This window comes from Pseudomonas sp. FBCC-B1565, from assembly GCF_059133265.1.
The window spans coordinates 453,974-509,784 of record NZ_CP101438.1 but is presented as its reverse complement, the minus strand read 5'-3'; the positions used below and the strand labels follow the sequence as shown (position 1 = coordinate 509,784).

The window sequence follows — 55,811 nt, the reverse complement described above, 5'->3', positions numbered from 1 at the left end:
GTGACTACCATCGCCACCGCTTTTAATACTTTGCCCCTGTCCGCCGCCATGCTGGCTAACCTCGACTCGCTGGGTTATGTCGAGATGACGCAGATCCAGGCGCAAAGCTTGCCGGTGATCCTCAAGGGGCTGGACCTGATTGCCCAGGCCAAGACCGGCAGCGGCAAGACCGCCGCCTTCGGCATCGGCCTGTTGAACCCGATCAACCCGCGCTACTTCGGCTGCCAGGCCCTGGTCATGTGCCCGACCCGTGAGCTGGCCGACCAGGTCGCCAAGGAAATCCGCCGCCTGGCCCGTGCCGAAGACAACATCAAGGTACTGACCCTGTGCGGTGGTGTGTCCCTCGGCCCGCAGATCGCTTCCCTGGAGCACGGCGCCCACGTCATCGTCGGCACGCCGGGCCGCATCCAGCAGCACCTGCGCAAAGGTTCGCTGGTGCTGGATGGCTTGAACACGCTGATCCTCGACGAAGCCGACCGCATGCTCGACATGGGCTTCTACGACGCCATCGAAGACATCATCAGCAAGACCCCGCCGCGCCGCCAGACCCTGCTGTTCTCCGCCACCTACCCGGTGAGCATCAAGCAGCTGGCCTCGAAATTCATGCGCGCGCCGCAGCAAGTTAAAGCCGAAGCGTTCCACTCCGACGACCAGATCGAGCAGCGTTTCTACGAAATCTCGCCGGAAGAGCGCATGGACGCGGTGACCAAGGTACTGGCGCATTTCCGCCCAGCGTCTTGCGTGGCGTTCTGCTTTACCAAGCAGCAAGTGCAGGAAACCGTGGATCACCTGACCGCCAAGGGCATTTCCGCCGTTGGCCTGCATGGCGACCTGGAACAGCGCGACCGCGACCAGGTGCTGGCGATGTTCGCCAACCGCAGCACCTCGGTGCTGGTGGCCACTGACGTTGCGGCCCGTGGCCTGGACATCGACTCGCTGGACATGGTGATCAACGTCGAACTGGCCCGCGATTCGGAGATCCACATCCACCGCGTCGGCCGTACCGGTCGTGCCGGTGAGACCGGCATCGCCATCAGCCTGGTCGCCCCGTCCGAAGCGCACCGTGCCCAGGCCATCGAGCAACTGCAGAAGTCACCGTTGAACTGGGACCAACTGGACAACCTCAAGCCGCAAAGCGGTGGCCCGTTGCTGCCGCAGATGAGCACCCTGTGCATCGCTGCCGGGCGTAAAGACAAGGTTCGACCGGGCGATATCCTCGGCGCGTTGACCGGTGAAGCCGGCATCCCGGGTGCCCAGGTCGGCAAGATCGCGATCTTTGACTTCCAGGCCTTCGTGGCCGTGGAGCGCGGGATCGCCAAGCAGGCCTTGCAGCGCTTGAACGATGGCAAGATCAAAGGCCGTTCGCTGCGCGTTCGAATCCTGTAACACGATCTCCCCTTCAATGGAGATCCAATGTGGGAGGGGGCTTGCCCCCGATAGCAATCTTGAAGTGCGCCCCAAAAGTTGGACACCCATCCAACTCCTGGGGCTTTTTCATGAGCAAGTACACGACGCAATTCAAGCTTTCCGCCATTACTGCCTTTCTTGAGCGAGGTCGCGGCTTTCGTCGCATCGCCGCTCAATTTCAAATGGACCCCACCCTGCTTCGCCGTTGGGTGGAGGCTTACCGGTTGCACGGCGAGACCAGTCTGAGCAGTACTGGTGGACGCTACAGTGCTTTGTTTAAGTTCTCCGTCCTACAGCGCATGTGGCGTGACTCCCTTTCCCTGCGCCGCGCAGCAGCGCTTTTCAATCTGGGTGACTCTACCCAAGTGGGAAGATGGCAGCAGCAGTATTACAGTGGCGGCATTGAAGCCCTGGCCCCAGGGAAAAAAGGACGGACCACCGCGATGCCCAAGCCACCTGCGAAACCTCGTAAACCTGCCGGCACACTCACCAAAGAGGAACTTGCACATAAAGCCCTGCTTGATGAGCTTCAATACTTGCGCATGGAGAACGCCTACCTAAAAAAGCTTGGGGAGTTAGGCGAGGCAGTGATGAGGCGAGAGAAAGAAGCGAAGAAAAAGCTCGAATAGTCACCGAACTGAGGCAAGACTTTCCCTTGAGTGACTTGCTCAAACTGCTGGGCCTTGCGCGAAGTACGTACTACTACCAACTCAAAATCATGGACACTGCAGACCGATTTTCCTCGGTAAAAGCCTCTATCCAGAGCCTTCAGGAAGAGCATGAAGGGCGCTTGGGTTACCGTCGTATGACTTTAGAACTACGTAAAGAAAGGCCGCCGATCAACGGCAAAACGGTACGGCGACTGATGGGAGTGCTGGGTCTGAAATGCACAGTACGACCGAAGAAATACAGAGCGTATAAAGGGCCGATGGGAGAGGTCTCGCCAAATAAATTGGCTCGCCAGTTCGAGGCTGAACACCCGAATCAAAAATGGGTGACGGATATCACCGAGTTCAAAGTAGCTGGAAAAAAGCTGTATCTGTCTCCAATTTTAGACTTGTACAACGGAGAGATCGTGGCTTATCAGACAGCCATGCGCCCTCAATACGCTTTGGTTGGCGACATGCTGGACCAAGCGTTTAAGCGCTTGCCCGAGGGAGCAAAGCCAATGCTGCACTCGGATCAAGGCTGGCATTATCGATACTCAAAGTACCGGGAACGACTGGAAAGAGAGGGCGTGGAACAGAGCATGTCACGCCGAGGAAACTGCTATGACAATGCCACAATGGAGAGTTTCTTTGGCACGTTGAAGTCAGAGTTTTATTATCGGGAACGCTTCGATAGCGTGGCCCAGTTGCAAGCCGGACTCGATAAATACATCCATTACTACAATCATAAACGAATCAAAACCAAGCTTGGCGGACTGAGCCCTGTAGAATACAGAGCCCGGTCCGCTAAGGCCTAGACAATAACTGTCCAGCTTTTGGGGCGCACTTCAATCTATCAGTTACCGATGCGCTGACTGACACACTGCTATCGGGGGCAAGCCCCCTCCCACATTTGAATGTATTCCAACTCAGAACTTGTATGAGGACACCGTTTTGCGCTCGACCGAAGTTGTGATCATTGGCGCCGGCGCCGCAGGCTTGATGTGCGCGCTGACCGCCGCCGGGCGTGGGCGCAAGGTGATGTTGATCGACCATGCGAACAAGGCCGGCAAGAAGATCCTGATGTCCGGCGGTGGCCGCTGCAACTTCACCAATATGTACACCGAGCCGGCCAACTTCCTCTCGCACAACGCGCACTTCTGCAAGTCCGCCCTGGCCCGCTACACCCAATGGGATTTCATCGCGCTGGTGGCCAAGCACGGTGTGCCCTACCACGAGAAGAAACTCGGCCAGCTGTTCTGCGATAACAAATCCAGCGACATCCTCGGCATGCTGCTCGATGAGTGCATTCAGGTCGGCGTAAGCCTGCACCTGGACACCTCGATCCAGGAAATTGCCAGGCTGGACAGCGGCTATCAGTTGCAGACCACCTTGGGCGAGTTGCGCTGTGAGTCTCTGGTGATCGCCACCGGCGGCCTGTCGATCCCGACCCTGGGCGCGACCGGTTTTGGTTACCAGGTGGCCAGACAGTTCGGCCACGAATTGCTGCCGACCCGCGCCGGGCTGGTGCCGTTCACCATCACCGACCAGCTCAAGGATTTGTGTGGCGAGTTGTCGGGGACGTCGGTGGATTGCCTGGTCAGCTGCAACGGCCAGAGCTTTCGCGAGAACATCCTGTTTACCCACCGTGGCCTCAGCGGGCCGGCGATTCTGCAGATTTCTTCTTACTGGGAATCCGGCGACACGGTTGAAATCAACCTGCTGCCCGACCACGACGCCCACACCTGGCTGCAACAGCAACAAGCCGAGCGCCCCAACAGCGAATTGAAAACCCTGCTGGGCGAGATCTTTACCAAGAAGATGGCCAACCTGCTGGCCGAGACGTGGTTCGCATCCAAGCCGATGAAGCAGTACACCCATGCCGAAATTGCCGACATCGCACAAAAACTCGGCAATTGGCAGTTGGTGCCGGCGGGCACCGAGGGTTATCGCACGGCCGAAGTCACGCTGGGGGGCGTGGACACGCGGGAAGTGTCGTCCAAGACTATGGAATCACTGAAAAGCCCTGGCCTGTACTTTATCGGTGAAGTGCTGGATGTAACCGGTCACCTGGGCGGGTTCAACTTCCAGTGGGCGTGGGCGTCCGGCTACGCCGCGGCGCAGTACGCCTGAAGGATGTAATCGGTCAAATGTGGGAGATATTTTGCGAATTGATGTGATCGCCACGCTTGCCGTGACGTCACTGATGGCTCAATTTAGCGGCATCGTCCCGGAAGACTCCAGACTTCATGTCATCGACCTCGTTCAAGCAGTCCCTGCGGCGCCTGTGGGCACTGGATAAATTCAGCTACAGCATTCGGGTATTCATCGCCCTCACCGGCAGCATGGCGCTGTGCTGGTACCAGGATGAAATGACACTGCTGATCCCGCTGTTCCTGGGGATCATCGCCAGCGCCCTGGCCGAGACCGATGACAGTTGGCAAGGCCGCCTCAACGCCCTGGCGGTGACGCTGGTGTGTTTCAGCATCGCCGCGCTGTCGGTGGAGTTGCTGTTCCCTTATCCCTTGATCTTCGCGGTCTCCCTGGCCCTGGCCACCTTCTGCCTGACCATGCTCGGTGCCTTGGGCGAGCGCTATGGCGCGATAGCCTCAGCGACGCTGATCCTGTCGGTATACACCATGATCGGCGTGGACCAGCGCGGCGGCGCCGTCAGCGATTTCTGGCACGAGCCGCTGCTGTTGGTGGCCGGTGCCGCCTGGTATGGCGCGCTGTCGGTGCTGTGGCAGGCGCTGTTTTCCAACCAGCCGGTGCAACAGAGCCTGGCGCGGCTGTTCCGTGAACTGGGGCGGTACCTCAAGCTCAAATCATCGTTGTTCGAGCCGATCCGCCAGCTGGACGTGGAAGCGCGGCGCCTGGAACTGGCCCAGCAAAATGGTCGAGTGGTGGCGGCGCTCAATGCCGCGAAGGAAATCATCCTGCATCGCGTGGGTAATGGTCGCCCCGGTTCGAAAGTCAGTCGCTACCTGAAGCTGTATTTCCTGGCCCAGGACATCCACGAACGTGCCAGCTCGTCGCACTACCCGTACAACGCCCTGGCCGAGGCCTTCTTCCACAGCGACGTGCTGTTCCGCTGCCAGCGCCTGTTGCGCCAGCAAGGCAAGGCCTGCCAGACCCTGGCCGAGTCGATCCAGATGCGCCAGCCGTTCATCTATGACGACAGCTTCGCCGAAGCCCTGGGCGACCTCAACGCGTCCTTGGAGCACCTGCGCATCCAGAGCAACCCGGCCTGGCGCGGCCTGCTGCGTTCGTTGCGCGCCCTGGCGGCCAACCTGTCGACCCTGGACCGCCTGCTCGGCGACGCCAGCAACCCCGACAGCCTGGCGGACGCCACCGACAGCAACCTGCTGGACCGCGCCCCGCGCAACCTCAAGGAAATGTGGACGCGCCTGCGCACGCAGATGACGCCGACGTCGCTGCTGTTCCGCCATGCGTTGCGTCTGTCGCTGGCGTTGACCGTCGGCTACGGCATGCTGCATGCAATCCACGCGTCCCAAGGCTACTGGATCATCCTCACCACGCTGTTCGTGTGCCAGCCGAACTATGGCGCCACGCGGCGCAAGCTCGGCCAACGCATCATCGGCACGGCCATCGGCTTGACCGTGGCCTGGGCACTGTTCGACCTGTTCCCGAGCCCCCTGGTGCAATCGATGTTCGCCATCGCCGCCGGCCTGGTGTTCTTTATCAACCGCACCACCCGCTACACCCTGGCCACCGCCGCGATCACGCTGATGGTGTTGTTCTGCTTCAACCAGGTCGGCGATGGCTACGGGCTGTTCCTGCCACGTCTGTTCGATACCTTGCTCGGCAGCCTGATCGCCGGCCTGGCGGTGTTCCTGTTCCTGCCGGACTGGCAAGGCCGCCGCTTGAACAAAGTGCTGGCCAACACCCTGACCTGCAACAGCATCTACCTGCGCCAGATCATGCAGCAGTACGCCGCCGGCAAGAGTGACGACCTGGCCTACCGCCTGGCGCGGCGCAACGCGCACAACGCCGATGCGGCGCTGTCCACCACCCTGGCGAATATGCTGATGGAGCCGGGGCATTTCCGTAAGGAAGCGGATGTGGGCTTTCGTTTCCTGGTGTTGTCGCACACCTTGCTCAGTTATTTGTCAGGACTGGGCGCGCATCGCGAAACCCAATTGCCGGCCGAAGTGCGTGAACATCTGATCGATGGCGCCGGCAAGACCCTGGCGGCGAGCATCGATGAAATCGCCACGGGGTTGGCCAATAAGCAGCCGATCGCGATCCAGAGCGATGCCGAGGAAGCGCTGGCGGCGGACCTGGAACAGATGCCGGATGAGATCGATGAAGGGCAGCGGTTGGTGCAGACGCAGTTGGCGTTGATTTGCCGGCAGCTGGGGCCGTTGCGCACGTTGGCGGCGCATCTGATCAAGGACACCAGCGCGGCTTAGGTCGCTATCGGGGGCAAGCCCCCTCCCACAGTTTTGATTTGTGAACACAGTCAACAGGTGGGAGGGGGCTTGCCCCCGATGAGGTCCGCACAGGCACTACATGCCATGGGCCTTCATCAGCCGCTCATAGCTGCCGTCGGCCTTCATCTTGGCAATCTCCCGATCAAAGCTGGCCACGATCTGCTCATGCTCAGGGTTCTTCAGGCTGACCAGGATGTGCAGGCTGTTTTCACTCAGCGGCTGGGGCAAAAACTCCACCGCATTGCGCACCCGTGCCGATTCACGCGAGAGGTAATAGCGCGCCACGTACTCATCCTCCACCGTCAACCGCACCCGCTGCGCCGCGAGCATACGCACGGCCATGGCGAAGTTGTGCACCGGGACTTTCTGCAACTGCGCATCCCCATCGAACGCCGCCGAATAGGCATAGCCACGCACCACGGCGATGGGATAGTCGTGCAATTGCGCAAGGTTCTGGAATTCGATGGGATCGTCGCGGCGCTTGATAAAGCGCACACGGTTGAGCAGGTATTCACCTGAGAATTGGCCCAGTTTCGTACGGGCATCGTCGTACCAGGCGTTGATCAGCACGTCATAACGGCCGTCGCCCACCCCCATCAGCGCACGGGCCCAGGGCACCTGCTCGAAGTCACTGGCGTAACCCGCACGGGCCAGGGCGGTACTGACGATGTCGGTGGCCAGCCCGCCATTGATCAAGGTGGCATCGGTAAAGGGCGGCCAGGCATCTGCCACCAGACGCAGACGCTGCGCGAATGCCGGCTGGGCCAGCAGCAACACTCCAATCAAAGCAACGGCACGAGAGAATCGCGGCATGCTCAAAGTCCTTGGCAGGCAGGCGGTGGCCTTGGCTCAGGCGCGGCCCGAGGTTCTAACAGTAGCTCAGATTACACAAAGAAACCGGTGCCGAACGCACTCAATGATGGCAAATTGATTTCACTCACAAAAATAGTTGATTTAGACAGCGTTGCCCGCTGCGCTTACTATCCGCAACAGACATTGATAAGAGAACTCGCCATGACCGTTGAATGGGTGTGCAAACACCACGATGACCTGGGCAAGGAGCAGCTTTACGCGATCCTGCGCTTGCGCAACGAGGTGTTTGTTGTCGAGCAGAAATGTGTGTACCAGGATCTCGATGGGCAGGATTTGTCAGGCGACACCCATCACCTGATGGCGTGGCAGGACGACCAACTGGTGGCTTACCTGCGCCTGCTGGACCCGGAATCCCAGGGCGGCGACGTGGTGATCGGCCGCGTGATCGTAGCGCCGGTGGCGCGCGGCACCGGGCTGGGGCATCGGATGATGGAAGAGACGCTCAAGCAGATTGCCGATATCTGGCCTGAGACACCGATGTTCCTGTCAGCCCAGGCGCATTTGCAGGGGTATTACGGGCGGTATGGGTTTGTGGTGGCGGGTGAGGAATACCTTGAGGATGATATTCCACACATCGGCATGCGAAAGGATCAGGGGTAGCCCAGCACCTGCTTGATCTGGCCGAGGTTCGCCTCGATCCAACGCCGATCAATCGCGCCCCAGCTGCGAATCCGATAGTGCCCGGCATGGTTGCGGGCACCGTCTTCCTGCTCGAACTCACACACAATATCCAGATCGGCCAATGCCGCAATCGTGTCCTGCGCCGTGCGCCGGGGCATGCCGGTGGCGTCGGTCAGGGCCGGGACGCTGCTGGCCTGGCCGCTGTCGATCAGGTAGGCCACGTACAGGCGGCGGTAGAAGCTGCTCTTGGTCTTGCTCACATCCATGGTCGGTTGCCTTGTGCGGTCAGGGTTTGCCCAGCAGGTCGCGGTACGTGAGGTACACCCGCAGGTCGAATTCCACCTGATGGTAGCCCGGCATCATGTACTCGCAGAGTTTGTAGAACGCCTTGTTGTGGTCCGATTCCTTGAAGTGCGCCAGTTCGTGGACCACGATCATGCGCAGGAACTGCGGCGCGGCCTCCTTGAACAGCGCAGCAATGCGGATCTCTTTCTTCGACTTCAGATTGCCGCCCTGCACCCGCGAGATGGTGGTGTGCAGGCCGAGGGCGCGATGAGTCAGGTCCAGGCGATTATCGAACAGCACCTTGTCGATGGCCGGCGCATTGCGCAGGTGTTCCTGCTTCAAGGCCAGCGCGTAGGCGTACAGGGCCTTGTCGCTCTGCACCGCGTGGCGTTCGGGGTAACGTTGCTCCAAGTAGGCACCCAACTGATCCTTGGCGATCAGCTGGCGCACTTGCTCCTGGAGGGCGGCGGGATAGGCCTGGAGGTATTTCAGCGCGGTCATGGGCTCTGCAACAGGGTTCGGATGGCCGCCAGTGTAGCGAATTCAGCGTTGGCGAGCGTGGCACCAGTCGCTCACTTCCTCGGCCATCAGCGGTTGCGCCGCCATCGGCCCCTGAATGAACGGGCAGCCATTGGCCTTCAGCCATTGGGCCTGCTCCTGGGTTTCCACCCCCTCGGCCACTACCACTACATCAAAATGCTTGCACAACTCGATAATGCTGCGCGCCATCACCTCATCGCGCACCGAGCCCGGCAGGCGAGCGACCAATTGCGGGTCAAGCTTGAGGGTATCGAAGGCCAGGTCGCGCAGATGCGCCAGGGAACAATTGCCCAAGCCAAAGTCATCCAGGGCGGTGCGCACGCCGATCTGGCGCAGCAACTTGAGCTGCTTGACCGACTCTTCAAGGTTGCTCATCAGGCAGTCTTCACTGATTTCCACCTCCAGTTGCCGCCCCGGCAGCCCATGTCGTTCGAGCACCTGCTGCAGCTGGTTCGCCAGGTTGGGCATGTTGAACTGGTTGCTGCTCAGGCTCACGCTGAGCACCAGTTCATCGTCGAAGCCGGCGTGCCAGGCCTGGAGTTGGGCGCCGACTTGTTGGTAAATCCAGGTGCTGAGCTGGCTGATCAGCCGGGCTTCTTCCAGCAATGGCAGAAACAGACCGGGCGGCACATCGCCGACACTCGGGTGCCGCCAGCGCAATAGCGCTTCCACACCGCGCACACGCCCATCCGCCAACGCCACCTGCGGCTGGTACACCAGGGTGAACTCCTTGTTTTGAATCGCCGTGCGCACGCTGTCTTCCAGCATCAGGCGCGAACGGGCGCGGCCATTCATTTCCTGGTCGTAATAGCGATATTGCTGACGGCCTGCGCGCTTGGCTTCGTACATGGCGATGTCTGCCGCGCGCAACAGACCGTTAATGTCCGAGCCGCAATCCGGGAAGGTGGCGATACCGATACTGACACCGAGCATCACATCCAAACCTTCAACTTGCTGGCAGATAGACACCCGTTCGATCAGTTTTTCTGCAATTTTCGCCGCCTGCTCGGGGAACTCCAGCTCCAGCAACGCGGTGAACTCATCGCCGCCCATGCGCCCCAGAATGTCATAGGAACGCAGGCAGCCCTGCAACTGCTCCGATACCCAGCGCAGCACACGGTCGCCGGCGTCATGGCCAAGGGAATCATTGACCCGCTTGAAGCCGTCAAGGTCCAGGTACAGCAGCACCAGAGACTGTTCGTTGCGCTCACTGCGCAGCAAAATGTTTTCCGCCGCCTGGTAAAACCCGCGCCGGTTCAACAGTCCGGTCAGCGGGTCGGTGACCGCCTGGAACTCCAATTGTTGATGCAGGTGACGCACTTCGGACATGTCCAGCACGGTCACCACCATGGCCTTCTGTTCGGCCGGCAGCGGCGCGCACGACAACGCCACCGGCACCTGCTGGCCTCGGCTGGTCCGCAGGATCGCATCGTGCAAGCGCCAGGTCTGGCCCTGGCGGTAAGCGAGGAACATCTCGAACCCCAGCCAGGCCGGTACATGGGGCTTTTGCAGGAAGCTCAGGAAACTCTCGCCTCGCAACTCGGCCAGGGTAGCGTTCAACAGCCGCGAAATGGCCGGGTTGGCATACTCGATCACGCTGCCCTCGCCCACCACCAGGATGCCTTCGGCGGCGTTGTCCAACACCGAGGCATTGAACGCCCGCGCCGACTCCAGCTCATGGCTCAGGCGCTGCAAGGCCCGGCGATTGCGCTGATGTTCCAGCAACGCCTGGACCTTGGGTTTGAGGATGTGCGGGTCGAACGGTTTGAACAGGTAGTCGATGGCGCCACTGGCATAGCCTTCGAGTACTGCGGCCGGCGACTGGGCGTGGGCCGTGAGGAAAATGATCGGTGTCATGCGCGTGCGCTGGCTGCCGCGCATCAGGCGCGCCACCTCAAAGCCGTCCATGCCGGGCATCTTCACGTCCAGCAGCACCAGGTCGACTTCATGTTTGAGTAACAACTCGAGGGCTTCCACACCGGACGCGGCGGTCACCACATGCCAGTCTTCACGCTGTAACAGCGCACGCATGCTAAGCAGGTTCTCCGGGTAGTCATCGACCACAAGCAGAACCGAATGACCATCGCCGTGGTGTGGAGCGCATTCCATGCTACGTCTCTTCCTTAGGACTACTCCGGTCATTTCTGACAGAAAACCCGGACAAACTCTGAGGCCTCACTCTAGCCCCGGTTCAGAAAAAGCAGAAGTAACCTCAGTGCCATCATTGCGCCAATCTTCAGGAAGCCGACTAACGGTCAACCGCTACAAGCCACGAACCATGGGAAACATGGCTTTTTGGCATTCCTTTGGCGCCAATAAATCGCCAGCAATGATTTAACAAGATGGTTAACACCACCTATAAAGAACCTGTCTGGCCCAAGGGCCATAGCCTACACCCCTCTGTAAAAAGGCCTACGCCATGATCGACCTATCCACCTGGAACCTCAGCATCCCTGTCGGCTCTCCGCCCGCGACCATCGAAACCCCAAGATTGATGAGCGGCTTCAACGACCAATATTTCCAGGCCGAAGGCAGCAACGTCCAATTCTGGACCCCGGTCACCGGCACCCGTACCGAAAACGCCATTTACCCGCGCAGCGAACTGCGCGAGACCTACGCCGACGGGCGCCTGCGCAACTGGACCTATCCGGATGCGGACAACTTCCTGCGTGCCACCCTGGCCGTCAACCAAGTGCCGTCCTCCGGCAAAATCGTGATCGGGCAAATCCACGCCTATGACAGCCAGAAACCGCTGATCAAGCTGGAATATCAGTTCAAGGAAAAGACCCAGACCGGCAACATCGTCGCCAAAGTGCGCATGCGCCCGGACGAGGATGAAGGGCGCACGATCATTGTTGCCTCCAATGTGCCGCTGGAAAAGAGCTTTACCTATGTGATCAACCTCAACAAAGCCGGGCTGCTCAGTGTGTATGCCGCAGATGGCGAGTGGAACGAACGCATCGGCGCGGCGTGGGGCGCCAAGCCGTTGTACTTCAAGGCGGGGGCGTATGTGCAGGACAACAGTGGCAACAGCAAGGAAGGCGCGCGGGTGACGTTTGCCAAGTTGGATATTGATCACGAGTAAGGTTATTTCAATCATCCCCCGCTACGGCGGAGGAATGATTACTTGGATATAACGAACTCCGAAGATCGTCTTACCGCTATAGCAAAACAGCATAAAAATAGTATTTCTTGCAGTGCGCACCCTAGGGCACATCTTATAAAATCATGTGCGTCCGACTCATGTACCCATTCAGGAGTTAAACACATGCCAACGATAGCCACCATTAACCAACCTGCCGTCTCGGGGTTTGGCGCCGGGTCGCAACCAAAAATATACAATGCCACCCCACCTGGTTCTTTTGCGACGCCGCCCCAAAACATGCCAGTTGTCACCAGGCCCTTCAGGTATCTCGTCTTGTCACACTTATTGAGCAACAACACCAGGATAGGCGATGTGCTGACTTATTATTGCTACCCTGTGCCGTCCGCAGGTCTTCCTACGATGTTTCTGGAACAAATAACTCTTACTGCCGCGCTGCTACAAATTTACATCAACAATAAACGCGAACATTTTGAGAAGGAAATACCCTGCTACCTTCCAAACCCAGGAGTCTATGATGTTTACTGGGAGCTTGAAAATGCATCTCAAACATATACGGAGATCGGACAGAACCTGAGATTTACAGTTGTATAACTATAGTAATTACTAAGATGGCTTATCCAACACCTGAAAAACTATTGCGTTACCCACGATAAAAAACTGTTCACTGTCCTTAGAAAAATACTTCATACCTATAAGAAACCCGCATTTCTGCGGGTTTTTTTGGCGCTATTGGCTTAGTTCACCTTAGCGTTCAACTCACCTTTCAAATACCGCTGATACATCGCTTCCAACGAGATCGGCTTGATCTTCGAAGCATTGCCGGCAGTACCGAAGGCCTCGTAGCGAGCGATACACACATCACGCATCGCGGTCACGGTGGCGCCGAAGAATTTACGCGGGTCGAATTCGCTCGGGTTGGTGGCCATCAGGCGACGCATCGCACCGGTGGACGCCAGGCGCAGGTCGGTGTCGATGTTGACCTTGCGCACGCCGTACTTGATGCCTTCGACGATTTCTTCAACCGGCACGCCGTAGGTTTCTTTGATGTCGCCGCCGTACTGGTTGATGATCGCCAGCCACTCTTGCGGGACCGAGGAAGAACCGTGCATCACCAAGTGGGTATTGGGGATGCGCTTGTGGATTTCCTTGATGCGGTCGATGGCCAGCACGTCGCCGGTAGGTGGCTTGGTGAACTTGTAGGCGCCGTGGCTGGTACCGATGGCGATGGCCAGGGCGTCGACTTGGGTCTTTTTCACGAAGTCGGCGGCTTCTTCCGGGTCGGTCAGCATCTGGCTGTGATCCAGCACGCCTTCGGCACCGATGCCGTCTTCTTCGCCGGCCATGCCGGTTTCCAGGGAACCCAGGCAGCCCAGCTCGCCTTCAACCGAAACACCACAGGCGTGGGCCATGGCTACGGTTTGCTGGGTGACGCGTACGTTGTACTCGTAGTCGGTCGGGGTCTTGCCGTCTTCGCCGAGGGAGCCGTCCATCATCACCGAGCTGAAGCCCAGTTGGATGGAACGCTGGCACACGTCAGGGCTGGTGCCGTGGTCCTGGTGCATGCACACCGGGATGTGCGGAAATTCTTCGATTGCGGCGAGGATCAAGTGACGCAGGAACGGCGCACCGGCGTATTTGCGGGCACCGGCCGAAGCCTGGACGATCACGGGGGAGTCGGTCTTGTCAGCGGCTTCCATGATGGCGCGCATCTGCTCAAGGTTGTTGACGTTAAAGGCCGGGACGCCGTAGCCGAACTCGGCTGCGTGGTCCAGCATTTGACGCATGCTGATAAGTGCCATTGTGTTGTCTCTCCCGGTCGAGGGTCGTTAATCGTGCAAGCCTGCCGTAGCGGCGGCTGCTATTCAAGTTATTGCCGGTCAGGGTTTGCATGCCTGGCCTGCTGAATCGTTATTGCTGACTCAGAACCCAATTTGGAACCGAATCTAATGTGGGAGGGGGCTTGCCCCCGATCGCGGTGGATCAGTCAAAAGACTCATCACTGACAGACTGCTATCGGGGGCAAGCCCCCTCCCACATTTGGACCTCATTTGTCGTGAGATCGTGGTCTTACTGCGCTTTGCAGCCACGCCCGATCAAATCATCGGTGGCGACCCAGTAAACCAGGCCTTCCTCACCTTTTGTGTGAAACGCCAATTGGCCGTCGCTGTACAGCACGCCCGAGGCGGCAACGTCCTGCTTGAGGCGGTAAACCTGGTCGGAACCGCCCAAACGGACATCCACCTCGGATTTGGCCTGATTAGCAAAGCGCCAGTTCACCTCAGCCTTGCTGTCGCAGGTCCACGTGGTCCACTTGTCGGCAGTTTCTGCCTTGTTGCTGAACATGTTCATGCTGCTGCAGCCGGCCAACAGGGCCAGGGCTGCCAGGGCGAAAACGCCTTTCATTGCCAATCCTCGTGAGGCGACCGACGGCCGCCAGTTGATCAGACCCATCAAGGGCAACCCTGTTCCTGACCGTTGGGCGCGGCGTCGTATTTCTCCAGCCGTTCGTTGCCGATGCGCTTGTTGATCACCGGCATGGTCTCGGCTTGCCAGTCGGCCTGGTAGCAGCTCTTTTTCTGCCCGGGGGCAGGTTCATCTGCCGCAGACTTCGCGTTCGGCGTGCTGCCGCAACCGGCCAACAGGCCCGCTGCGATCACCAATGCCAACGACTTGATCATGGGAATACTCCTTTTCCGGATCACGAGCCTCAGCCTTTGGCTCGGGTTTCCAGCACTTCAACGGCTGGCAGTACCTTGCCTTCGACGAACTCGAGGAACGCACCGCCACCGGTAGAAATGTAGGAGATCTGGTCAGCAACGCCATATTTATCGATAGCCGCCAGGGTGTCGCCGCCGCCAGCGATGGAGAAGGCCGAGCTTTCAGCGATGGCCTTGGCCAGCACTTTGGTGCCGTTGCCGAACTGGTCGAATTCGAACACGCCGACCGGGCCGTTCCACAGGATGGTCTGGGAGGCTTTCAGCAGCTCAGCAAAGTTGGCCGCAGTTTGCGGGCCGATATCCAGGATCATGTCGTCGGCAGCCACGTCAGCGATCAGCTTGACAGTGGCTTCGGCGCTTTCGGCGAACTCCTTGGCAACGACGACATCAACCGGCAGCGGCACGCTGACTTTGGCAGCGATGGCACGAGCAGTGTCGAGCAGGTCCGGCTCGTACAGGGACTTGCCCACCGGGTGACCGGCAGCCGCCAGGAAGGTGTTGGCAATGCCGCCGCCGACGATCAGCTGGTTGCAGATCTGGCTCAGGCTGTTAAGCACGTCCAGCTTGGTCGACACCTTGGAGCCAGCCACGATGGCAGCCATCGGTTGCGCCGGCGCGCCCAGGGCCTTGCCCAGTGCGTCCAGTTCAGCGGCCAGCAGTGGGCCGGCAGCCGCGACCTTGGCGAACTTGGCCACGCCGTGGGTCGAACCCTCAGCACGGTGAGCGGTGCCAAATGCGTCCATCACGAACACGTCGCACAGCGCCGCATATTGCTGGGCCAGTTCGTCGCTGTTCTTTTTCTCGCCCTTGTTGAAGCGTACGTTTTCGAACAACACGATGTCGCCAGCTTTGACGTCCACACCGCCCAGGTAGTCAGCCACCAGCGGCACGTCGCGGCCCAGGGCCTTGCTCAGGTAATCGGCGACAGGCTTGAGGCTGTTTTCGGCAGAGAACTCGCCTTCGGTCGGGCGACCCAGGTGGGAGCAGACCATCACGGCCGCGCCTTTTTCCAGGGCCAGCTTGATGGTCGGCAGCGAGGCCAGGATTCGCGCATCGCTGGTGACAACACCGTCCTTGACTGGGACGTTGAGGTCTTCGCGGATCAGTACGCGCTTACCTTGCAGATCGAGGTCGGACATCTTCAACACGGTCATGGGTCGCAGTTCCTGAATTACTGTTGATGAGGTTGTTTAGAGGCGATGTGCAGATAATGTTCCGCAACATCCAGCATTCGGTTGGCAAAACCCCACTCGTTGTCGAACCAGGCCAGGATATTCACCAGCCGGGGGCCGGAAACGCGGGTCTGGCTGGCATCGACAATTGCCGAATGCGGGTCATGGTTGAAATCGCAACTGGCGTGAGGCAGCTCGGTGTAGGCCAGCAAACCTTTAAGCGGGCCGCTGGTGGCGGCGTCGCGCAGGATCCGGTTGACCTCCGTCGCATCGGTGTCACTGACGGTCTGCATGGTGATGTCCAGGCAGGACACGTTCACCGTCGGCACCCGTACGGCTTTGGCCTGGATTCGCCCGGCAAGTTCCGGCAACAGTCGCTCGATGCCCCGGGCCAGGCCGGTAGACACCGGAATCACCGATTGGAACGCCGAACGCGTACGGCGCAGGTCCTCGTGGTGATAGGCGTCGATCACCGGCTGGTCGTTCATCGCCGAGTGAATCGTGGTGATCGACACATAGTCCAGGCCGATCGCCTGATCCAGCAGGCGCAACAACGGCACGCTGCAGTTGGTGGTACAGGAGGCGTTGGACACCAGCAGTTCATTGCCGGTCAGGCAATCCTGGTTGATACCGTAGACGATGGTGGCGTCGACATCTGCCTCGCTGGCCATCGGCTGGGAAAACAGCACACGCGGCGCGCCGGCGTCGAGGAAACGCTGGCCATCGGCACGGGTGTGGTAGACACCGGAACATTCCAGCACCAGGTCGACGCCCAGTGCTTTCCAGTCGATGGCTTCGGGGGTGGCACTGCGCAAGACCTGCACGCAAGCGCCATTAATATGCAGACAATCGCCCTCGACCCGCACTTCGCCGGGGAAGCGGCCGTGGGTGGAGTCAAAGCGTGTCAGGTATTCGATGCTGGCCATGTCAGCTAGGTCGTTGATCGCGACAATTTCAAACCCGGCCGCCGCCCCTCGCTCGAACAGAGCACGCAAGACGCAACGACCAATGCGGCCGTAGCCGTTGAGTGCAACTTTGTAGGGACGCGGTTGAGGCATGGGGTTCTCGATCAAGGTGAGTTCGGTGTTGAAAGCACCATCGCCATCGCGGGCAAGCCCGCTCCCACATTAGACCGCGATCCAAATGTGGGAGCGGGCTTGCCCGCGATGGCGCCAGTACAGACAACGCAGACTGACTTAGTCTTCCAGCAGCTCTTCAGCCTGACCCAGGATGTTTTCCAGGGTGAAGCCGAACTCTTCGAACAACGCTGGCGCCGGCGCCGACTCACCATAGGTGGTCATGCCGATCACGCGGCCTTCCAGGCCCACGTACTTGTACCAGTAGTCGGCGTGAGCCGCTTCGATGGCGATACGCGCGCTGACCTGCAACGGCAATACCGACTGCTTGTAGCCGGCGTCCTGTGCTTCGAACACGCTGGTGCACGGCATCGACACCACACGCACGTTGCGGCCTTGGGCGGTCAGCTTGTCGTACGCCTGGACGGTCAGACCCACTTCGGAACCGGTGGAGATCAGGATCAGCTCCGGCTCGCCGATGCAGTCCTTGAGCACGTAGCCGCCACGGCTGATGTCGGCGATCTGTGCGTCGGTACGTACCTGGTGTTGCAGGTTCTGACGCGAGAAGATCAGCGCCGAAGGGCCGTCCTTGCGCTCGATGGCGTGCTTCCAGGCCACGGCGGACTCCACCGCGTCGGCTGGGCGCCAGCAATCCAGGTTCGGCGTGGTGCGCAGGCTGGTCAGTTGCTCGACCGGCTGGTGCGTCGGGCCGTCTTCGCCCAGGCCGATGGAGTCGTGGGTGTACACGTGGATCACGCGCTTCTTCATCAGCGCAGCCATGCGTACGGCGTTGCGCGCGTATTCCATGAACATCAGGAAGGTCGCGCCGTAAGGCACCAGACCGCCGTGCAAGGACACGCCGTTCATGATGGCGCTCATGCCGAACTCACGGACGCCGTAGTACATGTAGTTGCCGCTGGCGTCTTCAGCCGAGACACCTTTGCAGCCTTTCCACAGGGTCAGGTTGGAACCGGCCAGGTCAGCCGAACCGCCGAGGATCTCCGGCAGCAACGGGCCGAAGGCATTCAGGGTGTTCTGGCTGGCTTTACGGCTGGCGATGGTCTCGCCCTTGGCCGCGACTTCGGCGATGTAGGCCGAGGCTTTTTCCGAGAAGTCGGCAGGCAGGTCACCGGCCAGGCGACGTACCAGCTCGTTGGCCAGCTCAGGGAATTCGGCGGAGTAGGCCGCAAAACGCTGGTCCCACTCGGCTTCGGTGGCCAGGCCTTTTTCCTTGGCGCTCCACTCGGCGTAGATGTCGGCAGGGATTTCGAACGGGCCGTGGTTCCACTTCAGCGCTTCACGGGTCAGGGCGATTTCCGCGTCACCCAGTGGGGCGCCGTGGCAGTCTTCTTTGCCCTGCTTGTTCGGCGAGCCAAAGCCGATGGTGGTTTTGCAGCAGATCAGGGTCGGCTGTGCGCTCTTGCGGGCGGTGTCGATGGCGGTCTTGATTTCTTCCGGATCGTGACCGTCGACGTTGCGGATCACCTGCCAGTTGTAGGCTTCGAAACGCTTCGGGGTATCGTCGGTGAACCAGCCTTCGACTTCGCCATCGATGGAGATGCCGTTGTCGTCGTAGAAGGCGATCAGCTTGCCCAGGCCCAGCGTGCCGGCCAGGGAAGCGACTTCGTGGGAAATACCTTCCATCATGCAGCCATCACCCAGGAACACGTAGGTGTGGTGGTCGACGATGTCGTGGCCAGGACGGTTGAACTGCGCGCCCAGGACTTTTTCAGCCAGCGCGAAGCCAACGGCGTTGGCCAGGCCTTGGCCCAGGGGACCGGTGGTGGTCTCGACGCCTGGGGTGTAGCCGAATTCCGGGTGGCCCGGGGTGCGACTGTGCAGTTGGCGGAAGCTCTTGAGGTCGTCGATGGTGACGTCGTAGCCGGTCAGGTGCAGCAGCGAATAGATCAGCATCGAGCCATGGCCGTTGGACAGCACGAAGCGGTCACGGTCGGCGAACGACGGGTTGCTCGGGTTGTGTTTCAGGTAGTCACGCCAAAGTACTTCGGCGATATCCGCCATGCCCATCGGGGCACCGGGATGGCCGCTGTTGGCTTTTTGCACGGCATCCATGCTGAGGGCACGAATGGCGTTGGCACGCTCACGACGGCTGGGCATCGCTGATCTCCTGAGGTTTGAATATAAAAGAAACGGAAAAAAGGACCGGCATTTTCCCTCAGCCACCGCCTGCGGGCAATGACAGATAGTCACTTGAGGGTGTTTTTCCTGTGCTTTGGGCACCAATCGCTTGCAGAAACCTTTAACCGGTTCGTCTAAAGGTTATAGCGGCCGCTTATAACCGCCACTTATCGATCAATATCAAAACTTTTTGATATTGGCCTTGCGAGCCTGTCGCCCCATCACTAGACTGCTGGCCTTATGAATCTACCCATGCCCTCACTGCGTGCCGACGACGGCGATGAACTGGCAGCCTTGTGCAAGGCCGCTGGCGACCCGCTGCGTCTGAACGTGTTGCGCGCGCTGGCCAACGATTCCTTTGGCGTGCTGGAGCTGGCGCAGATCTTCGCCATCGGTCAGTCCGGCATGAGCCACCACTTGAAGGTATTGGCCCAGGCCGATCTGGTGGCGACCCGCCGTGAAGGCAATGCGATTTTCTATCGTCGCGCCCTGCCCCACACCGAACTGCTGGGCGGCAAGCTGCACACCGCACTGCTCGAAGAGGTGGACAACCTGAGCCTGCCGCTTGATGTGCAATCGCGCATCGGCCAGGTCCACGGGCAGCGCGCCGCTGCCAGCCAGGACTTTTTCGCACGGGTGGCAGAGAAGTTTCGTGCCCAGCAGGACCTGATCGCAGGCCTGGCTCAATACCGCGACAGCGTACTGGCGCTGCTGGACAAGCTGAGCTTCATTGACGAGGCCACGGCGCTGGAAGTCGGCCCGGGCGATGGCGGTTTCCTGCCGGAACTGGCGCGACGCTTTCACCAGGTCACGGCGCTGGACAACAGCCCGGCGATGCTCGACCTGGCACGCCAGCTCTGCGAGCGCGAGTCGCTGGGCAATGTCCGCCTGCAACTGGCCGACGCACTGAGCAGCACGACAATCAAGGCCGACTGCGTGGTGCTGAATATGGTCTTGCACCATTTCGCCGCCCCCGCCGAGGCCCTGAAGCAAATGGCCGGGCTGCTGCACCCCGGCGGTAGCCTGCTGGTTACGGATTTATGCAGCCACAACCAGAATTGGGCCAGGGAGGCCTGCGGTGATCTCTGGTTGGGTTTTGAACAGGATGATCTGGCCCGTTGGGCCACCGCTGCGGGACTCGTTCCCGGGGATAGCCTCTATGTAGGTTTACGCAATGGTTTCCAGATCCAGGTCCGCCATTTTCAGCGGCCGGCTGGCGACACTCACCATCGGTAAATATCAGGAAAACATCGAGATGAGCGAATACTCCCTTTTCACCTCCGAGTCCGTGTCTGAAGGGCATCCGGACAAAATCGCCGACCAGATTTCTGATGCGGTGCTGGACGCCATCATTGCTGAAGACAAGTTCGCCCGTGTGGCGTGCGAGACTCTGGTGAAAACCGGCGTAGCGATCATCGCGGGCGAAGTGACTACCACCGCCTGGGTTGACCTGGAGCAGATCGTTCGTGACGTGATCACCGACATCGGCTACACCAGCTCCGACGTCGGCTTCGACGGCGCGACCTGCGGCGTGATGAACATCATCGGCAAGCAGTCCCCGGACATCAACCAGGGTGTCGACCGCGCCAAGCCAGAAGATCAAGGCGCCGGCGACCAAGGCCTGATGTTCGGCTACGCCAGCAACGAAACCGACGTGCTGATGCCAGCACCGATCACCTTCTCGCACCAGCTTGTGCAGCGTCAGGCAGAAGCCCGCAAATCCGGCCTGCTGCCGTGGCTGCGCCCGGACGCCAAGTCCCAGGTGACTTGCCGTTACGAAGGCGGCAAAGTCGTGGGTATCGACGCGGTTGTACTGTCGACCCAGCACAACCCGGAAGTTTCCTACGCCGACCTGCGCGAAGGCGTCATGGAGCTGATCGTCAAGCACGTGCTGCCGGCCGAGCTGCTGAGCAAGGACACCCAGTTCCACATCAACCCGACTGGCCAGTTCATCATCGGTGGCCCGGTGGGCGACTGCGGCCTTACCGGTCGCAAGATCATCGTCGACAGCTACGGCGGCATGGCCCGTCACGGCGGTGGCGCGTTCTCGGGTAAAGACCCGTCCAAGGTTGACCGCTCGGCGGCCTACGCTGGTCGTTACGTGGCGAAGAATATCGTCGCGGCCGGCCTGGCTGAGCGTTGCGAGATCCAGGTTTCCTACGCTATCGGCGTGGCCCAGCCTACGTCGATCTCGCTGAATACCTTCGGCACCGGCAAGATCAGCGACGACAAGATCGTCAAATTGGTGCGTGAGATCTTCGACCTGCGCCCTTACGCGATCACCACCATGCTCGACCTGCTGCACCCGATGTACCAGGAAACCGCAGCGTACGGCCACTTTGGTCGTACCCCTGCGCAGAAGACTGTCGGCGACGACACCTTCACCACCTTCACCTGGGAAAAAACCGACCGCGCCAACGACCTGCGTACCGCCGCCGGCCTGTAACCGCTCAAGGTGTACAAAAGCCTCGCCGGGTTTGCCCGGCGGGGCTTTTTATTGCACCGCACGTTGCGCGACGCCCCTCACATTTTTTGGATCCAATGCTTGCAGGCCCAATGATGGCCCTCTAGAATCCGCGCCCTCTCGGGCCTCTCACCTTATTTGGATATTGCCCTGCGCCAGCCCGGGAGTCCCAAGCGTGCAGGCAATCGAACATTGAGGTTTTTCATGCGCATCTCCACGCTCGCCCCCGCCGCCCTTCTGCTCAGCCTGTTCGCCCTGCCGGCCCACGCCGCCGACCTGAGCGCACTGAGCGGCGCCCTGAGCTCGCAGCTCGGTGGCGGCAATTCCGGCGACTGCCAGAAGCAAGCCGCAGACCTGCAAACCAAGATCGATGCAGCCGAAGCCCAGAAGGACACCTTGAAAGTGAAGGCCTTCAAGGCCGCGCAAGACCAGATCAACAAAGGCTGTGACAAACTTTCCGAAGCGCAGGCCAAAGCCGATGCCAAGCAGCAAACACAGGAAGCCAAGGCCGATAAACCTGACGCGGTGAAAGCCCTGGGCGGCCTGTTCAAGTAAACAGAAACACCCGGTAAAAAGCCCCGCACTGCCGGGGCTTTTTTGTGGCCGCAGGGTTCCATTAGGCTGGGCACCCTTTTCGAGCAAGGATGCTCATGATGCGTCTACTGATGGCCCTTTTACTCAGTATTTTACCGTTCAGCCTATGGGCCGAAGATTGCCCCGACGATGCTCGGGCCCAGGTCAGCACCCTGGCCAAACAAATCCGCCAGTGGGATGACAGCTACCACCGGCTCGGCCAATCCCCTGTGAGCGATGAACTCTACGACCAGGCCCGCCTGCGCCTGGCCCACTGGCGCCAGTGCTTCCCCGACACCCCTTTGACGCCCGACAACCCACTGGCGAGTGCACGCGGTACCCGGCTGCATCCCGTTGCCCATACCGGCCTGGAGAAACTGCTGGATGAACAGGCAGTCGCTGCCTGGCTGGCCACCCGCGAGGATGTCTGGATTCAACCGAAGGTGGACGGTGTGGCGGTGACCCTGGTGTATCGCAAGGGGCGCCTGAGCCAAGTCATCAGCCGCGGCGATGGAGCAAAGGGCCACGACTGGTCTGCCTCCGCGCACAAAATCCCCGGCATAGTCCAGCAGTTGCCCGAGCGCATCGACCTGCTGCTGCAAGGTGAACTCTATTGGCGCCTCGATGGCCATGTGCAGTCGGCCACCGGCGGGCTCAATGCCCGTAGCAAGGTGGCCGGGCTGATGAACCGCAAACAATTGAGCGACACCGACGCCGCAGGCATTGGCCTGTTCGTCTGGGCTTGGCCGAAAGGGCCGGCAGCGTTTACCGAGCGCCTGGCCACACTGGAACGCTGGGGCTTCACCGATAGCCGACGCTACAGCCACCCCATTCGAGACATCACCGAAGCCGCGCATTGGCGCACCTATTGGTACAACCATCCATTGCCGTTCGCCAGCGATGGCGTGGTGCTGCACCAGGCGCAGCGCGCACCCGCCGAACGTTGGCAGGTCGTTGCGCCGTATTGGGCGACTGCATGGAAGTACCCGGCCGCCAAAGCCCTGGCACTGGTGCGCAACGTGCAGTTCAAGATCGGCCGCACCGGGCGCATCACCCCCATGCTGGAACTGGAGCCGGTACGCTTGGACGACCGGAAAATCAGCCGGGTAAGTGTCGGCTCATTGGCACGCTGGCAAGCGTTGGACATCCGACCTGGCGACCAGGTCTCCATCAGCCTCGCGGGCCAGGTGATTCCTCGGTTGGACGCGGTCATTCTGCGCAGTACCACCAGGGTGGACCTGCCAGTGCCCAACCCTGGCAAATTCCATGCGATGAGCTGCTGGCAACTGGACCCCGATTGCGAGGAACAATTACTGGCACGCCTTACCTGGCTCAGTGGCAACCAGGGCCTCGCGTTGCCACACATAGGTCGCGAGACCTGGAACGTATTGATCCAGGCCGGTCTAATCGCAGGCTTTCTCGATTGGTTAACCCTGGACGCGGCAGAGCTTGCTAACATTGATGGCTTCGGTGATCGCAGCCGCGAACGCGTGCTCGAAAGCCTTCACAGCGCTCGGCAGCGGCCCTTTGCACAATGGCTCAAGGCCCTGGGTGTACCGCCTGCGGCACGTAATAACCTGGAGGGCGACTGGCAGACGCTGGTCGCCAGAGACACCCAGGCCTGGCTGAACATTGATGGCATCGGCCCGGGCCGCGCAGCGCAACTGAGCGCTTTTTTTCGCGACCCGCACGTACAGGCCTTGGCTGAAACATTACGCATGGCGGGGATAGACGGGTTTTGAACCCCGCTGCCCCCGCCATCAGATTGCGACTTTGGAGCCCCACATGAAATTTCTAGCCCCTTTTGCCTTGCTGACCGTCGCAAGCTTCATGACCACACCGTTGCTGGCCGCTGAACAAGCCGCCCCCCTCACCGGCTGCGCCGCCAAACGCCAAGCCATCAGCATCCAGATCGAACAAGCCAAGGCCCACGGCAACAGCGCGCAACAAGCCGGCCTGGAAAAAGCCCTGAGTGAAGTCACCGCCAACTGCACCGACGCGTCCCTGAAGAAGGAGCGTGAAAACAAGGTGCTCGACGCCAAGCACGAAGTCAGCCGCCGTCAGGCCGACCTCGACAAGGCCATGAAAAAAGGCGACGCGGACAAGATCAACAAGCGTAAGGATAAGCTCGCCGAGTCCCGCAAGGAACTGCAGGACGCGGTGGAAGAGCTCGACCAGTAAAACCGGTCAGTGGTCCCGGAACTGTTTATGGCAGGCGCTGCAGGCATCTTCGACTTTCTGCACCGCCGGCCCCAGGTTACTGGCCTTGTAGGGCTGCACTTGGCTGGCAGTCACCAATTCGCCGGTGGCCGCTTCAAGGTTGCGGGCCAGTTGCTGGAATTGCGCCTGTTTCTGCCAGACATCGTCCTTGGCGCTGGTGTGATCTTCTTCGCGCAAGCTTGGGAAATGTTTCCAAGGCTCATGGGACAAGGCGTCCAGCTTGACCGCACCTTCAGCAAATTTGGCGCCGTCGAACGGGATGCGCCCACGCAACATGCCGCCCAGGTCTTCGCCGGTCTTGAGCATCTGTTTGAAGATTGCCTTGCGCTGGCCCAGCGGCGAATTCGGATCAACACCGCCACAGGCGGACAGGGCCAGGCAGGCCAGCAGTACAACAGTCAGTCGTTTAAAAGTCATGGTGGCTTCGAGGTCACGGGAAACGGCGGCCAGTATCCTCGTCCCGCCCATAAAGACCAATAGCCCTATTAATAATAAGGGTTGCCCGAAGGTGTTACCGCGCGGGCAATCGCTTCAGGAAGTGTTTGTATGAATGTCACCTTTAAACCCTGGAGCCGCCGCCTGGCGTGGGCTCTGCCGATGATCGCGCTGCTGGCCGGCTGCGACGCGGGCAAAGAAGCAGCCAAAGATGAAACTCCCAAGCCCCACGCCGTCGCCACCTATGTCAGTGCGCCGTGGGAGGCGTTGCCGGCGGTGTCTGACAACGACCTGCTGGCCGGTTTTGAATCCTGGCGCAGCGCCTGCCAGCGCCTCAAGGCAGACCCGATCTGGGGCGCGACCTGCGCAGCCGCCGCTACGGTGCCCGGCAATGCCGTGGCCGTGCGCGGGTTTCTCAAGGAGCGTCTGGATGTGTTCGGCCTGCGCTCGGCCGACAACACCCCGAACGGCTTGATCACCGGTTACTACGAACCGGTCTACCCCGGCAGCCTGACCAAGACCGCCAAGGCTAACGTACCGGTATATGGCGTGCCGGACGACTTGATCATCGTCAACCTGGAAAGCATCTACCCGGAGCTCAAGGGCAAGCGCCTGCGCGGTCGCCTTGAAGGCCGTGTGCTCAAACCGTACGACGATGCCAGCGCCATCAACGGCCAGGGCTCTACCGCCAAACCGATTGCCTGGCTGACTGACCCGATGGACCTGCAATTCCTGCAAATCCAGGGCTCAGGCCGGATCCAACTGGCCGGAGGGCGCCAACTGCGCGTCGGTTATGGCGACCAGAATGGCTACCCCTATCGCCCTATCGGCCGCTGGTTGGTGGAGCAAGGTCAGTTGAAGAAAGAAGATGTGACCATGGGCGCCATCAGCGCCTGGGCCAAGGCCAACCCGCAGCGCATCCCGGAACTGCTGGCGAGCAACCCCAGCTACGTCTTCTTCAGCGCCCGCCCCGACAGTAACGAGGGCCCGCGGGGTTCACTGAACGTGCCGTTGACCGCAGGCTACAGCGTTGCGGTGGATCGCAAGGTGATTCCGCTGGGCAGCCTGTTGTGGCTGTCGACTACCAAACCGGATGGCTCACCCATCACAAGGCCCGTCGCCGCCCAGGACACCGGCGGTGCGATCACGGGCGAAGTGCGCGCGGACCTGTTCTGGGGCACTGGTGAGGCAGCGGGAGAATTGGCGGGCAACATGAAACAGCAGGGGCAGATATGGATGTTGTGGCCCAAGGGCGCAGCATTGCCGCAGGTGCCGGATGCACCTGCCGGGACCTGAAAGCGGTCTGTCCAGCTTGGTTCAGTGGGGTCAGCAGGCTGCTAGTGGGCAGGCTTGTTGTGGTGAGCGGGCTTGCCCCGCGTTGGGCTGCGCAGCAGCCCTCATCAGCCTCACCACATTTCTTCAGGCACACCGAGGTGTATGGTTCTGGGGCGGCTTCGCCACCCAACGCGGGGCAAGCCCGCTCACCACAACAAGCACGCTCATAACACAAAAAGCACGCTCACCAGCAAAGCCCACACCCACAGGGGACCTGCTTCAACCGTCAGATTGAGACAAAGAAGAAACTCGCAATCAACGCCATCCCCACAAACCACACCAGCGAACGCAGCATCGCCCAGTCCGCCAGGTAGCAGATGATGTACAGCAGGCGGCTGGTGATAAACAGCACGGCCAGCACATTGATGGTCACCAATTCGGCCGTACCGGCCAGGTGCGCGATAATCACGGCCGCCGCAAACGCCGGCGTGACTTCAAAGCTGTTGAGTTGCGCACTGTGGGCCCGCTTGGCAAACCCTTCGAGGGTGTCCAGGAAAGCGCGGGGGTCGTGGTTCTGCCGTGGTCCGAACTTGCCACCACTGAACTTGGCCACGCCTGTGCACAGATAAGGCAGGAAAATTGCGATCAACACACACCAGAAGGCCACCGTCATCACTGATTCCTTTTTTAATTTTGTTTTAAGTTTTAAACAGAAATTAGAGTTTTAGCACTAAACCTGTAAAACCGCACCCACCGCTATGAACCGCTGCGCTCGGAAAGGTTCTATCGGTGATTTGCCCACACGCCTGCAACATCGCACCACTGTTGCGGTCCATCCCCCATCGACGCTCTCTCCCCAACTTCCAAGGACCCCGGATGCTCGAACTTGTCGCCGCCTTTATTTGCCTTACCACCCTGCTCACCTACGTGAACTTTCGCTTTATCGGCCTGCCACCCACCATCGGCGTGATGGTCACGGCGCTGGTGTTTTCACTGATCCTGCAAGGCTTGAGTTTTCTCGGCTACCCCGGTCTTGAGGAACGCATCCAGCAACTGATCGGCCAGATCGACTTCGGTGATTTGCTGATGAACTGGATGCTCTCGTTCCTGCTGTTCGCCGGCGCCTTGCACGTCAACCTGAACGACCTGCGCAGCTACCGCTGGCCCATCGGCCTGCTGGCGACCTTTGGCGTGTTAATCGCCACCGTGGTGATCGGCAGCCTGGCGTATTACATCTTTGCCTTGTTTGGCTGGCATGTAAGCTTCCTCTACTGCCTGCTGTTCGGCGCGCTGATCTCGCCCACCGATCCGATTGCGGTACTGGGTGTACTGCGTACCGCCAACGCCTCCAAACCCCTGAAAACCACCATCGTCGGCGAGTCGCTGTTCAATGACGGCACGGCAGTGGTGGTGTTTACCGTATTGTTGGGCATCGCACAGCTGGGCGAGACGCCAACCGTGGGCGCTACCGCCATGCTGTTTGCCCATGAGGCCATCGGCGGCGTGGTGTTCGGTGGCCTGATCGGCTACCTCGTTTACCTGATGATCAAAAGCATCGAGCAACACCAGATCGAAGTGATGCTGACCCTGGCCCTGGTGATCGGAGGCTCGGCAATGGCCACCGAACTGCACGTCTCGGCACCGATCGCGATGGTGGTCGCCGGCCTGATCATCGGCAACCTGGGGCGCAAGCTGGCCATGAACGACATGACCCGGCGCTATCTGGACGGCTTCTGGGAGCTGCTCGATGACATGCTCAACGCCCTGCTGTTTGCACTGATCGGCATGGAGCTGTTGCTGTTGCCGTTCAACTGGCTGCACGTGTTCGCCGCCAGCCTGCTGGCCGTCGCGATCCTGCTGTCGCGCCTGCTGACAGTCGCCCCAGCCATTCTGTTGCTGCGCCGCTGGCGCACGGTGCCACGCGGGACCATCCGCATCCTGACCTGGGGTGGCTTGCGTGGCGGGGTTTCAGTGGCACTGGCCCTGGCCTTGCCACTGGGCCCGGAGCGCGATTTGCTGCTGAGCATCACCTACATCGTGGTGCTGTCGTCGATCCTGCTACAGGGGTTGAGCATCGGCAAGCTGGTCAAGCGCGTGACCCAGGACGAGCCCCAGGCCACGCCTGACACTCACTGATCCTTGTTGATCCGCTGCGGATGCCTGGGGTCCGCAGCTTTTTTGCTCGGCAGGCTGCTTTCACTGCGAATCTGTGCGTGACTGATCAGTGCAAAGATAAAGCTGCCGCCAATGATATTGCCCGCCAGGGTCGGCCCGGCGAACACCAACCAGAAGTCCTTCCACGGCAACTCGCCGGCAAACACCAGGTACGACACTTCCGCCGAGCCGACGACGATATGGGTGAAGTCGCCCAATGCCATGAGGTAGGTGATCAGAATGATGATCCACATCTTGGCACTTTCCATGGACGGGATCATCCACACCATGGTGGCGATCATCCAGCCGGAAACGATGCCCTTGGCGAACATCTGGCCGGGGTCGTTCTCCATGATCTTGCGCCCGATCTCAAGGAACGCCATGTCGGTCCTGGTATCGAAGATCGGCAAGTGCAGCATCACGTACGCCACCAGCAAGGTGCCACACAGGTTACCCACCAGCACCACCGACCATAACCGCAGCAGGCGACCGACATTGCCCAGGGTGGGCTTGCTCATCACCGGCAGCACGGCGGTCAGGGTGTTTTCGGTGAACAACTGCTGGCGCGCGAGAATCACCGCGAGGAAGCCCGCGCAGTAACCGAAGCTGGCGATCACCTTGAACGCTTCGCCCTCCGGCAGACGGGAGTTGAGCAACCCCATGGCCATCAGCGACAGCCCCATGGTCAAGCCGGCCGCCAGCGCCGACCACCACAGGGCGGCAACGCTGCGCTCAAGCTCCTGGTCGCCCTGGGTGCGGATTATTTCATGCAGTACCGCCGCGCGGGGCGGCTGGTTCTTGTCCACGTCCTGCTGCTCTTCCTGCGACAGGTTGGGGGTCTTGCCGTCTGTTTGAGTGGCCATGATGTACCAGAGTCCGAGGGGTGCCTGTAGCTACGACACGCCACGGCGATGGCTGTTCAGTGGCCTGACGACTAAACCGGTATGCGCCAGGCCTTGGCGGCTTCCACAGTGGTAGATCTGAACGGGGTGCTCCAGGGTTTATTGCGCGCCTTGTAGTATTTGACGATGCCTTCGAGCACGTTGTTGAACGCTGGTGGTGTCCTGGCATCCGCCAAGTCACGGGCCGCACGCCGCAGCAGCTCGATATTGGCCTGCGGCTGGCCAGGCCGATAGAGCGACGGGTAGATGACTTCCCGCGTGAAGTTTTCGGCCTTTACCGCAAGATCACGCCTGCTCATCTGCGCAACCGCGCTCGTCATGACTTTCGACATCGCCGCTGTGTCGCCAGGTGACTGCTTGCTCATCACTTGCAGAAGCTGCTGAAAATTAGGCCTGCCGACTGCATTGAGACGCCGCCCCAACCACTCGACATACTCGGGACGACGCGCCAGCGCATCCAGATTACGCAACGCCGCCGCCAACCTGGGAGTCACCGTCAGCTTGTCACTGGCCTGATTGGCTTCGGTAATGGCGGCCTCCAGCGCCTGCATCGCTTGCTGTGCGCTCTTGCGAAACATCAGCACATCCTTGGCGGCGGGATCCTTCTCCAGATCACTCTCAACGCTCGCCAGCATTTTGTCGTCCATGGCCAACACAGCGACGTCCAATGAGCGGAATTGGTAGCGTTCACGCAACGCGGCACGCGTGTCCAGATGTGCGCTCACCGCCGCACGCGCCGACGCCTGCAGATGCTTTTTCTGATCGTCGGTCATGGTGAAGTTAACCGTGCCATTGAGTAGGTTACGAAAGTCACCCTTTTCTGATTTCAGCGGTAACACGACAGTCTGATCCGCTTGCGCCTTGAGCTTGTCTTCCTGGTACCCCTCGGCAGCCGCATGCGGGACACCCATGATCGTATCGACCAGGCCGCTCCCCACGCTACCTGCCTTGGCAGGCTCCAGGTTTTCAGTTTCAAACCTGACGACCAGTGACTCGGTCTTGCACAGGGGGCTTTCTGGAAAAGGCGGATCAATCACCGCAGAAGACGGCGTATTGACCAGCAGTCCACCATCCAGAAATGCCTTTTGCTCAGCGTGCTCCTGAAATGCATGGCCTTTCTCTTTCGGGCTTTTGAACAACCCCGGCATTGAGCCAGATATAAGAGCCGCCCGGGCAATGCCCATGTCCGGTGTGGTGCTCGCATTCAACACCACCAACTGCGGTCGGACATCGAACAGACCGGTTCCCGTGATGTTGAGCTGCTTGACCGCAGGAATGTGACGACTCAACACCTCAATATCGCGAAAAGTCGGCCCTTTCCCTGCACTGAGCCGGTCCGCAATCTTCATGACGTCGGCAGGCCGGTCTTCCCGCCGGGTCCCGGCGATCTTTGCCAGCAGCGACTTGCGCGCCTCATTGCCGATCAGGTCTTCCAGGGGCTGCGCTTCGGTTTGCAGGCGCGGTATCAGGGTGAACAATAATTGCGCGATGTTTCCGGCCGCTCCTGGCAAGCGCCCTGCCAATTTTCCAATTTCAGTACTGGCATTCTGCAGCTTTGCAATCAAAGGATTCTTGCTGTTCAGCAACTCAGGCAGGTTGAGGCCGTTCGACAGGCGTGCAAAAGTTTTGGCATCCATGCCACTGGCCAGCAACACAGCAGAAATTGCGCCCGCGGATGAGCCGGAGATCACTTTGACGCCCACCAACGCCTTGTGGTCTTCGAGCGCCTGGACCATGCCTGGGAACGCAATGCCCTTGGCCCCGCCCCCACTCAATACCAGATGTGTGAGCGGCGGCGGTGACAAAACCACCTCCACCCGGCCATCGCTGGAGCGCTCAAGGCTCACCTTGCGTTCGCCTACGCCTTTGACCAGCAATGTCTTTACATTTTTTTCAGCATTGTCAGGCGGCTGAGGTTGAGTACTGGCATGTGGGCTGGACACTTTCATATTCATACGCGCCACTCTCTACAGGATGTCATCCTGAGTGACGCGAGAGCCTGGGACAGGTCCATCCGGAATGATTTGGTAAAGCAAATCGACCCGGCCCTCGATTACTGTGGAGGAGTGTCGTCCTCGAACTGGTCCTTCACGTACCTGATCTGAGTGCGGCCATGAGGCGCTGGCAGGCCATCTTCACCAAGGTTGACGAAGACCATTTTTTCCACGGTGAGAATGCTGCTGCGGGTGATCTTGTTGCGCACTTCACAGGTCAGGGTGATGGAGGTACGACCGAACGCAGTGGCGGTGATGCCCAGCTCGATGATGTCGCCCTGGCGTGAGGCGCTGACGAAGTTGATTTCGGAGATGTACTTGGTCACGACGCGTTGGTTGCCCAGTTGGACAATGGCGTAGATGGCCGCCTCTTCATCGATCCAGCGAAGCAGGCTGCCACCGAACAGGGTGCCGTTGGGGTTGAGGTCTTCGGGTTTTACCCATTTGCGGGTGTGGAAGTTCATGTTCACTCCAAAGCGTGTTGCCGAATGATGGGCAACATCATGGCAGAGGCCCGCCCCAAGCTCTACGCGCCATTGCCTATCAGCCCCATGAGCGATCTTCATATGGCCGACAGAAAGGCTTGGGAAGTCTGGCGCACACGGCTATAATCGCCCCCGCTTCAAAACGGTCATCTTCGGTTGATACCGTTCTCCCGCCACCTGTCCGAGGGGCGCTGCAGCAGGTTCAACCTGTCAGGCTCGGATGGGGCGTTGTCCGGACAGGTACCACCTGGCCTGATACTAAACGCACAACGGCGCCCATTCGCACACTACGAATGGAGGCTCTTCATGAGCGCTGTCAACACGCCTGCAGATTTCAACGACTACAAAGTCGCCGACATGTCCCTCGCTGCCTGGGGCCGTCGCGAAACCTTTATCGCCGAATCCGAAATGCCAGCCCTGATGGGTCTGCGTCGCAAGTACGCCGCCGAGCAGCCGCTCAAAGGCGCGAAGATCCTCGGCTGCATCCACATGACTATCCAGACTGCCGTGCTGATCGAAACCCTGGTTGCCCTGGGTGCCGAAGTGCGCTGGTCGTCCTGCAACATCTTCTCGACTCAAGACCAGGCCGCTGCCGCAATCGCTGCCGCCGGTATCCCGGTATTCGCCTGGAAAGGCGAGACCGAAGAAGAGTACGAGTGGTGCCTGGAGCAAACCATCCTCAAAGATGGCGCGCCTTGGGATGCCAACATGATCCTCGACGACGGCGGCGACCTGACCGAGCTGCTGCACAAGAAGTACCCGCAGATCCTCGATCGCGTCCACGGCGTGACCGAAGAAACCACCACTGGCGTGCACCGCCTGCTGGACATGCTGGCCAAGGGCGAGCTGAAAATCCCGGCCATCAACGTCAACGACTCGGTGACCAAGAGCAAGAACGACAACAAGTACGGCTGCCGTCATAGCCTGAACGATGCCATCAAGCGCGGCACCGACCACCTGCTGTCGGGCAAGCAAGCCCTAGTGATCGGCTACGGCGACGTGGGCAAGGGTTCGTCCCAGTCCCTGCGTCAGGAAGGCATGATCGTCAAGGTTTCCGAAGTCGACCCGATCTGCGCCATGCAAGCCTGCATGGACGGTTTTGAAGTGGTTTCGCCGTTCATCGACGGCGTCAACGACGGCACCGCCGCCAGCATCGACAAGGCCCTGCTGGGCAAGATCGACCTGATCGTCACCACCACCGGTAACGTGAATGTCTGCGACGCCAACATGCTCGCCGCGCTGAAAAAACGTGCCGTAGTCTGCAACATCGGTCACTTCGACAATGAAATCGACACCGCTTTCATGCGCAAGAACTGGGCATGGGAAGAAGTGAAGCCTCAGGTGCACAAGGTTCACCGCACCGGCGCGGGTGATTTCGACCCACAGAACGACGACTACCTGATCCTGCTGGCTGAAGGCCGCCTGGTTAACCTGGGCAACGCTACCGGCCACCCAAGCCGTATCATGGATGGCTCGTTCGCCAACCAGGTTCTGGCCCAGATCTTCCTGTTCGGCCAGAAGTACGCCGACCTGTCGCCGGCCCAGAAAGCCGAGCGCCTGACCGTGGAAGTACTGCCGAAGAAACTCGACGAAGAAGTGGCCCTGGAAATGGTCCGCGGCTTCGGCGGCGTGGTGACTCAACTGACCAAGACCCAGGCCGACTACATCGGCGTGACCGTCGAAGGTCCGTTCAAGCCGCACGCTTACCGTTACTGATAAGCCTACCACCCGCCCTCCTTGTGAGGGCGGGCTTTCAATGTGGGAGGGGGCTTGCCCCCGATAGCGGAATGTCAGTTAACAAATATGTCGACTGATACCTCGTCATCGGGGGCAAGCCCCCTCCCACATTGACGGTGTACATCTCCCGGTTGTATGAGTTTCAAAGGGTATTACCATGTCCCAAGACCGTCGCTACAGCTTCGAGTTTTTCCCGACCAAGACCGATGCTGGGCATGAAAAACTGATGGCGACTGCCACACAGTTGGCCAGCTACAACCCCGACTTCTTCTCCTGCACCTACGGTGCCGGCGGCTCGACCCGTGATCGCACGATCAACACCGTGTTGCAGCTGGAAAGCCAAGTCAAAGTTCCCGCCGCTCCGCATTTGTCGTGCGTGGGCGACAGCAAGGCCGACCTGCGCGGCCTGCTGACTCAATACAAGGCTGCCGGCATCAAGCGCATCGTCGCACTGCGTGGCGACCTGCCGTCCGGCATGGGCATGGCCAGCGGCGAACTGCGCTACGCCAACGACCTGGTGAGCTTCATCCGTGAAGAAACCGGCGACCACTTCCATATCGAAGTTGCGGCTTACCCGGAGATGCATCCACAAGCGCGCAATTTCGAAGACGATCTGCAGAACTTCGTGCGCAAGGCCAACGCCGGCGCCGACAGCGCAATCACCCAGTATTTCTTCAACGCCGACAGCTACTTCTACTTCGTCGAGCGTGTACGAGCCATGGGCGTGAACATCCCCATCGTGCCGGGCATCATGCCGATCACCAACTACAGCAAGCTGGCGCGCTTCTCCGACGCCTGCGGCGCCGAGATCCCACGCTGGGTGCGCAAACAACTGGAAGCCTATGGCGACGACGTCAAGAGCATCCAGGCGTTCGGCGAACAGGTCATCAGCACAATGTGTGAAGAATTGTTGCAAGGTGGCGCGCCAGGGTTGCACTTCTATACCCTGAACCAGGCTGAACCAAGCCTTGCAATCTGGAACAACCTCAAGCTGCCACGCTGAAGGTTGCCCGGCGGTGCCAAGGCCCTCGTCTACGAGGGCCTTTGTCGTTTTACATGCCCACGGAACCCAGCAGTCCATGAATACAGTGCCCACGCCGTCCCGCCCACAACTGGTCTACCTGGTCTTCGGCGCCGAGACCTACCACCAGGAAGCGGTGTTCAGCATCGCCAGTGCGCTGGCTTTCCTGCAGGCAACCCCGGAAGCCGCCGTGGATATCCAGGTATTCAGCGACAACCCCGAGCCCTATCGCCTCTTGCCGGTACGTGTACGCCCGCTGGACGAAGCTACCCGCAAACGCTGGAGCGAACCCCACGGCTATCACTTCCGTACCAAGCATGTGGTATTGCGCCAAGTGCTGGAAGAATCGCCGGTGGCCATGCTGATCGACACCGATACCTTCTTCCATCATTCACCGATGGACCTGTTCGAGCGCGTGCAACCCGGCACCCTGCTGTGCAATGCCTTCTACAGCAAGTACGGCGACAACCACGAGAGCATTCTCTACACCGCCTTGCGCCAGCGCCTGCTGGACATGGGCGTGGCCGACGATGAAATGATGACGCTCAACTCCGGGGTCATGGGCCTGACGCAACAGGATGCGCACATCCTCGACCGCTCCATCGCCTTGATGGACGAATTGTTCCCCTATGCCCAAGGCGCGTACACCCTCGAAGAATTCTGCCTGTCGATCGCCGCCTATCGCACCGTCAACGTGCGCGAATGCCCGGACCTGATCCACCACTACTGGAGTCGCAAGCAGCTGTTTCGCGCCAAGGTCAAGGCCTGGATCGCCAAGCATGCGGCCGCGCCCACCAGCGCACTGGCGTTGGCCGACACTCGCAAGGTGTCCGCGCACCTGCCACGCCCTCCCCGCCTGCAGCGTCTTCTGTACAAGCTGATCACGCTGGTGCTGCCCAAGCACCAGCAGCAATTCATCCGTGAAATTCTCTACGGCTGCTACGAGCATGAGAACGAGTTCGACCAGGCGTGTGGCCCGGTTTGGTGGGACAAGGCCCGGCAGAACCTGGAAGAACGCCAGAAGCGCCCGATCGACACTCATCAGTTGGAGCACTGGTTTGCCAACCCCGTGGTACGCCTGATCCTCGGCGAGCGACGGGCAGCGATCTACGAACACTTGATGACCTCTCCGGGCAAATAGCCCGGCCCGCGGATGCGCGTGCCAGAGCTTCTCTTTAGTGCGGGAGCGTCGTAACCTCAGGGCATGCCCGTCATTCTGAAGTTGTTGACTGCCGCCCTCTTCACTTGCCTGAGCCTCGCCGCTTATGGCGAGAAGCTGCGCATTGTCACCGAGCCCTGGGCGCCCTACGTGTATGAGGACCAGGGCAGCATGCGGGGGCTGGACTATGAAACCACGGTGATCGTGTTCCAGCGCCTGGGCGTGGAGGTGGAATGGCAGTTCCTGCCCTGGAAGCGCTGCCTGGCCATGCTCGACCAAGGCCATGCCGATGGCGCACTGGATATCTTTCACAGCCATGAACGCGACGCCTTGCTGCTGTACCCCAGCGAGCCACTGTCGGAAGTGGAGTTCACGCTGTTCTACGCCAATGAGCGCCCCCACCCCGTGCAAAGCCTCGAAGACCTGCGTGGCCTGACCGTCGGCACATCGCCGGGCTATCTTTACGGCGCAGCGTTCAGCGACTCCCCCCTGTTCAGTCGTGAACCGGCACCGAGCCATGAGGCCAACTTCGGCAAATTGATGCTGGGACGCATCGACCTGGTGATCACCGACCGTCGCGTAGGCCAGCATGTGATCAAGGCGCTGGGCCTGGAAGGCAAGGTCAGCCAGGCGCCGGCCGTGGTCAGCCGCCAACAGCAATTTCTCGCGGTACGCCGTAGCGCAGGCATGGACCTGCTGGTACAGCGCTTTGCCGCCGAGCTCAAACGCTTCAAGCAAGAGCCGGCCTATAGCGCCTTGAGTGCCAAATATGGTGGAATCCAAGCCATTACGGCCTCCGGACGCACCGTTGAGCAGCAGGAAAGCAGCGCACAGTGATTGCTCTGTTATACTCCGGCCTTTCCGCCAGGCTCACGCCCGGCCGCTGAGGTCTTGAAAAAGGCACCCAACCCCGCTACAGCGCAGCTTTCAGCCCGCGCGAGCCGGTGGAGTGCCCGCCAGACGCAGCAGGACCGGACGGGGTTGCGCTCCCCTAAGCGCCATTCACGCCCGGCAAGATTATCCCTTTGGGCCAAGCCCTAACTAAAACAGGATTACTCATGTCCTTTGCTTCCCTCGGTCTCTCCGAGGCTTTAGTCCGCGCCATCGAGGCAGCGGGCTATACCGAGCCTACTCCGGTGCAACAGCGGGCCATTCCCGCCGTGTTGCAAGGTCGCGACCTGATGGTTGCGGCTCAGACAGGTACTGGTAAAACCGGCGGTTTCGCCCTCCCGATTCTGGAGCGGTTGTTCCCCAACGGTCACCCGGACAAATCCCAGCGTCACGGCCCGCGCCAACCGCGCGTACTGGTCCTGACCCCAACCCGCGAACTCGCCGCCCAGGTGCATGACAGCTTCAAGCTGTATGCCCGCGACCTGAAGTTCGTCAGCGCCTGCATCTTCGGCGGCGTCGGCATGAACCCACAGGTTCAGGCCATGTCCCGCGGCGTAGACGTGCTGGTGGCCTGCCCCGGTCGTTTGCTCGACCTGTGCGGCCAAGGCAGCGTCGACTTGTCCCATGTGGAAATCCTCGTGCTGGACGAAGCCGACCGCATGCTCGACATGGGCTTCGTCCATGACGTGAAAAAGGTCCTCGCCCGCCTGCCGGCCAAACGTCAGAACCTGTTGTTCTCGGCCACGTTCTCCCAGGACATCACCGCCCTGGCCGGCAAGCTGCTGCACAACCCGGAGCGCATCGAAGTCACGCCGCCGAACACCACGGTCGAGCGGATCGAGCAACGCGTCTTCCGCCTGGCCGCCAGCCACAAGCGTGCGCTGCTGGCTCACCTGATCACCGCAGGCGCCTGGGAACAGGTGCTGGTGTTCACCCGCACCAAGCACGGCGCCAACCGCCTGGCCGAGTACCTGGACAAGCACGGCCTCACCGCCGTCGCCATCCACGGCAACAAGAGCCAGAACGCGCGCACCAAGGCCCTGGCCGACTTCAAGGCCGGCTCGGTGCGCATCCTGGTGGCCACCGATATCGCCGCCCGCGGCCTGGATATCGACCAACTGCCGCACGTGGTCAACTTCGAGCTGCCGAACGTTGATGAAGACTACGTACACCGTATCGGCCGTACCGGCCGTGCCGGTCGTTCGGGCGAGGCCATCTCCCTGGTCGCGCCGGACGAAGAAAAACTGCTGAAAAGCATCGAGCGCATGACCAAGCAGAAAATCGCCGATGGCGACCTGATGGGCTTCGATGCCAGCGCCGTGGAGGCCGAGAAGCCAGAAGCGCGCGAGCGTCCGGACGTACGCAACCCACGCAACCCACGCGGTCCGAAGGGCGATGGCCCGAACGGCGGCGGGGGTGGCGGTGGGCGTCGCGACAAGGGCAAAGACAAGGGCAAGGAAAAATCCGCCACCAGCGGCCGTGGCGAACGCCCAGCCCGTGAGCAGAAGCCCCGTGAAGGCACCCCGGCCCGCGAACAGCGCCAGCCGAGCCAGCCGCCACGCGCCGCTGCCGACCGTGCTCCGGACGAGTTCCTGGATGACGATGTGGATAACTTCGGCAACCGCGTTGACTACGTACCCCAGGCCAAGCCGGCCCAAGGCCGTGGCCGTCGCCCAGGTGCTCCGGCACAGGGTGCGGGTGCGGGCGCTCCACGTGGCGGCCAGCCACAGGGCGGCCGTCAGAATGGCCCTCGCAACAGCAGCGGCGGCACCACCGGTACGCCGCCTGCCAAGCGCAACGGCCCGCGCAATGGCGCACCCCGTGACGGTCAGGCCCGCCGTGAAGACTCGCGCAGCAACAACCGCCGCCCGGCCCGTGACGACCAGCCACGCTTGTCCGAACCAGCCGTGCAGAACCCGCGCGGTGGCCCGGCGCCGAAGATCATCCACAAGGAGTCGAAGGCAGATCGCTTCCCGACACCCGAGCAGTTGGATCAACTGCCAGGCCGTCCTCGTGGTGAAAAGCCAGCGCTGCTGACGCGCAATCGCTGAGTTTTATAGCTGTCTAGTCCTGAAATAGGTTTACACCTGTTTCACCCCAACGCCCGATGCACTGCATCGGGCGTTTTGTATTTTAAGGACAAGTGCGGGCGCTCCTGGTTGTAGATCAAGATCGCCTCCCGCACCATTTGCTCCGCTTGAACCAAGTCTGTCGGCCGGTGAAGCAAGAGTTCCGCCTTCAAGATTCCGTTGACCCGTTCTGCCAAGGCGTTTTGGTAGCAATCGTAGCCATCAGTCATCGAGCATGTGATGCCATGCTTGGCATGGATTTTTTGATAGAGCACTGAGCAGTACTGCACGCCGCGATCCGAGTGATGAACCAGTTTCTGGCCCGTTCGACGTGCCTTCAACGCCATGCGTAAGGCTTGGGCTACCGAATCGGCATGTAGACTGCCATGCACGTGATAACCAACTATTTTCCTCGAGAAGGCATCCGTCACCAAACTTAGGTAGGCCGGTTCATCGCGCCCTGTAGATAGGTAGGTGATATCCGCCACCCAGACCTGTTCCGGGCCAGTAGCTACGACTTGTTGCGGGCCAGGCTTTAGCAAATTGGGATGGCAGCGAAAGCGATGATGGCTATCGGTCGTCTTGTGATAGGCCCGTCTCCTGCGCACCAACTGCCGGTGCTCTCGTAAAACCCCAAACAAACGATCTCGTCCGACATGCAATTCTGGCTTGTCATGCTTCGCTTGCATCATCGAGTGCAATTTGCGGGTGCCAATGCACGGTTGGCGCACACGAACTTCCTGCACAAACTGGAGAAGTTTCTGATCTTGATCGGCTCGGGCACGATGGACCCGGTCACGCTTGTAATAGGCTTGGCGACTGATCCTCATAAACTGGCAAGCCCTGCTGACACTCAGGGTCTGGGTTTGCGCAACGACTTGCCGGACCGCTTTTTTACAACGGATACACCGTAATCGTTCTTCAGAACATCGACCACGTCTTCAAAGAATTTGGCCTTCTGGTTGGCCAGTGCCAGTTGTTCCTCGAGCTCTTTGATTCTTTGCTCGGGAGTCAACGGCAAGGTAGGTTTGTCCATCGGTCGGCTCCTCTGGGTCCGAATGGAGGCGCCTTGGCTCCAGTCCTGCCGACCATGCTTGCGTAACCACACCAACACCGTCGAACGACCCTGAATCCCATAACGCCGTTGAGCTTCTTTATAACTCAACTCGCCTTTTTCGACTTGGTCGACAACCGACAATTTAAAAGTCAGCGTGTAATCTCGTTGACTGCGTTTTGCGCCCGTATTCATTGCACCTTCCCGATAAGACGTCAGAAGGTGTAAACCTTATTTAGGACGAGACAAGCCCCATGAAAAAGCCCCGCATCTTTCGATGCGGGGCTTTTTTTGTACAGGCAGAAATTACTTCTGCTTGACACCTTCCAGCGAGATGTCCAGGTCCACAGTCTGCGAGGACGGGCCTGGGCCCTTGATGCCGAAGTCGTTCAGGTTGACGGTGGTGGTGGCGTTGAAGCCAGCACGCTCGCCGCCCCATGGATCCTTGCCTTCACCGTTGAAGGTGGCCTTGAAGGTCACCGGTTTGGTCACGCCGTGGAAGGTCAGGTCGCCAGTCACATCAGCAGTTTTCGCGCCAGTTGGCTTGACTGCGGTGGACACGAACTTGGCGTCGGCAAACTTGGCAACGTCCAGGAAGTCTTTGCTGGCGATGTGCTTGTCACGTTCTGCGTGGTTGGACCACAGGCTGGCGGTTTTCACGTCGACCGCGATTTTGCTGGCCTCTGGCTTGGCGGCATCCCAGCTGAAGGTACCGTCCCAATCCTTGAAGGTACCGTGAATGTAGCTGTAGCCCAGGTGGCTGATTTTCCAGTCGATGAAGGCGTGCTGGCCTTCTTTGTCGATCTTGTAGTCAGCAGCCATCACCTGGCCTGCGGACAGCAGGGCAGTACCGATTGCCAGAGCAGCGAGGGTCTTTTTCAACATGCTTTCTATTCCTTGTGAGTCGAGGTTGAACATCAGGCTTTGCGCCCCAGCATTCGCGTGAGGGTCGCATCACGATCGATAAAGTGGTGTTTCAACGCAGCCACGCCGTGCAAGCCGGCGAAGACCACCAGCACCCAGGCCAGGTACAGGTGCACCAGGCCCGCGTTATCTGCCTGGTCCGGTAGCCCGGAAACCACGGCAGGAATCTCAAACAGACCAAACACCGGGATACCGACACCGTCTGCGGTGGAAATCAGGTAACCGGCGATCATCACGGCAAACAGCCCGAGATAAAGGAACGCGTGGCCAAAGGCCGCGCCGATACGGGTCATGCGGCTGTAACTGGCCAACGGTGGCGGCGGCGGGCTCACCATGCGCCAGACAATACGTACCAGCATGATGGCGAACAGCGTGATGCCAATGCTCTTGTGCAGGTCTGGCGCGTCTTTGCGCCAGGCGCTGTAGTAGTCGAGACCGACCATCCACAACCCCAGGGCGAACAAGCCAAACACCACCAGGGCCACGCCCCAGTGCAAAACCATGCTGACCCAACCATAGCGGGCCGGTGAATTGCGTAGCTGCATGTACTTAATCCCGTAAGAGCTGTGCCCAAGACTAGCGATTTACCTATCGAATTAAAGCGGAAAATTTCGCTTTGAAATATCGAGAAATACGATCAAGAGATTATGCACAGTACGTTAACAATGGATTAAGGACTATTCCTAAGAAACGTGACAGACCGTCCCGCGTTTACTACGAATTCAGCCGTTATGGGTTGTGACACAGCCGCCCATTGCATAGGCTTGCGCGATTGTTTCACCTGCGCCGGCCGCAGGACCGCTTCGAGGAGATCACCGATGGGCTTGAACAACCAGTGGATGCAACGCGACCTTGCCGTGCTGTGGCATCCCTGCACCCAGATGAAAGACCACCAGCAACTGCCGCTGATCCCGATCAAGCGCGGTGAAGGCGTCTGGCTGGAAGACTTCGAAGGCAAGCGCTACCTCGACGCCGTCAGCTCCTGGTGGGTGAACGTGTTTGGCCACGCCAACCCGCGCATCAACCAGCGTATCAAGGACCAGGTCGACCAACTCGAACACGTGATCCTCGCCGGTTTCAGCCACCAGCCGGTGATTGAACTGTCCGAGCGCCTGGTGGCGATGACGCCCGAGGGCCTGACCCGTTGCTTCTATGCCGATAACGGCTCGTCGTGCATCGAAGTTGCACTGAAAATGAGCTTCCACTATTGGCTCAACCGCGGCCTGCCGAACAAGAAGCGCTTCGTCACCCTCACCAACAGCTACCACGGCGAAACCATTGCCGCGATGTCGGTGGGCGACGTCCCGCTGTTTACCGAGACCTACAAGGCGCTGTTGCTCGACACCATTAAAGTGCCAAGCCCGGACTGCTACCTGCGCCCCGAGGGCATGAGCTGGGAAGACCACTCGCGCACGATGGCCCAAGTCATGGAACAGACCCTGGCCGAGCACCACGATACCGTCGCTGCTGTGATTATCGAACCGCTGATCCAGGGCGCCGGCGGCATGCGCATGTACCACTCGGTTTACCTCAAGCTATTGCGCGAAGCCTGTGACCGTTACGGCGTGCACCTGATCCACGACGAAATCGCCGTGGGCTTCGGCCGTACCGGGACGATGTTCGCCTGCGAGCAGGCCGGCATCCGCCCGGACTTCCTGTGCCTGTCCAAGGCGCTCACCGGCGGTTACCTGCCGTTGGCCGCCGTGGTCACCACCGAAGATGTCTACAGCGCCTTCTACGACGACTACCCCACCTTGCGCGCCTTCCTGCATTCCCACAGCTACACCGGCAACCCGCTGGCGTGTGCGGCGGCACTGGCGACGCTGGATATCTTTGAAGAAGACAACGTCATCGAGAACAACAAGGCCCTGGCCCAGCGCATGGCCACTGCCACTGCACACCTGGTGGACCATCCACATGTCTCGGAAGTGCGCCAGACCGGCATGGTGCTGGCCATCGAGATGGTCCAGGACAAAGCCACCAAGACCGCCTACCCGTGGCAGGAGCGCCGTGGCTTGAAAGTGTTCGAGCATGCCCTGGAACGTGGCGCGCTGTTGCGACCGCTGGGCAGTGTGGTGTATTTCCTGCCGCCCTATGTGATTACCCCGGAGCAGATCGACTTCCTCGCCGAAGTCGCCAGCGAAGGCATCGATATCGCCACCAACAGCAAGGTCAGCGTGGCGGTGCCAAAAGATTTCCACCCAGGCTTCCGTGATCCGGGCTGATTGCCCGCACTCCTTTTCCAGAGAACAGAAATGAGACTGTCCCGCTTTTTCACCGACACCCCGCTGAGCATCGGCGATCACGAACTGCCCGAAGCCCAGGCGCACTACATCAGCCGCGTGCTGCGCATGGGCGAAGGCGATGCCGTGCAATTGTTCGACGGTTCCGGCCAGGAGTTCCTGGGCACACTGCTGGAGGTCGGCAAGAAGCGCGTCACCGTGCAACTGACGGAAAACTTCGCAGGCCAGGCCGAATCCCCGCTGCACATCCATCTCGGCCAGGGCCTGTCCCGGGGCGAGCGTATGGACTGGGCGATCCAGAAAGCCACCGAACTGGGCGTCAACGCCATCACACCGATTTTCAGCGAGCGCTGCGAAGTGCGCCTCAAGGACGAACGCGCCGACAAACGCCTGCTGCACTGGCGCCAGGTGGCGATCAGCGCCTGTGAACAATGCGGGCGTTCGACGGTGCCGGTGATCCACCCACCGCTGTTGCTGGCGGACTGGTTGAAGCAGACCGAGGCGGATTTGAAGCTGGTGCTGCACCCGGTGGCCGAGCCGATGGTCAGCCATGCCAAGCCTGCCAGCCTGGCGTTTCTGATCGGCCCCGAGGGCGGGCTGACCGACCACGAAGTCGAAACCGCCCAGGGTGCCGGCTACCACGCCGCCCGCCTCGGCCCGCGGGTGTTGCGTACCGAGACGGCGCCGGTGGTAGCGCTGGCCGTCGCCCAACAGCTATGGGGCGACTTCTAGGGTTTACTCCACCGGATCGCTGATCGGTTTGGCGATGATCGCCTTCAACTCAGTGGTCATCGGGAATTCCAGGTTCAAGCCCTTGGGCGGAATCGGCTGTTCGAACCAGCGCTGGTAAATCCCGTTGATCTCTCCGCTGCGGTACAGGTCTGCGAGTGTCTCGTTGACCACCGCCAGGAACTGCGGGTCGTCCTTGCGCACCATGCAGCTGTAGATTTCCCGCGATTGCTCCTCGCCCACCACCACCCAGTTGTGCGGGTCCTTGGCCTTGGCGCGTTCGCCGTAGAGCAACGCGTCGTCCATGTAGAACGCCGCCGCGCGGCCGGTCTCAAGCATCTTGAAGGCTTCGCCGTGGTCCTTGGCGCTGATCACGAACATATTGGCCTTGTGCTCGGCGTTGTAGCGCTTGAGGAAACGTTCGTTGGTGGTGCCGGCCGTGGTCACCACGTTCTTGCCTGCAAGGTCGGCGAAACCCTGGATGCCGCTGTCTTTTGCCGTGAGCAACTGCCCCTTCACATAGATAAACCCGTAGGAAAACCCCACCTGTTTCTGCCGCTCGGCGGTCACCCCGGTGGAGCCGCATTCCAGGTCGACGGTGCCGTTCTGCACCAGCGGGATACGGGTCTGGGACGTCACCAGGTTGTACTTCACGTTGAGCTTGGCCACCCCGGTTTTGTGCTGGATGCGCTCGACGATCTTGTTCGCCAGCTCCACTGAATAGCCCATGGGCTTGCCACTGTTATCGCCCACGTAGGAAAACGGCACCGACGCATCGCGATAGCCCAAGGTGATGGACTTGGCGTTGGCAATCTTGCCCAGCGTGCCGTCCAGCGGCGTTTGATTGGCATGGGCCTGCGCGCCCAGCAAAAGCCCCAGGGTGCAGCCGGTCAACAGGATCTTTTTCATTGTTATTCTCCGTTGGTTTTCGGGTTGTGAGTCTTCACGCAGCGCGGGGCGTAAGGCCCCGCATATCAATGGAGGGCGTTTGCTGGCCGATCAATTCAGCCAGTAACTGGCCGCTGCCACAGGCCAGGGTGAAGCCGAGTGCGCCGTGGCCCAGGTTCAGCCACAGGTTGCGGTAGACGCCTGCGCCGATCAGCGGCACACCGGTCGGAGTGGCCGGGCGCATGCCGGCCCATTCCACTGCGTGGGCGTAATCCCCTGCAAGCGGAAACGTCTCCACGGCCTGGCGTTTCATCAGCGCCAGGCGCTTGGGTTCGACGCGGGCGTCGAAGCCGACGATGTCCACCATGGCCGCGACCCGCAGTTGTTCGCCGATACGCGCGTAGACCATCTTGCGGTCATAGTCGGTGATGCTCACGTTCGGCGCCTGGTGCCGGGCGCCAATCGGCACGCTGAGGCTGTAGCCCTTGAGCGGGTACAGCGGCAGCGACACGCCCAACTCGGCGCTGCGATACCCGGCCGACAGCACCAGATGTTCGACCGGCATCACTTCATCACCGACCTCGATGGCCTGCACCGCGCCCTCGGCATGGCGAATCCCGGTGACCTTGCGCCCTAACAAGAAGGTGCAACGTCCCGATGCCTCCAGCCGCGCCGCCAAGCGCTGGCAGAAGGCATGACAATCAGCGACCTCTTCATTCGGCGTATAGATCCCGCCGACAAATCCACCGCCCGCCAACGCCGGTTCCAGGCGCGCGCAATCAGCGGCCGAGAGCACTTGCTGTTGCAGGATATCGGTGACCTTGCTGCGGGCATGCTCAAAGGAGCCGGCATTGCGAAAGGTCACCAGCTTGCCGTTGCGCCGCCAGTCGAAACCGTCCAGGTGGTCGTCCTCGCGCCACTGCTGCAAGGTGTCCTGGCTCAGGCAGGCCAAGCGCAGCAGGTGCGCGGCATTGCGCTTATTCACCGAGCCACGGCAAGCGCCGAGGAACGCCGCCATCCAGCGCCACTGTTGGGGGTCAAGGCGCGGGCGCAGCTTCAGCGGCGAGTCACCGCGCAGCAACCAGCCAATGGCTTGCAGCGGTACACCTTTATCCGCCAGTGGTGCCACGTAGCGATAGGACAATTGCCCGCCGTTGGCGAAGCTGGTTTCACTGCCCAGAGTGTCACGCGCATCGATCACCGTTACCTCATGACCTGCGCGCACCAACGCGTAGGCGCTGGCCAGTCCAATCACCCCACCGCCAATAATGCACACCATTCCCGCCGCCCGTCGTTGAATCAAGAAGCCTCCAGCCTAGGGGCAGGTGACAGGCCACCGACAATGAATAAAGATGGGCTACCTATAAACAAAGGTTATGGACTCGCCATGCGCTTGCGTCATATCGAAATCTTCCAGGCCATCCGCCAGACCGGTTCGGTCAGCGCCGCCGCGCAATTGCTGCATGTCTCGCAACCGGCGGTGACCAAGGTGTTGCAGCACGCCGAATTGCAGCTGGGCTTCCCGCTGTTCCTGCGGGTGCGCGGCAAATTGCTGCCCACCCCGGAAGCACTGGCGCTGGAACGCGAAGTGGAGAAAGTCACCGATAGCCTGCAAGGCGTAAGACGCTTGGCCAAAAGCCTGCGCCGTGAACCGGGCCAGAGTGTGCGCATCGGCGCGATCCCGGCGCTGGCGCTGTCGCTGCTACCGCCGGCGATTCTGGAGTGGAAACGCGATTACCCGGACATAGCCTGCGAGCTGTCCAGCGACCATAGTCGCGAGCTGGTGCAGAAGCTGTTGATGCGTGAGATTGATCTGGCGCTGACGCTCAATTTTTCCGGCCATCCGGGGTTGACCACGCAGGTGCTGGCCAATGGCGTGTTGGTGGCATTGGCGTCCAAAGGCTATTGGCCGCCAGCCGAACTGAGCAAGCCCTTGCCGTTGGCTGACCTGGCGGGCGCACCGCTGATCGGCCTCTCCAGCGCCGACCCGCTGGCGGCGAAGCTCGACAGCTACCTGGAAAACGTCGACCCACCGCCCAGGGTAACGATCTCGGTGCAAACCTATTCCCTGGCTCGCGCCATGGTGGAATCCGGGGCTGGTTTGACGGTGATCGATCCCTTCACCGCGCTGGGTGCGTCAACGGCCACCACCTGCATCCGCCCCCTCACACCGCCGCTGCCGATCACCCTGTACGCCCTGACCCGCGCCGATGAACCGCCGCCGCATATGTTGGCCAATCTGCTGGAGATCTTTGGCCACCGCGCCAGGAAGCTGCTCGAACGGCTATAAGACGTAATGCATGATCGCCACAAAATGCAGCAGGCTGCCGCCAATCACAAACAAATGCCAGATCCCATGGGAATGCCGCAGGCGATCCTCCAAGGCAAAAAAGATGATGCCGACGGTGTACAACACCCCGCCCGAGGCCAGCCAGATAAACCCGGCCGTACCCAATGCTGCCAGCAACGGCTTGACCGCCACCAGCACGATCCAGCCCATCACCGCATAGATCACGATCGACAGGATGCGCGCCTCGGAGCGCGGCTTGATCTCCTGCAAGATCCCGATCACCGCCAACCCCCACACGATCCCGAACAGCGTCCAGCCCCATGGCCCGCGCAGGGTCACCAGGCAAAACGGCGTGTAGCTGCCGGCGATCAACAGGTAGATCGAAAAGTGATCGACCTTCTGCATGATCTCCTTTCTGCGCCCCTGCACGCTGTGGTACACGGTGGACGCGCTGTACAGCACCATCAAGGTAAAGCCATAGATCGCCACGCTGACGATCTTCCAGGGGCTGCCGTCCAGGCTCGCCACCACCAACATCCACACGGCGCCAATACACGCCGCGACAGCACCGAGCAAATGGCTCCAGGCGTTGAATCGTTCCCCGTGGTACATGTGCCACTGACCTCCTGTAACCGTTAGAACTGGCTGGCAAGCGTCCAGCCTTGCGCATAAGAGTGCAAGCGGCTTATGACGTTCCGACGACGCCGGACGGTTTTGCGGGCACAATCGACGGCATTCGAACAAGAGCCACGGCCATGCTGATCGACGAAGAATTCACCCTCAAGAAACTGGAAATCTTCCTGGCGTTCATGCGCACCGGCAACCTGGCCCGCGCCGCCGCCGAACTGCAAACCAGCAACGTCAGCGTGCACCGCGCCATTCACTCCCTGGAAAACGCCCTGCGCTGCCCGCTGTTCAAGCACGAAGGGCGCAACCTCACGCCGCTGGAAAGCGCCTACGTATTGGAAGAGCGCGCGCAAAAACTGGTGGCCGATGTGGTCGACAGTGTGCGCCTGACCCGCGAAGCCGCCGGGTTCTCCGCCGAGCGCTTCAAGCTCGGCTCGCTGTATTCGCTGACGGTGAAGACCGTGCCGCAATTGATCATGGGCCTGAAGATCCGCCGCAGCGAACTCAACATCGACCTGATCCTGGGCTCCAACTTCGACCTGCTCTACAAGCTCAAGAACATGGAAGTGGATGCGATCCTCATCTCCCTGGACGAGCACGCCAACGACCCGGACTGCGAGCAGATTGCGCTGTTTTCCGACGACATCTTCCTCGCCACCCCGGCCGACTCGCCCTTCGACCGCGAACAGCAAATCGACCTCGCCGACGTGCGCGACGCAACCTTCATCACCCTCACCCAAGGGTTCGCCACGCACCAGGATGGCAATCGCGTGTTCAAGCAGGCGGGGTTCGAGCCGAAGGTGGCGATGCAGGTCAATGACATCTTCACGCTGCTGAGCATGGTCAGCTCGGGCGTGGGTTATGCGTTGCTGCCGGGTAGGATTGCGGCGGTGTATGAGAACCGCGTGAAGCTCATACCGCTGCAACCCAGGTATCGGTTGCAGCAGCATATCGGGGTGGTGTTCTTGAAGGCCAAGGAAAGGGACCCAAACCTGCTGGCGTTGCTGGCGGAGTGTCGGATGTATGCCAATCGCCAGGTGCCAGCCTGACACACCGCTATCGGGGGCAAGCCCCCTCCCACACTTGAAATGCGTTCCAAATGTGGGAGGGGGCTTGCCCCCGATGAGGCCCTGATAGACCCCTTACCCAACCAGGCCGCGCACAATGAAATACAGCAGCGAAGGCCCAAGCAGGCAGCCCAGCCCGGTGTGGAACGTCGCCGTCAGCGCGCCATACGGCACCAGCCGCCGATCCGTCGCCGCCAGCCCCGCCGTCACACCGCTGACGGTGCCGGCCAACCCACCAAACACCATCGCCGAGCGCGGGTTATCCAAGCCCATCCAGCGCGCCGCGACCGGCGTACCGACCATGACCAGGATCGCCTTGATCAAGCCGGTGGCAATCGACAGTGCCATCACATCCGAGGTCGCGCCAATCGCCGCGCCGGTCACCGGGCCGACGATGTAGGTCACAGCCCCTGCGCCAATGGTGGTCATGCTGATCGCATCGCGATAACCAAACACCCAGGCCATGCTCGCACCAACGATAAACGGCAGGATCGTGCCCAGCAGCAGCGCGATCACGCCGATCATCCCAGCCTTGCGCGCCTCGGTGGCTTGCACTTCGAACGCCGTGGCGACGATGGCAAAGTCGCGCAGCATTGCCCCACCCATCAACCCGATGCCAGAGAACAGCGCCAGGTCCGCCAGGCCTTTCTGGCCGCCGGTGATCGTACCGCCGACCCAGGCCAATACCAGGCCGATGACGATGGCAATCGCCGAGCCATGAATGCGTCCGAAGGTCAAGCGCTTGGACAGCACCACGGAAATCCACATCACCACACCCACGAAGGCAAACGCGGTGATCAGGCCGTTGTGTTCCAGGCCTTTTTCGATGAGATCCCACATATCAGCGACCTCTCACTGGAGCAATCAGCGGCTCTTCATCGGGCAACGGTTCGCCCTTGTGCGTGCGGCTGATCAGGGCAATCGTGCAACCACATACCACTACCGAACCGATCGCGGCGAGCACCGCCACCGGGCCGCCGTGCAGGGCGGTGACCACGTTTTGTTGCGCAGCCATCGCCACCACCACGGGGATGTACATCGCGCCCCAGAATCCCACGCCCATTTCGCAGTCCTTGGTCATGCCGCCACGCTTTTGCATCCACAGGCGGGCGCAGATCAACAGGATCATCGCGATCCCCACCCCGCCCACATTGGATTTGACACCCAGCAACACGCCGAGCATGTCGCCCATGATCACGCCCGCAAGCGTACAGATCGCCAGTAATGCCACACCGTAGATAATCATTGTTGTTGTCCTCAAAGTGCTCGATCGAAATTGTTGTTGTTGTGCTTCGAAAGCCTTGGGCAGTGCTTTATCGGTGGCGGCGGTCCTCCTCTTGCAGCAAGGCCTGCAGGGTGTCCAGGCGTGCGCCTTCACAGGCGATCACCGTGCCTTGCTCAAACACCCGCCGTGACAGGCCGGTGAGCACTGCGCCCGGTGGCAGTTCGATCTGCAGGCGCACGCCGCGCTCGTAGGCGCTTTGCACGGTGCCGCGCCAGTCGACGACGCGGCACATGTTGAAGGCCAGGTCGTCGCGCAATTGCTCGGGGTTGTGAATCGGCCGTGCGCGGGTGCTGCTCAGGTAGGTGATGCGCGGCGCCTTGAGCGTACCGAAGGCTTGGGCCAGGGCCTGGGCCGGTTGGTCCAACAATGCGCAATGGGATGGCACGCTGACGGCGAGGCGTTTGGCGATGCCGTTGCCTTTGATGCGGTCGGCGACGCGTTTCATGGCCTGGTCGCTGCCGGCAATCACAGTCTGGTTATCGGCATTGATATTGGCCAGATACACCGGGGTTTCAGGGCTGTGCACTTCGGCCAGGAGGTTTTCGACGGTGGATAACTCGGGGCCGATGATCGCGGTCATGCCGTAGCCCTGTGGATAAGCGTTTTGCATCAGCTCACCGCGCAGGCTGACCAGCTTGATTGCCTCGTTGAAGTCCATCGCGCCGGCAATCACCGCCGCCGCGTAGGCACCAATGGACAGGCCTGCGACGTAGTCCGGCGTGTGTTGCAGCAGGCGGGCGTGGGCCACGCCGGCGATCAGCAGGCAAAGTTGTACAGCGCGGGTATTGGCCAGGGCCTCAGCAGAATCCAAGGTGCGCACGTCTTCACCCAAGGCATCGCTGGCTTGTTCCAACACATCGGCCGGCAACGCCTGGAGCATGCCCGAGCGTTGGGCGCCCTGCCCTGGGAACACCAGAAGGCTGCTCATGCCACGGCCTGCCAGGGATCAAGGACCAAATGCGCACCGTTGGCGGTTTTCAACAGCACCCGCCGTGATGGACCGGCCCATTCGCGCAAGGCGACGGCACCGAAAGGCGTTTGCAGTTGCATATCCACAGCGCACGCGGCGTTGTCCAAGGTGGCCAACAAGTCGCGTGCATCGCTGCGATCCAGCGGATCGGGTGTGCGCAGAATCAGGTCCAGGTCGCTCTGGGCATGCAGTGCTTCAATGCCCGTTGCCAACTCAAAACCAGCGCTACCCGTGACGCCCCAACTCAATGGCGCCAGCACCGGCCGCAGTTGATCAAGGGCTTGCAATGCCGGTAGATCCCTTGTCGAAACCACATCGCGCAACGCCTCCGGCGCGACCCGCCGCTGCACGGCTGCCATCGGCATCAACGCGGCAAACCGCTGCTCGCGCAAACGCCCGCGCACGCCCACGGCGACCCGCCCCGGCGCGACGATGGCGCGGCGCACGACCACCGTGCCAACTGCATCCTTCGCCCACGCCGGTGCGTCAGCGGGCAGGTGCGCCGGGGTCATGCCCCAGAGCAGGTCGTGGGCGTTCACCATTGCTCCCGCAGCAGTTGGCGCACATGGCTGGAAGCGGCGCGGTTGGACGCGCCCAGGCGGCTGCTCAAATCCGGCGTGCCGACATCCTTGATCGCACTCACCAGGCACTCGTTGACCCGCGCCACATCTTGCGCCGTGGGCTGTTCGATCTGGCTGACCGTCAAGGTCTCCCACAACAGGCCGAGGCTCGCATAGCTGTCGATGTCATAGGCCATCGGCGGCACGCTGGCGGCCAGGGCTTCCAGCTCTTCGACGCTGCGCAGGGTCACCCGCGCCGCCGAGGCCTTGCCCATGGCGTGCACCATCACACCGGGGTCGCGCAGGGCGATCAGGCGATTGGCCTGGTAGCCATGGGCGAGGAACGCGCCGGACATGGCTTTGCCCACCAGCAGCGCGATCACCGGGTGCCCGGCCAATCGGGCACGGGCATAGCTGTCGGCGGCGGCAGCCAGCGCCTGGTGGATGCCGAGGGCTTCTTCGCGCCGGCCATAGGCCTGGCTGGGCACGTCGACAATGGCAATGATCGGGCATTTGTCGCCTCGGGCGATGGCTTCATCGACAGCCTTCGCCAAACCCCAACCTTCGAGCAAACCGACTTCGCCATTGCGTGCGCGGGGGAAACGGTTTTGCGCGTCGGTGACCACGGCGATAATGCGTACGGCTTGCTCGCCCAGCAGGCCGTCGGCCACTTTCAGGGAGTTCGGCAAACCCTCAACGGGCGTTGCACCGGCGCTCAATGCGTTGAACCACTGCAAACCTCTCATGAGCGTTCTCCTTGAAACAGCGCGCGTACCGTCGCCGGGTCGATCTGCGGCGTTGCATCCAGTTCGTCCAGGCGCGCCAGGTAGTATTCGGATTGGCGGCTGCGTTGCTGGGTGGGCAGGCCCTGTTGCAGCAATGCGCTGACGGTCTGTTGAATCTCGGCCACATCGTCCGCTACATAACGGTCGGCCAAGCCGCTGTTGAAGCGCTGCTCGCCGCCGGTGAGGCTCCAGATGAAGGGCCGGTCGCGGGAGTCGTACTCTTCAAGCCCCGCTTCCTGTTCGATCACTTGCGGGCCATTCAAGCCAAGGCGGGCTTCGCGGGTGACGACAAGGTAACTGCACAACCCCGCGGCGATGGACATGCCGCCAAAGCAACCGACACTGCCCGCCACCACGCCGATCACCGGCTGGTACTGGCGCAGGTCGACAATTGCCGCATGGATATCCGCGATGGCCGCCAGGCCCAGGTTGGCTTCCTGCAAGCGCACGCCGCCGGTTTCCAGCAGCAACACAGCGCGGGTTGGAATGCCCTTGCGATTGTCTTCGGCCGCCAGCTCCAGAGCGCCGGCGATTTTCGCGCCGCCCACCTCGCCAAGGCTACCGCCCTGGAAGTTGCCCTCGATGGCGGCAATCACCACCGGTTTTCCGCCAATGCTACCCTTGGCGATCACCACCCCGTCATCGGCCTGGGGCACCACGCCCTGGCGGCTCAGCCACGGCGACATCACGCGCTGGAACGGGTCGATCAATTCGCGGTAGGAGCCGGCGTCCAGCAAAGCCTTGGCACGCTGCCGAGCGCCCAGTTCCACGAAGCTGTGTTTGGCGAGTAAGTCAGTCATGGCCGACCTCCTCGAAACCCTGCTCCAGGCGCAAGCGCACCACGCCGGGGGTGGCGCCAAAATCGTGGATATCAATCTTCAACGCCGGCGGGGTCTGCTCCTGGAACATCCGCTCGAACAGATGCTGCCAGCGTTGCTCGGCACCGTTCACCGAGGTCTGCACCTGGATGGTCAGGGTGCCCGGCGTGCCCGGCTCCAGCAGCACTTCCAGGTCGCCCGAGCCGACGCAACCCACCAGTGCACAGCCTTTCGGTGGCTGCCCGGCGGGGAATTCAAAGGATAAGGTTTCCATCACAACGCTCCGTCGAGGCGGTCGATAAACAGGCAGGCGGCCAACAGGTCGGCGGCGCCGCCGGGGGAGGCATTCAGGGCCAGCAGTTGCTGGTCCAGCTCATGCAGTTGGCGACGACCGGCCAGGGTTGCGCTGCCGCCAGCGTCGAGCACCGCTTGGGCACCGTGCTGCATGGCTTGAAGGCCCTCGGTGCCGGCGCGGTAAAGCACGCAAGTGTCAGCCAGCTCGGTCATGATCGCGAGCAAGGCATCCAGGCGCGCATTCTGTTCGCCGGCATGCTGCAGGCGGCTTTTGCGCAGTTGCGGCAGGCCTCGTTGTACCACCGAGGGGAAGCCGAGCTGCGCTTCTTCACGAGCCCCGCGTGCGCCGTAGCGCTGGGCAACCTGGGCGCCATGGCTCAGGGGTTGCGGAGCGAAGCGGTCGTTGAGCAGGGCCAGTTGGGCGGCGGTCAGCGTCACGGCGCGTGGTTCCAGCGCGGCGGCGGCGGTGAGCAAACCGAGGGCCCAGATCGCGCCACGATGGGTGTTCACCCCGTTGGTGGTGATGAGCATCGCTTGCTCACCTTCACGGCCAATGCGCCCGAGGGCTTCGCGCAGGGGCAAGCCGATTTCACCGATCTCAATCGCCGCCTCGGCCATTTCCTTGAACATCGGCCATAGCGACAGCGCCGAGGCGTGCATCAGGCCCAGGTGTAAATCGCTGTGGGCGCCGTTGCCGCGCCGGTCCACCAGGGCGGGCTTGGGCGACAGGTCGGCTTCATCGATCAGCGCATCGACGGCCATGTCGGCCAGTTGATCCGCAAGGCTGAGTTCATGCAGTTTGAGGGCGCGCATTTACCAGCTCCTGAATTTGGCGGGCGGGTTGTACAGACCACCGGACCAGTCCACCAGGTCAGCCACGCTCTTGGCGGCCAACAGTTCACGAGTGGCGTCGGTGCGGCGAATCCCCAGGTCTTCAGGTAAGGCGATCAAGCCTTCGCGGCGCATGCGTGCAGTGTCCTTGGGGTTGTGGCGCATGCCGATGGCGGTGACGCCTGCGACGGCGGCGATCATCGCCTGGCGCTCTTCTAGGGAGCGCGCCTTGTACAGGTAGGCGATACCTTCTTCGGTGAGCAGGTGGGTGACGTCATCGCCGTAGATCATGATCGGCGCCAGGGGCATGCCGCTTTTGCGTGCGACTTCCACGGCGTCGAGGGTGTCGACGAAAGTGGGTTTGCCGCCTTCCTGGAAGGTCTCGACCATTTGCACCACGAGTTTTTTACCGCGTTCCAACAAGGCTTCAGGCGCATCGTCGTGACGCATGTCCAGCCACGCCGGCGTACCATGACGGCGACCGCGCGGGTCATGGCCCATGTTCGGCGCGCCACCAAACCCGGCAAGGCGGCCACGGGTCACGGTGGAGGAATGGCCGTCGCCGTCGACCTGCAGGGTGGCGCCGATAAACAAGTCCACCGCGTATTGGCCGGCGAGCTGGCAGAACATGCGATTGGAACGCATCGAGCCGTCGCGGCCGGTAAAGAACACATCCGGGCGGGCGGCGATGTAGTTTTCCATGCCCAGTTCGGTGCCGAAGCAATGCACGCTTTCCACCCAGCCGCTTTCAATCGCAGGGATCAGCGTGGGGTGCGGGTTGAGCGTCCAGTTGCGGCAGATCTTGCCCTTGAGGCCGAGGGATTCGCCGTAGGTCGGCAGGATCAACTCGATGGCGGCGGTGTTGAATCCAATGCCGTGGTTCAGCGACTGCACATTGTGTTTTTCGTAGATGCCACGGATCGCCATCATCGCCATCAACACATGCACCGGCTTGATGTGGCGCGGGTCGCGGGTGAACAGCGGCTCGATGTAGAACGGCTTGTCGGCCACTACCACGAAGTCCACCCAACTGGCGGGGATGTCGACGCGGGGCAAGTCGGTAACGTCATCCACCAACTGGTTGACCTGCACGATCACAATGCCGTCGCTGAACGCGGCGGGCTCGATCAGCGCCGGGGTGTCTTCGGTGCTGGTACCGGTGTAGATGTTGCCGGCGCGGTCGGCCATGAAACCGGCGGAGAGCACTACGTTGGGGATCAGGTCCACCACCAGCCGCGCATAGAGTTCGATGTAGGTGTGGATCGCGCCGATTTCCAGCAGGCCGTCTTCGAGCAACTGGCTGATGCGCAGGGATTGGGTGCCGGCAAAGGAGAAATCGAGCTTGCGGGCGATGCCTTTTTCAAACAGGTCCAGGTGCTCGGAGCGGCCGACACTGGGCATGATCATGTGCAAATCGTGGAGCTTGGCCGGGTCGGCCTTGGCCAGGGAGCGCGAGAGGAAATCGGCCTGTTTCTGGTTGTTGCCTTCCAGCACCACGCGGTCGCCGGGGAGGATCAACGCCTCAAGCGCCTCGACGATCCTGTCGCTGGGCAGCACCGCACCGTCTGCGTACTGTTTGACCAGCCCGAGCCGCCGCTGCTTCTCGTCGCGCCGCCGCGTCCAGCGTGAGTCGGGGGTTATTGTTGTTGTCATGGTCGCTCCACGGGTTTGCTGTCGTGGGGCTTACCTTAGGAGTGATTGAGGGGGCCATCAATCAAGCTGGGCGCTGGACTGTTACGCCTGGGTTAATGATGCATCAATAAACACGGGCGTTCAGGTGCGGTGCCATTCGGTGTGGTGGAACCATACGGTCCTGAACAACGCCAAGGCGGCAAAACCGTGCAGCCCCAACACAGCCGCCCAACTCCACTCCCACAGGCCTGATAGCGCCTGTGCGTAAACCGGCAACAGCAGCAAGAGCAGCACCACCAGCGCGCAGCCGCCCAGTTGCTCCCAGTTTCTCAAGCGACTGGGACGGGAGGCTATGGCGTAACCCAGCAGTGCCCCCAGGCACACCACCAGCAGGCTCA

At 60.9% G+C, this 55,811-nt stretch carries 53 protein-coding genes, 1 pseudogene and 1 riboswitch (1 of these 55 cut by a window edge); of the genes and pseudogenes, 23 read left to right on the top strand and 31 right to left on the bottom strand.

Annotated elements, in window-relative coordinates:
• Positions 1-48 precede the first annotated feature (48 nt).
• The 4 genes from dbpA (at position 49) to yccS (ending at position 6,487) form a co-directional block, all read left to right on the top strand.
• On the top strand, positions 49-1,386 hold the full coding sequence (dbpA, locus tag NL123_RS02340) for an ATP-dependent RNA helicase DbpA (RefSeq protein WP_232289440.1): 1,338 nt from the start codon (positions 49-51) through the stop codon (positions 1,384-1,386).
• A 110-nt stretch (positions 1,387-1,496) separates the two neighbouring features.
• Positions 1,497-2,872, top strand: a protein-coding gene (locus NL123_RS02335; RefSeq protein WP_494357142.1) for an IS3 family transposase whose coding sequence is annotated in 2 segments (ribosomal slippage) — positions 1,497-1,997 and positions 2,000-2,872 — 1,374 coding nt in all. Because the reading frame shifts where the segments join, the coding sequence is not laid out codon by codon here.
• A 136-nt stretch (positions 2,873-3,008) separates the two neighbouring features.
• Positions 3,009-4,187, top strand: coding sequence for a BaiN/RdsA family NAD(P)/FAD-dependent oxidoreductase (locus tag NL123_RS02330; protein WP_248485022.1), 1,179 nt, complete (start codon positions 3,009-3,011; stop codon positions 4,185-4,187).
• A 116-nt stretch (positions 4,188-4,303) separates the two neighbouring features.
• Complete coding sequence (gene yccS / locus NL123_RS02325; protein WP_248485023.1) at positions 4,304-6,487, top strand: YccS family putative transporter; 2,184 nt, start codon at positions 4,304-4,306, stop codon at positions 6,485-6,487.
• Between the two features lie 96 nt (positions 6,488-6,583).
• On the opposite strand, the gene NL123_RS02320 is transcribed toward yccS, so the two are convergent.
• On the bottom strand, positions 6,584-7,321 hold the full coding sequence (locus tag NL123_RS02320) for a substrate-binding periplasmic protein (protein WP_248485024.1): 738 nt from the start codon (positions 7,319-7,321) through the stop codon (positions 6,584-6,586).
• 201 nt (positions 7,322-7,522) lie between these two features.
• Between NL123_RS02320 and NL123_RS02315 the strand changes: the two genes are divergently transcribed.
• Positions 7,523-7,981 (top strand): GNAT family N-acetyltransferase, encoded by a 459-nt coding sequence (locus NL123_RS02315; RefSeq protein WP_494357141.1) that lies wholly within the window; start codon positions 7,523-7,525, stop codon positions 7,979-7,981.
• Here the strand turns inward: NL123_RS02315 and NL123_RS02310 are convergent.
• Genes NL123_RS02310 through NL123_RS02300 form a run of 3 tightly spaced genes read right to left on the bottom strand, consistent with a single transcriptional unit; the run spans position 7,972 to position 10,936 of the window.
• Entirely contained in the window at positions 7,972-8,268 is a 297-nt protein-coding gene (locus tag NL123_RS02310) for a winged helix-turn-helix domain-containing protein (RefSeq protein ID WP_033898013.1), read from the bottom strand. The genes NL123_RS02315 and NL123_RS02310 overlap by 10 nt on opposite strands.
• A gap of 19 nt (positions 8,269-8,287) precedes the next feature.
• Positions 8,288-8,788, bottom strand: a complete 501-nt coding sequence (locus tag NL123_RS02305; protein ID WP_058426613.1) for a M48 metallopeptidase family protein — start codon at positions 8,786-8,788, stop codon at positions 8,288-8,290.
• A gap of 42 nt (positions 8,789-8,830) precedes the next feature.
• A complete protein-coding gene (locus NL123_RS02300) occupies positions 8,831-10,936 on the bottom strand; it encodes a putative bifunctional diguanylate cyclase/phosphodiesterase (RefSeq protein ID WP_494357140.1) in 2,106 nt (701 codons plus the stop codon).
• 310 nt (positions 10,937-11,246) lie between these two features.
• On the opposite strand from NL123_RS02300, the gene NL123_RS02295 reads away from it, so the two are divergent.
• Positions 11,247-11,912 (top strand): polysaccharide lyase family 7 protein, encoded by a 666-nt coding sequence (locus tag NL123_RS02295; protein WP_071494427.1) that lies wholly within the window; start codon positions 11,247-11,249, stop codon positions 11,910-11,912.
• 183 nt (positions 11,913-12,095) lie between these two features.
• On the top strand, positions 12,096-12,524 hold the full coding sequence (locus NL123_RS02290) for a hypothetical protein (protein WP_248485028.1): 429 nt from the start codon (positions 12,096-12,098) through the stop codon (positions 12,522-12,524).
• Positions 12,525-12,667: 143 nt separating this feature from the next.
• On the opposite strand, the gene fba is transcribed toward NL123_RS02290, so the two are convergent.
• The 6 genes from fba to tkt all read right to left on the bottom strand — a co-directional run bounded on the left by fba (position 12,668) and on the right by tkt (position 19,016).
• The gene (gene fba, locus NL123_RS02285; RefSeq protein WP_003177554.1) at positions 12,668-13,732 is read right to left on the bottom strand and encodes a class II fructose-bisphosphate aldolase; all 1,065 of its coding nucleotides are present in this window, start codon (positions 13,730-13,732) and stop codon (positions 12,668-12,670) included.
• 268 nt (positions 13,733-14,000) lie between these two features.
• Positions 14,001-14,336 (bottom strand): MliC family protein, encoded by a 336-nt coding sequence (locus NL123_RS02280; protein WP_016977756.1) that lies wholly within the window; start codon positions 14,334-14,336, stop codon positions 14,001-14,003.
• Positions 14,337-14,383: 47 nt separating this feature from the next.
• Positions 14,384-14,611, bottom strand: a complete 228-nt coding sequence (locus NL123_RS02275) for a hypothetical protein (RefSeq protein WP_248485029.1) — start codon at positions 14,609-14,611, stop codon at positions 14,384-14,386.
• 29 nt (positions 14,612-14,640) lie between these two features.
• Positions 14,641-15,804 (bottom strand): phosphoglycerate kinase, encoded by a 1,164-nt coding sequence (locus tag NL123_RS02270; protein ID WP_058426608.1) that lies wholly within the window; start codon positions 15,802-15,804, stop codon positions 14,641-14,643.
• 17 nt (positions 15,805-15,821) lie between these two features.
• Positions 15,822-16,880 (bottom strand): erythrose-4-phosphate dehydrogenase, encoded by a 1,059-nt coding sequence (epd, locus tag NL123_RS02265; protein ID WP_248485030.1) that lies wholly within the window; start codon positions 16,878-16,880, stop codon positions 15,822-15,824.
• A 138-nt stretch (positions 16,881-17,018) separates the two neighbouring features.
• Entirely contained in the window at positions 17,019-19,016 is a 1,998-nt protein-coding gene (gene tkt / locus NL123_RS02260) for a transketolase (RefSeq protein ID WP_071490328.1), read from the bottom strand.
• Between the two features lie 261 nt (positions 19,017-19,277).
• Here tkt and NL123_RS02255 point away from each other — a divergent pair, with 261 nt between their 5' ends.
• The 5 genes from NL123_RS02255 (at position 19,278) to NL123_RS02235 (ending at position 24,255) form a co-directional block, all read left to right on the top strand.
• A complete protein-coding gene (locus NL123_RS02255) occupies positions 19,278-20,273 on the top strand; it encodes an ArsR/SmtB family transcription factor (RefSeq protein ID WP_248485031.1) in 996 nt (331 codons plus the stop codon).
• Positions 20,274-20,292: 19 nt separating this feature from the next.
• Positions 20,293-21,483: a methionine adenosyltransferase gene (gene metK / locus NL123_RS02250; RefSeq protein ID WP_058426604.1), complete on the top strand. Its 1,191-nt coding sequence runs from the start codon at positions 20,293-20,295 to the stop codon at positions 21,481-21,483.
• A gap of 222 nt (positions 21,484-21,705) precedes the next feature.
• Positions 21,706-22,056 (top strand): DUF1090 family protein, encoded by a 351-nt coding sequence (locus NL123_RS02245; RefSeq protein WP_058426603.1) that lies wholly within the window; start codon positions 21,706-21,708, stop codon positions 22,054-22,056.
• A gap of 95 nt (positions 22,057-22,151) precedes the next feature.
• Positions 22,152-23,816, top strand: a complete 1,665-nt coding sequence (ligB, locus tag NL123_RS02240) for an NAD-dependent DNA ligase LigB (protein WP_494357139.1) — start codon at positions 22,152-22,154, stop codon at positions 23,814-23,816.
• Between the two features lie 43 nt (positions 23,817-23,859).
• Positions 23,860-24,255 (top strand): DUF1090 domain-containing protein, encoded by a 396-nt coding sequence (locus NL123_RS02235; RefSeq protein ID WP_248485033.1) that lies wholly within the window; start codon positions 23,860-23,862, stop codon positions 24,253-24,255.
• Between the two features lie 6 nt (positions 24,256-24,261).
• On the opposite strand, the gene NL123_RS02230 is transcribed toward NL123_RS02235, so the two are convergent.
• Positions 24,262-24,711, bottom strand: a complete 450-nt coding sequence (locus NL123_RS02230; RefSeq protein ID WP_494357138.1) for a c-type cytochrome — start codon at positions 24,709-24,711, stop codon at positions 24,262-24,264.
• A 129-nt stretch (positions 24,712-24,840) separates the two neighbouring features.
• On the opposite strand from NL123_RS02230, the gene mltA reads away from it, so the two are divergent.
• Positions 24,841-26,025 (top strand): murein transglycosylase A, encoded by a 1,185-nt coding sequence (gene mltA / locus NL123_RS02225; RefSeq protein ID WP_248485035.1) that lies wholly within the window; start codon positions 24,841-24,843, stop codon positions 26,023-26,025.
• 265 nt (positions 26,026-26,290) lie between these two features.
• On the opposite strand, the gene NL123_RS02220 is transcribed toward mltA, so the two are convergent.
• Complete coding sequence (locus tag NL123_RS02220) at positions 26,291-26,677, bottom strand: MAPEG family protein (protein ID WP_010207167.1); 387 nt, start codon at positions 26,675-26,677, stop codon at positions 26,291-26,293.
• 203 nt (positions 26,678-26,880) lie between these two features.
• Here NL123_RS02220 and NL123_RS02215 point away from each other — a divergent pair, with 203 nt between their 5' ends.
• A complete protein-coding gene (locus NL123_RS02215; RefSeq protein WP_248485036.1) occupies positions 26,881-28,140 on the top strand; it encodes a cation:proton antiporter in 1,260 nt (419 codons plus the stop codon).
• Here NL123_RS02215 and NL123_RS02210 read toward each other — a convergent pair.
• The 3 genes from NL123_RS02210 to NL123_RS02200 all read right to left on the bottom strand — a co-directional run bounded on the left by NL123_RS02210 (position 28,134) and on the right by NL123_RS02200 (position 31,518).
• Positions 28,134-29,021, bottom strand: coding sequence for a formate/nitrite transporter family protein (locus NL123_RS02210; protein ID WP_494357137.1), 888 nt, complete (start codon positions 29,019-29,021; stop codon positions 28,134-28,136). The genes NL123_RS02215 and NL123_RS02210 overlap by 7 nt on opposite strands.
• A 71-nt stretch (positions 29,022-29,092) precedes the next feature.
• Positions 29,093-31,009 carry a patatin-like phospholipase family protein gene (locus tag NL123_RS02205; protein WP_494358276.1) on the bottom strand — a complete coding sequence of 639 codons (1,917 nt, stop codon included), beginning with the start codon at positions 31,007-31,009 and terminating at the stop codon, positions 29,093-29,095.
• Positions 31,010-31,113: 104 nt separating this feature from the next.
• Complete coding sequence (locus tag NL123_RS02200; protein WP_282579041.1) at positions 31,114-31,518, bottom strand: acyl-CoA thioesterase; 405 nt, start codon at positions 31,516-31,518, stop codon at positions 31,114-31,116.
• 198 nt (positions 31,519-31,716) lie between these two features.
• Positions 31,717-31,824, top strand: a riboswitch (S-adenosyl-L-homocysteine riboswitch).
• A 21-nt stretch (positions 31,825-31,845) separates the two neighbouring features.
• Between NL123_RS02200 and ahcY the strand changes: the two genes are divergently transcribed.
• The 5 genes from ahcY to rhlE2 all read left to right on the top strand — a co-directional run bounded on the left by ahcY (position 31,846) and on the right by rhlE2 (position 38,398).
• Complete coding sequence (gene ahcY, locus NL123_RS02195) at positions 31,846-33,255, top strand: adenosylhomocysteinase (protein WP_058426595.1); 1,410 nt, start codon at positions 31,846-31,848, stop codon at positions 33,253-33,255.
• A 178-nt stretch (positions 33,256-33,433) separates the two neighbouring features.
• On the top strand, positions 33,434-34,279 hold the full coding sequence (gene metF, locus NL123_RS02190; RefSeq protein ID WP_071494443.1) for a methylenetetrahydrofolate reductase [NAD(P)H]: 846 nt from the start codon (positions 33,434-33,436) through the stop codon (positions 34,277-34,279).
• A gap of 76 nt (positions 34,280-34,355) precedes the next feature.
• Positions 34,356-35,438 (top strand): hypothetical protein, encoded by a 1,083-nt coding sequence (locus NL123_RS02185; RefSeq protein WP_248485038.1) that lies wholly within the window; start codon positions 34,356-34,358, stop codon positions 35,436-35,438.
• A gap of 63 nt (positions 35,439-35,501) precedes the next feature.
• A complete protein-coding gene (locus tag NL123_RS02180; RefSeq protein WP_248485039.1) occupies positions 35,502-36,293 on the top strand; it encodes a substrate-binding periplasmic protein in 792 nt (263 codons plus the stop codon).
• 221 nt (positions 36,294-36,514) lie between these two features.
• Positions 36,515-38,398 carry an RNA helicase RhlE2 gene (rhlE2, locus tag NL123_RS02175; protein ID WP_058426591.1) on the top strand — a complete coding sequence of 628 codons (1,884 nt, stop codon included), beginning with the start codon at positions 36,515-36,517 and terminating at the stop codon, positions 38,396-38,398.
• A gap of 13 nt (positions 38,399-38,411) precedes the next feature.
• Here rhlE2 and NL123_RS02170 read toward each other — a convergent pair.
• The 3 genes and pseudogenes from NL123_RS02170 to NL123_RS02160 form a co-directional block, all read right to left on the bottom strand.
• A pseudogene (locus tag NL123_RS02170) lies at positions 38,412-39,665 on the bottom strand (IS3 family transposase).
• Positions 39,666-39,776: 111 nt separating this feature from the next.
• A complete protein-coding gene (locus NL123_RS02165) occupies positions 39,777-40,355 on the bottom strand; it encodes a YceI family protein (protein WP_071494446.1) in 579 nt (192 codons plus the stop codon).
• 32 nt (positions 40,356-40,387) lie between these two features.
• On the bottom strand, positions 40,388-40,939 hold the full coding sequence (locus NL123_RS02160; protein WP_248485040.1) for a cytochrome b: 552 nt from the start codon (positions 40,937-40,939) through the stop codon (positions 40,388-40,390).
• Positions 40,940-41,212: 273 nt separating this feature from the next.
• Here NL123_RS02160 and NL123_RS02155 point away from each other — a divergent pair, with 273 nt between their 5' ends.
• Complete coding sequence (locus tag NL123_RS02155) at positions 41,213-42,619, top strand: adenosylmethionine--8-amino-7-oxononanoate transaminase (protein ID WP_494357136.1); 1,407 nt, start codon at positions 41,213-41,215, stop codon at positions 42,617-42,619.
• A 30-nt stretch (positions 42,620-42,649) separates the two neighbouring features.
• Positions 42,650-43,369, top strand: coding sequence for a 16S rRNA (uracil(1498)-N(3))-methyltransferase (locus NL123_RS02150; protein ID WP_494357135.1), 720 nt, complete (start codon positions 42,650-42,652; stop codon positions 43,367-43,369).
• Positions 43,370-43,372: 3 nt separating this feature from the next.
• Here NL123_RS02150 and NL123_RS02145 read toward each other — a convergent pair whose 3' ends face one another.
• The gene (locus NL123_RS02145; RefSeq protein ID WP_248485043.1) at positions 43,373-44,275 is read right to left on the bottom strand and encodes a transporter substrate-binding domain-containing protein; all 903 of its coding nucleotides are present in this window, start codon (positions 44,273-44,275) and stop codon (positions 43,373-43,375) included.
• 34 nt (positions 44,276-44,309) lie between these two features.
• Positions 44,310-45,533, bottom strand: coding sequence for a D-amino acid dehydrogenase (locus NL123_RS02140; RefSeq protein ID WP_248488269.1), 1,224 nt, complete (start codon positions 45,531-45,533; stop codon positions 44,310-44,312).
• 108 nt (positions 45,534-45,641) lie between these two features.
• Between NL123_RS02140 and NL123_RS02135 the strand changes: the two genes are divergently transcribed.
• Positions 45,642-46,544 carry a LysR family transcriptional regulator gene (locus tag NL123_RS02135; RefSeq protein ID WP_494357134.1) on the top strand — a complete coding sequence of 301 codons (903 nt, stop codon included), beginning with the start codon at positions 45,642-45,644 and terminating at the stop codon, positions 46,542-46,544.
• Here NL123_RS02135 and trhA read toward each other — a convergent pair.
• Entirely contained in the window at positions 46,539-47,156 is a 618-nt protein-coding gene (gene trhA / locus NL123_RS02130; protein WP_058426584.1) for a PAQR family membrane homeostasis protein TrhA, read from the bottom strand. The two genes, NL123_RS02135 and trhA, sit on opposite strands and share 6 nt — an antisense overlap.
• 143 nt (positions 47,157-47,299) lie before the next feature.
• Between trhA and NL123_RS02125 the strand changes: the two genes are divergently transcribed.
• Positions 47,300-48,220 carry a LysR family transcriptional regulator gene (locus tag NL123_RS02125; protein WP_179029519.1) on the top strand — a complete coding sequence of 307 codons (921 nt, stop codon included), beginning with the start codon at positions 47,300-47,302 and terminating at the stop codon, positions 48,218-48,220.
• 93 nt (positions 48,221-48,313) lie between these two features.
• On the opposite strand, the gene madM is transcribed toward NL123_RS02125, so the two are convergent.
• The 10 genes from madM to NL123_RS02075 all read right to left on the bottom strand — a co-directional run.
• Positions 48,314-49,078: a malonate transporter subunit MadM gene (gene madM, locus NL123_RS02120; protein WP_058426582.1), complete on the bottom strand. Its 765-nt coding sequence runs from the start codon at positions 49,076-49,078 to the stop codon at positions 48,314-48,316.
• A 1-nt stretch (position 49,079) separates the two neighbouring features.
• Positions 49,080-49,484 carry a malonate transporter subunit MadL gene (madL, locus tag NL123_RS02115; RefSeq protein ID WP_494357133.1) on the bottom strand — a complete coding sequence of 135 codons (405 nt, stop codon included), beginning with the start codon at positions 49,482-49,484 and terminating at the stop codon, positions 49,080-49,082.
• A gap of 67 nt (positions 49,485-49,551) precedes the next feature.
• On the bottom strand, positions 49,552-50,451 hold the full coding sequence (mdcH, locus tag NL123_RS02110; RefSeq protein ID WP_494357132.1) for a malonate decarboxylase subunit epsilon: 900 nt from the start codon (positions 50,449-50,451) through the stop codon (positions 49,552-49,554).
• Positions 50,448-51,035 carry a malonate decarboxylase holo-ACP synthase gene (locus tag NL123_RS02105; protein ID WP_248485048.1) on the bottom strand — a complete coding sequence of 196 codons (588 nt, stop codon included), beginning with the start codon at positions 51,033-51,035 and terminating at the stop codon, positions 50,448-50,450. Before NL123_RS02105 ends, mdcH begins: the two co-directional genes overlap by 4 nt.
• The gene (gene mdcE / locus NL123_RS02100; protein ID WP_494357131.1) at positions 51,029-51,799 is read right to left on the bottom strand and encodes a biotin-independent malonate decarboxylase subunit gamma; all 771 of its coding nucleotides are present in this window, start codon (positions 51,797-51,799) and stop codon (positions 51,029-51,031) included. The genes NL123_RS02105 and mdcE overlap by 7 nt, the downstream gene beginning before the upstream one ends.
• A complete protein-coding gene (locus NL123_RS02095; protein ID WP_494357130.1) occupies positions 51,796-52,638 on the bottom strand; it encodes a biotin-independent malonate decarboxylase subunit beta in 843 nt (280 codons plus the stop codon). The genes mdcE and NL123_RS02095 overlap by 4 nt, the downstream gene beginning before the upstream one ends.
• Positions 52,631-52,930, bottom strand: a complete 300-nt coding sequence (locus NL123_RS02090; protein ID WP_494357129.1) for a malonate decarboxylase subunit delta — start codon at positions 52,928-52,930, stop codon at positions 52,631-52,633. The genes NL123_RS02095 and NL123_RS02090 overlap by 8 nt, the downstream gene beginning before the upstream one ends.
• Complete coding sequence (locus NL123_RS02085) at positions 52,930-53,763, bottom strand: triphosphoribosyl-dephospho-CoA synthase (RefSeq protein ID WP_248485051.1); 834 nt, start codon at positions 53,761-53,763, stop codon at positions 52,930-52,932. Before NL123_RS02085 ends, NL123_RS02090 begins: the two co-directional genes overlap by 1 nt.
• Positions 53,764-55,434, bottom strand: a complete 1,671-nt coding sequence (gene mdcA, locus NL123_RS02080) for a malonate decarboxylase subunit alpha (protein ID WP_494357128.1) — start codon at positions 55,432-55,434, stop codon at positions 53,764-53,766. It lies immediately after the preceding gene.
• Positions 55,435-55,554: 120 nt separating this feature from the next.
• Positions 55,555-55,811 carry the 3' portion of a hypothetical protein gene (locus NL123_RS02075; RefSeq protein ID WP_248485052.1) on the bottom strand. The gene runs 466 nt beyond the window's last position, so only the last 257 of its 723 coding nucleotides appear in the window; the start codon falls outside the window, past its right edge; its stop codon occupies positions 55,555-55,557.

What these genes read in the sequence shown, in the direction of transcription:
- tkt (WP_071490328.1), bottom strand. Translation starts at nt 19,016, where the DNA reads ATGCCCAGCCGTCGTGAGCGTGCCAACGCCATTCGTGCCCTCAGCATG.
- NL123_RS02270 (WP_058426608.1), bottom strand. Translation starts at nt 15,804, where the DNA reads ATGACCGTGTTGAAGATGTCCGACCTCGATCTGCAAGGTAAGCGCGTA.
- mltA (WP_248485035.1), top strand. Translation starts at nt 24,841, where the DNA reads ATGAATGTCACCTTTAAACCCTGGAGCCGCCGCCTGGCGTGGGCTCTG.
- ahcY (WP_058426595.1), top strand. Translation starts at nt 31,846, where the DNA reads ATGAGCGCTGTCAACACGCCTGCAGATTTCAACGACTACAAAGTCGCC.
- NL123_RS02160 (WP_248485040.1), bottom strand. Translation starts at nt 40,939, where the DNA reads ATGCAGCTACGCAATTCACCGGCCCGCTATGGTTGGGTCAGCATGGTT.
- NL123_RS02145 (WP_248485043.1), bottom strand. Translation starts at nt 44,275, where the DNA reads ATGAAAAAGATCCTGTTGACCGGCTGCACCCTGGGGCTTTTGCTGGGC.
- NL123_RS02085 (WP_248485051.1), bottom strand. Translation starts at nt 53,763, where the DNA reads ATGCGCGCCCTCAAACTGCATGAACTCAGCCTTGCGGATCAACTGGCC.
- dbpA (WP_232289440.1), top strand. Translation starts at nt 49, where the DNA reads ATGCTGGCTAACCTCGACTCGCTGGGTTATGTCGAGATGACGCAGATC.
- metF (WP_071494443.1), top strand. Translation starts at nt 33,434, where the DNA reads ATGTCCCAAGACCGTCGCTACAGCTTCGAGTTTTTCCCGACCAAGACC.
- NL123_RS02305 (WP_058426613.1), bottom strand. Translation starts at nt 8,788, where the DNA reads ATGACCGCGCTGAAATACCTCCAGGCCTATCCCGCCGCCCTCCAGGAG.
- NL123_RS02200 (WP_282579041.1), bottom strand. Translation starts at nt 31,518, where the DNA reads ATGAACTTCCACACCCGCAAATGGGTAAAACCCGAAGACCTCAACCCC.
- NL123_RS02280 (WP_016977756.1), bottom strand. Translation starts at nt 14,336, where the DNA reads ATGAAAGGCGTTTTCGCCCTGGCAGCCCTGGCCCTGTTGGCCGGCTGC.
- ligB (WP_494357139.1), top strand. Translation starts at nt 22,152, where the DNA reads ATGATGCGTCTACTGATGGCCCTTTTACTCAGTATTTTACCGTTCAGC.
- NL123_RS02150 (WP_494357135.1), top strand. Translation starts at nt 42,650, where the DNA reads ATGAGACTGTCCCGCTTTTTCACCGACACCCCGCTGAGCATCGGCGAT.
- NL123_RS02290 (WP_248485028.1), top strand. Translation starts at nt 12,096, where the DNA reads ATGCCAACGATAGCCACCATTAACCAACCTGCCGTCTCGGGGTTTGGC.
- NL123_RS02320 (WP_248485024.1), bottom strand. Translation starts at nt 7,321, where the DNA reads ATGCCGCGATTCTCTCGTGCCGTTGCTTTGATTGGAGTGTTGCTGCTG.
- NL123_RS02215 (WP_248485036.1), top strand. Translation starts at nt 26,881, where the DNA reads ATGCTCGAACTTGTCGCCGCCTTTATTTGCCTTACCACCCTGCTCACC.
- NL123_RS02245 (WP_058426603.1), top strand. Translation starts at nt 21,706, where the DNA reads ATGCGCATCTCCACGCTCGCCCCCGCCGCCCTTCTGCTCAGCCTGTTC.
- trhA (WP_058426584.1), bottom strand. Translation starts at nt 47,156, where the DNA reads ATGTACCACGGGGAACGATTCAACGCCTGGAGCCATTTGCTCGGTGCT.
- fba (WP_003177554.1), bottom strand. Translation starts at nt 13,732, where the DNA reads ATGGCACTTATCAGCATGCGTCAAATGCTGGACCACGCAGCCGAGTTC.
- mdcE (WP_494357131.1), bottom strand. Translation starts at nt 51,799, where the DNA reads ATGAGAGGTTTGCAGTGGTTCAACGCATTGAGCGCCGGTGCAACGCCC.
- NL123_RS02230 (WP_494357138.1), bottom strand. Translation starts at nt 24,711, where the DNA reads ATGACTTTTAAACGACTGACTGTTGTACTGCTGGCCTGCCTGGCCCTG.
- NL123_RS02135 (WP_494357134.1), top strand. Translation starts at nt 45,642, where the DNA reads ATGCGCTTGCGTCATATCGAAATCTTCCAGGCCATCCGCCAGACCGGT.
- rhlE2 (WP_058426591.1), top strand. Translation starts at nt 36,515, where the DNA reads ATGTCCTTTGCTTCCCTCGGTCTCTCCGAGGCTTTAGTCCGCGCCATC.
- NL123_RS02125 (WP_179029519.1), top strand. Translation starts at nt 47,300, where the DNA reads ATGCTGATCGACGAAGAATTCACCCTCAAGAAACTGGAAATCTTCCTG.
- NL123_RS02300 (WP_494357140.1), bottom strand. Translation starts at nt 10,936, where the DNA reads ATGGAATGCGCTCCACACCACGGCGATGGTCATTCGGTTCTGCTTGTG.
- NL123_RS02235 (WP_248485033.1), top strand. Translation starts at nt 23,860, where the DNA reads ATGAAATTTCTAGCCCCTTTTGCCTTGCTGACCGTCGCAAGCTTCATG.
- madL (WP_494357133.1), bottom strand. Translation starts at nt 49,484, where the DNA reads ATGATTATCTACGGTGTGGCATTACTGGCGATCTGTACGCTTGCGGGC.
- NL123_RS02315 (WP_494357141.1), top strand. Translation starts at nt 7,523, where the DNA reads ATGACCGTTGAATGGGTGTGCAAACACCACGATGACCTGGGCAAGGAG.
- NL123_RS02180 (WP_248485039.1), top strand. Translation starts at nt 35,502, where the DNA reads ATGCCCGTCATTCTGAAGTTGTTGACTGCCGCCCTCTTCACTTGCCTG.
- NL123_RS02185 (WP_248485038.1), top strand. Translation starts at nt 34,356, where the DNA reads ATGAATACAGTGCCCACGCCGTCCCGCCCACAACTGGTCTACCTGGTC.
- mdcH (WP_494357132.1), bottom strand. Translation starts at nt 50,451, where the DNA reads ATGAGCAGCCTTCTGGTGTTCCCAGGGCAGGGCGCCCAACGCTCGGGC.
- NL123_RS02105 (WP_248485048.1), bottom strand. Translation starts at nt 51,035, where the DNA reads ATGGTGAACGCCCACGACCTGCTCTGGGGCATGACCCCGGCGCACCTG.
- madM (WP_058426582.1), bottom strand. Translation starts at nt 49,078, where the DNA reads ATGTGGGATCTCATCGAAAAAGGCCTGGAACACAACGGCCTGATCACC.
- NL123_RS02140 (WP_248488269.1), bottom strand. Translation starts at nt 45,533, where the DNA reads ATGGTGTGCATTATTGGCGGTGGGGTGATTGGACTGGCCAGCGCCTAC.
- NL123_RS02090 (WP_494357129.1), bottom strand. Translation starts at nt 52,930, where the DNA reads ATGGAAACCTTATCCTTTGAATTCCCCGCCGGGCAGCCACCGAAAGGC.
- NL123_RS02095 (WP_494357130.1), bottom strand. Translation starts at nt 52,638, where the DNA reads ATGACTGACTTACTCGCCAAACACAGCTTCGTGGAACTGGGCGCTCGG.
- NL123_RS02165 (WP_071494446.1), bottom strand. Translation starts at nt 40,355, where the DNA reads ATGTTGAAAAAGACCCTCGCTGCTCTGGCAATCGGTACTGCCCTGCTG.
- mdcA (WP_494357128.1), bottom strand. Translation starts at nt 55,434, where the DNA reads ATGACAACAACAATAACCCCCGACTCACGCTGGACGCGGCGGCGCGAC.
- NL123_RS02295 (WP_071494427.1), top strand. Translation starts at nt 11,247, where the DNA reads ATGATCGACCTATCCACCTGGAACCTCAGCATCCCTGTCGGCTCTCCG.
- epd (WP_248485030.1), bottom strand. Translation starts at nt 16,880, where the DNA reads ATGCCTCAACCGCGTCCCTACAAAGTTGCACTCAACGGCTACGGCCGC.
- NL123_RS02310 (WP_033898013.1), bottom strand. Translation starts at nt 8,268, where the DNA reads ATGGATGTGAGCAAGACCAAGAGCAGCTTCTACCGCCGCCTGTACGTG.
- yccS (WP_248485023.1), top strand. Translation starts at nt 4,304, where the DNA reads ATGTCATCGACCTCGTTCAAGCAGTCCCTGCGGCGCCTGTGGGCACTG.
- NL123_RS02220 (WP_010207167.1), bottom strand. Translation starts at nt 26,677, where the DNA reads ATGACGGTGGCCTTCTGGTGTGTGTTGATCGCAATTTTCCTGCCTTAT.
- NL123_RS02275 (WP_248485029.1), bottom strand. Translation starts at nt 14,611, where the DNA reads ATGATCAAGTCGTTGGCATTGGTGATCGCAGCGGGCCTGTTGGCCGGT.
- NL123_RS02205 (WP_494358276.1), bottom strand. Translation starts at nt 31,009, where the DNA reads ATGAAAGTGTCCAGCCCACATGCCAGTACTCAACCTCAGCCGCCTGAC.
- NL123_RS02210 (WP_494357137.1), bottom strand. Translation starts at nt 29,021, where the DNA reads ATGGCCACTCAAACAGACGGCAAGACCCCCAACCTGTCGCAGGAAGAG.
- NL123_RS02255 (WP_248485031.1), top strand. Translation starts at nt 19,278, where the DNA reads ATGAATCTACCCATGCCCTCACTGCGTGCCGACGACGGCGATGAACTG.
- metK (WP_058426604.1), top strand. Translation starts at nt 20,293, where the DNA reads ATGAGCGAATACTCCCTTTTCACCTCCGAGTCCGTGTCTGAAGGGCAT.
- NL123_RS02155 (WP_494357136.1), top strand. Translation starts at nt 41,213, where the DNA reads ATGGGCTTGAACAACCAGTGGATGCAACGCGACCTTGCCGTGCTGTGG.